Below are 40,643 nucleotides of genomic sequence, written 5' to 3' on the forward strand. Positions count from 1 at the left end.
ACATCCGGAACAGCAATCTGAGCCCATGTTCTAGGATTCACTCTAAGACGTACCGTTCTTCCGTCCTTTACACGGGAACCCGGTGCAGGATAGATCTGAAGAACCTGGAATGGTCTGTATTTAGGATCATACTTGGCACTGTCTACTTCATACTCCAATCCTGTATCATCCAATATTTTAACAGCATCATGGATAGATTTATTAACGACATTGGGAACAGGTATTTCCTGACCGTGATTAGTATGGTATTCCAACCAGCGAAATGTGAGCCATATCAACCCTACAAAAATGCCGATGGCTATTACTAAATTCAGTAAAACTTTCCAATTGAAAAGTGATTTAAGCATACTTAAAAATACTTTAATTATAACCGCAAATATAGCTAATAATTTTAGAATGGACTTTTTATTTAACACAATTCATTTTTGATGGTAAAATTTGCCAATTTCCCATACTGCATTACAGAAAATGATTAAATTTGCCTCAATTGATACTATATGGTTATGAACAAAAAAAGTGTTGCCGTAGTAATGGGGGGCTATTCTGATGAATATGTCGTTTCTTTAAAAAGCGGACAATTGATTTATGATTCTTTAGACAGAAATCTCTATGACGTATATAAAGTAGTAGTCCTTAAAGATGAATGGTATTTTTTAGGAGAAAATGATAAGAAATACGAGATCAACAGAGGTGATTTTTCTGTAACTTTAGATAATGGTGAAACCTTAAAATTTGATGCCTGCTTCAATATTATCCATGGAACTCCTGGTGAGAACGGGATTCTTCAGGCATACTGGGATGCGATTGGTCAAAAATATACAGGGTGTGATTTTTACCAGAGTGCTCTTACTTTCAATAAAAAAGATACACTTGCCGTATTATCAAAATACGGAATTCCTTCCGCGAAAAGCATTTATTTAAGAAAAGGCGAAGACATCAATGTGGATGAGATCGTATCAGAATTAAATCTTCCTGTATTTGTAAAACCCAACCAATCCGGATCTTCTCTGGGAATTTCTAAAGTAAAAGAAAAATCTGAACTGATTGCCGCTACTGAAATAGCATTCAAGGAAGATGATGAAATTCTGATTGAAAGTTTCCTTGACGGTATGGAAGTTTCTGTAGGAGTTATCGATTTTAAAGGAGAAACTATCGTTCTGGGAATTACAGAAATTGTTCCTACCAATGAGTTTTTCGATTATGAGGCAAAATATGAAGGGGCTTCTGAAGAAATTACCCCAGCAAGAATTGATGAGGAAACTACAAAAAGAGTAGAAGAAATTGCTAAAAGAGCCTACAATTCACTAGGAATGAGCGGTTTTTCAAGAAGTGAATTCATTCTGATGGACGGAATTCCTTATATGCTTGAAATGAATACCAATCCGGGATTCTCTCCTGCAAGTATTCTCCCACAACAGGCAAGACATTATGGAATTTCCATTATGGATCTTTGCGGAAATGAAGTTGAAAAAGCTTTACATAAAAGAAAATAGATAACTGAAGTAAGAAATTATAACTCGTACAACATGAAAATTGCTGTTTTCCCTGGGTCATTTGACCCTATTACACTAGGACATTACGACATTATAGAAAGAGCGGCACCGCTATTTGATAAATTAATCATCGCCATTGGACAGAATTCTCAGAAGAAATATATGTTCCCTCTTGAAAAAAGAATGGAATTTATCCAGAATTCCGTAGCAGAATTCCCCAATGTGGAAGTAGACTCATTCGAAGGCTTAACGGTAGATTATTGTTTTGAAAAAAATGCTCAATACATTATCAGAGGATTGAGAAACCCTGCCGATTTTGAATTTGAAAAAGCGATTGCCCATACCAACAGAACTTTAGCCCACAAAAAACTGGAAACGGTATTCTTACTGACCTCTTCAGGAAAATCTTTTATCAGCAGCAGTATCGTAAGAGAAATCATCACCCACGGCGGCGAATATGAACTGATGGTTCCGGACTCAGTGAGGGTGGAGAGATAAACAAAACAATAATTGATAAGCGATAAATGATAATTGATATAATGGCCAAGAATTTGCTTAAGCAAAAAATCATTCATCAATTATCATTTACCATTTATAATAGATATGCACGAACAGTTCAATTTTGCTATAGAAGTCCTGGGGACCATTGCCTTCTCCATGTCGGGAAGTTTTGCAGCCATGCAAAAACGGCTTGATCCGTTTGGGGTACTTATTATTGCATTTGTAACTTCCGTAGGAGGAGGAACTGTAAGAGATCTATTGCTTGATATCCCGGTATTCTGGATGCATGATCTTCTGATGTGTGCCCTGATCCTGGTGACCAGCATTTTTTCCATGGTATTCAAATCTCTTGAAAAGAATTTTAAAGTAACCTTATTTATTTTCGACAGCTTTGGTCTTGGGTTATTTACCATTATCGGGGTTCAGAAAGGATTAAATGCAGGAATCCATCCTATGATTTGTATTGCATTAGGAACCATTACAGGTTGTTTCGGAGGTATTATCCGGGATATATTACTCAACAGAATTCCATTGATTTTCAGAAAGGAAATTTATGCTACAGCATGTATATTAGGAGGTTCAGCATTTTTATTGATGACCAGGTATACTACACTTTCCTATACTTTTATACAAATATTTACTATTATACTGATTGTAGCAATTCGAACATTGGCTGTAAAATACCATTGGCAGATGCCTAAGTTTTATGGTTATGATCAGAACTCGGAAATGTAACTTTGTGAAAAAAACACTTTTTATCATTTTTTCACTTTCTTTATTCTCCTGCAAGCATGAGCGTAAATTTGATTTGAATAAAGACCTTTATCATTTTTCAGAAAAGATGGAAAACGGAGATACAGTCAAAATAATGACTGATCTTTCAGCCTGTACGTTCTTTGCATTTGAAACATATACTTTTACCAAACAGAATGACACTCTATTCCTTGAGAAATATTCTGAAGCAGCATCTTATGATAAAAAAGCTCAAACATTACCTAAAAGAATCTACAACGTAAAAGCAAGCGATCCTCTGTCTTTTGAAAATTATCTTAAATTCCTGAATAAAGAAGATAAACCGCATGAGAAAGGAGATTTCCCTTTGGTTACTGTAACTTATAAAAAGCAAAGCCGTAAATTTTATGATGATGGACTCCGAGATAAATTCATGAAGCACGATAGTTTGTTTCTCGTAAAGGAAAATATTTACCCAAAAGATACTTTTTTTAAACAGGAAGCTCCGCCGCCACCTCCAACAATAAAAAACAAAAAGTCCTGAAAAATTCAGGACTTTTACTTTTATATAGATATCGGAGATCCCTTAGAATCTTCCTCTCTGTCTCATATTAGGATTGTGCATGTGTTTCTGCATAGTTGGCATTTTCAACTGATCTTTCATCATTTTGATCTGATCAGTCATCATTCCTGCACTGTCCAATCTTTTTGCTTCTTCCAGTAACTTCTGTCCTTCCTGTTTTCTTCCTTTGGAAATAGCTGCTGCGGCAAGATTTAAAGTTGCCATTGCTCTGTCATGCTTCATATTCAAACCATATTCCAATGCTTTTTTCATAAAAGGTTCTACTTTTGCAGGGTGATCCTGAGCTTGAGTCAACCCTAATAAATAGTGGAAATATCCGTATTGAGTCTTATGCAGTTGCCCTTTATAATCTGTTATTTTCGTTAACCATTCACCAGCTTTCTCCATATTTTGTTTTCTCAATTGCCAGAATGCCAAAAGAATATATTCATTTTTAAAGAATAATAAGATCGGAAATGCAGCCAAAAGAAAAACAACAATACCCCATCCCATACTTCTTGTGAAAAATATCAAATAAAGTCCCGCCAGGATAAGAAGTGCTGCTATTACAATTTTTATGTATTTATTCATTATTAAATTTTAGAAGTGCAAAGATAAAAAATTTACAGGTTAGAAGCTAGAAGTTAGAGGTGAGAATTCTGTAATTACTCACTCTTGATTTTTTCAAAGGTCTGAAAACAGAAATCATAAGTATTTTTCTCATCCTTCTCATGGCAGATTTCTGCAGTCTTTTTCCAGATCTTCTCATCTATTTTCGGGAAGAATGTATCTGCTTTAAGATCTGCTTTCACTAAAGTCACTTCAAGCCTGTCTACCAAATCCATTGTCTGCTCATAAATGTTTCCACCCCCAATAACGAAGACTTCTTCATCAATTTTTTTAGCAAATTTCAATGCTTCTTTGATGCTTCCCACGATAAGGATTCCTTCTTCAAACCAGTTCTTCTTTCTTGACACAACAATATTGGTACGGTTTGGAAGGGGCTTTCCAATACTTTCGTATGTTTTTCTTCCCATAATGATGGGATGTCCTGAAGTTATATCTTTAAAATGTTTTAGATCCTTAGGAAGATGCCAAAGTAACTGGTTTTCAAAACCAATTTCATTTTTCTCTCCCATTGCCACCACTATTGTTGTCATTCAAATAATTTTTCACAAAATTAGCACATAATTTGTATATTTGGTTAGCACAAAAAATTTAAAAAAAATAAACTATGAAAAATAAAGGATGTTTGGGTGCCGGAACTATTGGTATTGCCCTCCTTATTATTGTTGCTGTTCTATTCTTCTGGGGAAAAAGCGGATATAACCGATTTGTCGACAAAGAACAGACTGTCAACGCAAAATGGTCTAATGTAGAGACTGTATATCAAAAAAGAGCAAACCTTATTCCTAACCTGGAAAGAACGGTAAAATCGTATTCAAAATTTGAGCAGGAAACTTTAACGCAAGTTGTGGAAGCACGTTCCAAGGCTACTTCTATCAACATTGATCCTAGTAATATGACTGAGGCTGACCTGGCTAAATTCCAGGCTGCACAGGGAGAATTATCAGGAGCTTTGAGCCGATTGATGGCTGTAGTGGAGGCTTATCCTAATTTAAAAGCAGACCAGCAGTATATCAATTTCCAAAGAGAATACACTGCTATTGAAAACAGTATCAGAACTGAAACTGTTTATTATAATGATGCTGCAAAGGATTACAACACTTCCATCAAGACTTTCCCGAATAATATTTTGGCGAATTTCACCAACTTTAAAGAAAAACCTTATTTCAAAGCTGAAGCAGGTGCTCAAAAAGCCCCTGAAGTATTCAAATAATAATGGGTAATTTCCTAACAAATCAACAGATCGCTTCCCTTGTGGAAGCGATTCAGTCTGCGGAAGATCATTCTACGGGAGAGATCAGGGTGCATATTGATTCCAATACAGAAAACCGTGATGCCAAGACAGCATTTGACGTTTTCAAAAAACTCAATATGGATAAAACGGCTGACAGGAATGCTGTTCTTTTTCATGTTAATTTTGAAAAAAAATATCTGACCATCATCGGAGATATCGGAATCCATGAAAAGGTAAGACAGTCTTACTGGGATCATCTGCACGACTATATCACTGCAGAATTTGCCAAAGGAAATTATCACAAGGCACTGAAAAGTGCCATCCTGGAAACAGGACTTGAACTCAAAAAACATTTTCCTGTAGAAGGAGAAAATCCAAACCAACTGTCAAATGAAATTACGTTCTCTTAAAATAGTATTTTCATTTGTATTGCTATGCTTTTACACTTTTGTATCGGCACAATACACCATTCCCGAAAAACCAGCAGTTCTTTACCCTGTCTTTGATGAAGCCGGTTTGCTTTCTCAACAGGAAAAGGATGCTCTTAATAATAAGCTGATCAAATTTGCAGATTCTACCTCAACAGAAATTGAAGTAGTGATCATCCGCTCCACCAAAGGAGAAGATGTCAACTTTCTGGCAACCATGTTCGGTGAGAAATGGAAGATCGGAAAAAAAGGAGTGGATAACGGAGTGGTTTTCCTTGTTGCCACAGAAGACAGAACGATGTCTATCCAGCAGGGACGTGCCGTAGAACAATATCTTACCGCTTCAGTAGCAGGACAGATCTTAGATTATATTGTTACCCCAAACTTCAAGAAAGGACTTTGGTATGAAGGGATCAATGGCGGAACCTCAGCCATTATGGAGGCCGTTGAAGGTAAATTCAAACCCGTTGCAACGACAGCTCCTTCCAGCAATGGAAGCGCTTTTAAAGTTCTGATTATTGCTTTTGTTATTTTCATCATTATTGCCATACTTTTTGGTAACAGAGGTGGTGGCCGTGGTGGAAATAATGACGACGATGACGATGTCATTATCACAAGAAAAGGACGCAGAAACTATCCTGGCGGCTTCTTCCCATTCCCTGGCAGTTTTGGCGGCGGCGGTGGTGGCTTTGGCGGCGGAAGTTCCGGAGGCGGCGGCGGATTTGGAGGTTTCGGCGGTGGCGGAAGCTTTGGAGGCGGTGGTGCTTCCGGAGGTTGGTAAATCAGTAAATCACTTTCAAAATATATAAACAGATCAGGTCATCACGGCCTGATTTTTTATTTAAAAACCTAAAATAGTATACTTTTTTTAATTTTTCTTAATGGTAAATTGATTTTTACGTATTAAAAAATTAATAAAACCTCATAAAAACCACCTTTTATTCAATATTTTTTTATTATATTTACTGAAAACAGGATTATGAAGAAGACGCTGGTAGTATTTGCACACCCTTATCTGGAGCACTCCAATTCGAATGTAGAGCTCATCAATTTCTACGTTCGCCACCAGCATTATACCTTAAGAGATCTTTATGAAGAATATCCTGATTTTCATATTGCCGCTTTCAGAGAAAGAAAACGTCTTAAAAACTATGACCGCTTTGTTTTTCAGTTTCCTTTGATATGGTTCGGAATGCCTCCTCTTCTCAGGTTATGGATCGATGAAGTTTTCGACAGAGACTGGCTAAAAGAAGGTGAGCATAATCCTCTGGAAGGAAAAGAAGTTTATATTCTCGTAACCACCGGTGGAAAAGAAAGATCTTTCTCAAAAACAGGCACCTATCAATATACGATCGATGAACTGATCAGCGGACTGATTGTTTCTCTAAAGGTTTTCAAAGCAGATATCAAGTTCATTAAAATCGTATACGAAGCCAATAAACTGTCTAAAAAAGAAATTATTCTACATAAAAAGGAATTTACAGAACTACTCAATCAATAGCCTATGGAATCCAGCTTAGCGATGAACACATTAATTTTTCTGGGGGTAGCCATTATTATGGTTCCATTGGCCAGGAAATTAGGGTTAAGTTCTGTGATTGGTTATATTTTAGGAGGAATCATCATAGGACCTTATGTACTTCGGCTTACAGGAAATAATGTAAATGATATTATGCATGCCAGTGAGTTTGGAGTCATTATGCTTTTATTTCTGGTAGGTTTAGAACTGGAACCCCGGAAATTCTGGGAAATGCGAAAGAAAATAATGGGACTGGGACTTTCTCAGATGGCGCTCACTATTTTGTTACTTTTCTTAGTCTTCATAAGTGTAGGCTGGAGAGTAGATAAGGCAATTACTATTGCGATGTGTTTTGCTTTATCTTCTACGGCAATCGTTCTGCAAACGTTACAGGAAAAGAATAATCTTAAAACAACAGCCGGGGAAGCTTCATTCTCTACGCTATTGTTTCAGGATATTTCGGTGATTCCTATTTTGGCCATACTCCCTATTGTAGCAAACTATAAAGCAAAGCATCACGATAATGAAATTCAGATTCTGATCCAAAAACTTCCGGAATGGCTTCAGGCCGGAACAGTAATTCTAGGGGTAGTCCTGCTTATTTTACTAGGTAGATATGTCTTTGTTCCTTTCTTGCGATATGTTTCAAAATCGGGAATGACAGAGCTATTGACGGCTTCTTCCCTATTTCTGGTTATTGGTGTTTCTGAGCTGATGATTGTTATTGGCCTTTCTCCGGCATTAGGAGCTTTCCTTGCAGGAGTAATGCTTGCCAACAGTGAATTCCGTCATGAGTTGGAAGCCCAAATTGATCCTTTCAAAGGACTTTTATTAGCTGTTTTTTTCGTTAGTGTAGGATCAACAATCAATTTTAATATTATTCAGAAAGATCCATTATTTATTTTCAGTACTGTTTTTGCAGTGCTGGCAGTAAAATTTATGGTTTTATATACCATCGGAAAGTTTTTCAGGATAGAGACCCCTCAGAGTCTTTTTTATGCATTTGCTCTTTCTCAGGTAGGAGAATTTGCATTCGTACTGCTTAACTATGCCTCGGATCTTTATCTGCTGGGGCCTGAGATGAATGCACAAATGATGGCTGTTACAGCAATCACCATGTGTATTACTCCCATTCTTCTTATTATTAATGATAAGTTTATCACTCCGAAATTCATCAAAGAAATTCCTGAAGAAGAGAATGATTTTAATATTCTTGACAATGATATTATTCAAAAGAAGATTATCATTGTAGGTTTCGGGCACTTTGGAAGTACGGTGGGACGTCTTTTAAAAGCCAATAAAATATCGGCTACCGTCCTGGACCGCGATTCTGATCGTGTAAAACTGCTCAGAAGCTATGGTTTTAAAGTATATTATGGTGATGCCACAAGAATTCCTATTCTAAGGGCTGCAGGAATTGAGGATGCTGAGATCTTGGTTTTATGTCTGGATGATCCGGATGATAATAAATTCATTGCAGAACTGGTTCGTGAACATTATCCTGAAGTGAAAATTTTTGTACGGGCTAAAAATAGGATTGATGCCTATGAATATCTTAACAGCGGAGTCAATCATATTTACCGTGAAACCTTAGGAACTGCTGTTGATATGGCTGTTGATGTGCTTCATGAAACAGGAATGAGAAAATATGCGGCAAGACGTCTCGGACAAAGATTTATGGCTATTGATAAGGCATCAATCAGGAAGCTCGCAAAAATGAAGGAAAATGATGATGCTATTACCTTATTTACCACAAAAGAAATCCTCCAGCGAGAGGAGGACTTATTAGCATACGATAATCTTAATTTTGATAATAAAAATTGGGAAGGCTCCTCATCCACCGATGGAGAGGATGAGGATGAATCCCAGGATTGATTTATTGGATGCTTACACTTCCGCCACTGCTTTCTTCTTTGGTCACATTCTTAAGCTCTCCTTTTTTAGAGATATCCACACTTCCACCAGATGAAGCACCAGCCTTCACGCTGGAAACAGCACTTATCTGAACACTTGCCCCACTGGAAGCGTCTGCTTCTACATTATCAGCGATAACACCTTTCGCTGAAACACTACTGCCTGAAGAAGCACTGATGTCCACCTTTTTCGCTTTCCCGGAAATGTCAAGAGTAGATCCTGATGAAGATTCAATATCAAGGTTTACAGCCCAGATTTTACCGTTGAAGCTGCTGCTGCTGCTTATGTTGATATCCATATCATTAGCTTCCAAATCTCCGGAAATACTTCCTGCACTGGATACTTCAAGATCTGTTTTCTCCTGAGTAAATTTATCTTTTATAATAATTCTCGCTGCAGAATCGGCAAGAAGTTTATTAAAATCTTTTGTATAAATTTTCGCCGTTACTTTACTAATATTCATCACTCTGATTCCAGGTTTATAATGAATATGAAGTCTTCCGCCATCATTATCTACAAGAATTTCATTGATGATACTTTGAGGGGCAGAAATCACCACTTTTTCTGTTTCAGATTTTATAATTTCTGCTTCTATCGCTTGAGAAATCTGAATTTCATCAAAATCTCCGTTAAATTCTTTCTGCTGTATCGGGCCACTTTCTTTGCTTACTACTTTCTCTACCCAATTGCTCCTGTCTCCATCCCTATCTCTGTTTCTGTTCTCATGCTTGTCATTACATGAGGCTAATGCCGCTAAGGCTGAAAAAATAAATAAAGTCCTTGTTTTCATGCTTATTTCTTTTGTTAATTATTTTTGTTGATTTCTTTATTTAAATAACAACTAATTTATAAAAAATATTACATTACAATTAAAAATACTGAAATACTATGCTATACAGATTTTCAAAATGGGAGTATATGTCCCCAGTATTCTACGTATTCATCTAAAAGCACTTACTTGAACGGGGTTAATAAATACATTCTCCAAAATAGATTCTATGATACAAGTTTTTAATATCTTTATGCTTTAATAACAACTATATTTATGAAGAATATTTCATCGGTATTATTAATTTCTGCCTTGGCGTTCAATCAATCTTGTACTACAATGAAACAGACCGATATTCAACAGGAGCTTCCTGCACCTGATTCCTCTTTATCTTCAAATCCTTTTATGAAGAAAAGCAAGCTTCAATACGAAGCTCCGGAATTTGACAAAATCAAAAATGAGCACTTCAAACCGGCTTTTAACTATGGTTTAAAGCTGCACGAAGCTGAGATTATAAAAATTGCCAACAATCCGGCTGCCCCAACTTTTGAAAATACAATCGTTGCATTGGAAAAAAGCGGTGAAATATTGAGAAGAGCACAAATTGTATTCTCAAATCTTACAAGCGCAAATACCAATCCTACTTTACAGGCTTTGGATGAAGAATATGCCCCTATTTTTGCTGCACATTCTGATAAATTGTACCTGAATGAAAATCTTTATAAAAGAATACAATCCATCAAAGAAGACGGTCTTGATTCTGAAAGCAAAAGACTGGTACAATATTATAAACAAAACTTTGAAATTGCAGGGGCTAACCTTTCTGCAGCTGACAAAGAAAAATTAAAGCAACTCAACCAGGAGCTGGCCTCTCTTTCTACTCAATATTCTAATAAATTATTGGAAGCAAGAAAGCAAGGTGGAGTATTTTTCTCCGATGCAAAAGAACTGGACGGACTTTCCGCTGATGAAATTGCTGCAGCTGCGGCTGATGCCAAAACAGCAGGACAGCCTGGAAAATATCTTCTGGCTTTACAGAATACGACACAACAACCTCTTTTACAAAACTTAAAAAACAGAGCTACCAGAGAAAAGCTATTCAAAGCTTCATGGACAAGAGCTGAAAAAGGAGATGCTAACGATACTAGATCCACGATCGAAAAACTGGCTAAACTGAGATTGAAGAAAGCTCAGATTTTAGGAAAGAAAAACTTCGCAGAATGGAAACTTCAGGATCAGATGGCAAAAACACCTGAAGCAGCTACCCATCTGATGAATCAAATTGCTACTCCGGCCGTGGAAACAGCCAGACGCGAGGCAAAAGACATCCAGGATCTTATCGATCAGCAAAAAGGAGGATTCAAAGTAGAACCTTGGGACTGGAATTTCTATGCTGAACAGGTAAGAAAAGCTAAGTTTGATCTTGACGAAAGTGAAATAAAACCTTATTTTGAAATCACAACGGTTCTTGAAAAAGGAGTTTTCTTCGCTGCTGAAAAGTTCTACGGACTGACATTCAAAAAGAGAACAGATCTTCCTGTTTACCATCCTGATGTGGTAACCTATGAAGTTTTCGATCATGATGGAAAATCTATCGCGATCTATTACCTGGATTTCTATACAAGAGATTCTAAAAACGGTGGTGCATGGATGAGTAATTTCGTTGAGCAGTCTTATTTATTAGGAACAAAACCTGTCATTGTTAACTGTTACAACTATCAGAAACCTGCTCCTGGAAAACCTTCATTAATCAGTTATGATGATGTTTCAACAATCTTCCATGAATTTGGACACTCTATTCACGGAATGTTTGCCAGCCAGAAATACCCTTCTCTTTCAGGAACAAATGTACCAAGAGACTTTGTAGAATTCCCGTCTCAGATCAATGAGCACTGGGCTTTAGATCCTGTGGTTCTGAAAAACTACGCGGTTCATTATGAAACAAAACAGCCTATTCCACAGACATTGGTAGAAAAAATTAAAAAAGCTTCTACATTCAATCAAGGATATATGACTACAGAATTGGTTTCTGCTGCTGAATTGGATATGGATTGGCATACCGTAAGCAACGACAGTCAGTTTATTCCAGTTTTAGACTTTGAAAAACAATCTTTAGCCAGCCATGGATTCAATCTGGCAACAGTTCCACCAAGATATCACACGCCTTATTTTGCACACATCTGGGGAGGTGGATATTCAGCAGGATATTATGCTTATTTATGGTCTGAAACATTGGATAATGATGCATGGGAATGGATCAGTAAGAATGGCGGATTAACCAGAGAAAATGGTGACCGTTTCAGAAAATATATTCTTTCTGTAGGAAATTCTGTAGACTTGAATCAGGCATTCAGAGACTTTACAGGACATGATCCGGATATCAAACCTTTATTAAGAAACAGAGGTTTTATTAAATAAATCAATAGGAAGCATTCTTTTAAGAGTGCTTCTTTTTTATATTTTGGCTAAAGCCAGCGGATTGTTGTTTGTTTATTTTTTAACGGGCTAAAGCCCGTTCCTATTGAATTTTATATCATTTATCATATTAACTTCAATACACCGATTTAGGATACACTGTAAAATTCAGATATACTCAACCATTTCTCCTGATATTCATTATTTTTGCAGTTCACATTTTAAAATACACTATATGGACTGTCCCTGCTGTTCAGGAAAATCCTACGAAGACTGCTGCAAACCTTATCATACCGGAGAAAAGCATGCTCCCACCGCTGAAGCTTTGATGCGCTCAAGGTTTTCTGCTTTTGCTATTCCGAATGGTGATTATCTGATGGAAACCACACTTCCGGGAAAAAGGAAATACCACAATAAAAAAGATCTTCAGGAATGGGGAGAAATCAACCAATGGACAAAACTGGAAATCATCCGGACTCCTACCTTAAATCATGTAGAGTTTAAAGCTTATTATACGGACCAGGATGGACATCCGCAGCTCCATCATGAATTTTCACTTTTCCAAAAAATGCATGAACGCTGGTATTATGTTTCAGGGGAATTTTTAGATTAGAACCCTTCCGGAAGAGAGGAATGCCAAGCATTCAATACCTATTGTAACCTTATAAATAAAAATACCCCACAGAATTGATCTGTGGGGTATTTTTTATCTTTTATCTAAAAAATGTCCGAAAAATCGAACATTTCTTATTTTTTAGTGAGCTTCATTTCCGTCAACTCCATGAGCATGTCCATGTGACAATTCCTCTTCAGTTGCTGGACGAGTATTTAAAATTTCTACCTGGAAATCTAAAACTTTCCCTGCCATTGGATGGTTAAGGTCTGCTACTACAACTTCAGGAGTAACTTCTACTACAAATGCCTGGAAATTGTTCCCTTCATTATCAGATAAAGGTAAAATAGCTCCAATAGGTGGAGTTCCAGATTCTTTAAACATATCAATTGGCAATTGTGCGATAGCATCAGGCTGTCTGTCACCATAGGCTTCTTCAGGCTGAATTGTAAAATCTGCTTTATCACCAGCTTTTAAGCCCAGGATATTTTGTTCAAATTTTGGAATCATCATTCCCATACCGTACAAAAATGTAAGCGGATTTTCTGTTGTTGTCTCTTCTACAAGAATCTTACTTCCATCTGGTTCGATAGTGTGAAGTATGTACTTTACAGCTACAACATGATTGTTTTCAATTGTCATATTTCTTATTTTTTTCGTGCGCTTTTTCACGATTAATTTTACAAATATACTATTTTTTGAAATGATTGTTCCGAGGAGAAAATCAAATGAAAAATCTAAAAGTAAGATCCTGCTTTCTATTTTCTGCCCTTGGTTTCGTCACGCTTTTTCTGTCTCAGCATAAAGAGATAAAGACTTTCTACTTTTGTTCTGGCCCAGGGTGTTTTCCGTAAAAATTTCAGGGAAGAAGTGATGCTCGGATTATCTGTAAAACATTTGATATTGATCTGCTCACCCAATTTTTCAAATCCTTCATAGTATTCTACCAATTCTTCGAGAATAGCATCAAGCCTTTTTCCGTGTAAAGGATCTTTTGATTTTTCTTCCATAACACAGCAAAATTAAAACATTTTATCAGACTTAACGACTAAAATTGTTTAAACTCTCAATCTTTAGTATTTTTGAAAAAGCTATTGCTTACTAATAAAAATCATTCGTTACAAACCAATATGAGCAAAAACAACGAAGCAAACAGGAAAAAAAATAAAAAGAAAATTGATCAGAAAAAACGGAAAATGCAAGATGCGGAAACAGAAAGGAAAGCGCGTTTAAAACAAATTCTGGAAGATTTCAAAGTAAAAGAAACTGATAATCAAGAATGAAAATCGTTCATTACTCAATCTATTTACGTTAAACAATGATACACTTTTTATGAAAATTCTGCACACAGCCGACTGGCATTTGGGAAAACGACTGGACCGCTTTTCACGACTGGAAGAGCAAATTCTGGTAATGGAGGAGATTATAGGCATTGCTGATGAAGAACATGCTGATCTTATCCTTGTTGCCGGTGATCTTTTTGACAATTTTAATCCGAGTGTAGAAGCCGTTGAGCTTTTTTATAAAACATTGAAACGTTTATCTTTGAATGGGAAACGTCCTGTAATTGCAATTTCAGGAAATCACGACTCCCCCAATCTGATCGATGCTCCGGATCCTCTGGCCCGGGAATGTGGGATTATTTTAATAGGCCATCCTAAAGCTAATGTTAAGCCCTTCAGTACAGAATATTTCAACATTTCAAATTCTAAAGAAGGTTTTATAGAGTTGAAAATTGAAGAGATAGATTTCCCTGTAAGAATTCTTCACACTCCTTTCGCAAATGAGATCCGTTTAAAAGAATATTTTGGAGAAAATAAAGAAGAAGAAATCAACAAAGTCCTTTCACAAACATGGAAAGATCTTGCTGATCAGTTTTGTGATGATTCCGGAGTGAACCTTCTGACCGCTCATTTATATATGAATAAAAGAGGAGCGGAAGTTTTGGAAGAACCTGAAGGAGAAAAACCTATTAAGATCGGAAATGCAGACCTTATTTTTTCGGATACTATTCCTGAGCAGATTCAATATACGGCATTGGGGCACCTCCATGGTTTTCAGAATATCGGGACAAAGGAAAAGCCTGTTATTTATTCATCTTCTCCCCTATGCTACAGTTTCAGTGAAGCCGGACAGACAAAATATGTGTCCATCATTGATGCAAAGCCTGGAAAGCCAGTTAATTATGAAAAAAAGGCTTTAAAAAACGGAAGAGCTTTAGTCAGAAAAACATTTACTTCTATAGAAGATACCGTTCAGTGGCTGAGTGAAAATCCCTATACATTTATTGAACTTACGCTGGAAAGTGAGACTTTTCTAACGGCTGATGAAAGAAGATTAATCTATCAGGCTCATAACGGAATTGTTCACCTCATCCCAAGAGTCAAAAATAAAGAGCTGGCTGAAAATCTAAGCCAGGAAATCAATTTAAGTCAGGATATTGACATATTATTCAAGGATTATTTTAAATCTAAAAACGGCGGACAGGAAGCCAATGAAGAACTGATGAATTTGTTTAACGAAATTTTAAATGCATAAGCCATGATCCCTGTTCAATTAACTATCGAAGGACTTTACTCCTACCAGGAACGCCAAACGATTGATTTCAGAAACCTTACCGAAGCGGGATTGTTTGGTATTTTCGGGGCGGTGGGTTCTGGAAAATCATCGGTTCTTGAAGCCATTTCGTTTGCTTTATATGGAGAAACGGAACGTCTGAACATGCGTGATAAAAGAGCTTACAACATGATGAATTTAAAATCAAACAGTTCTTATATAGAGTTTGATTTTGTGAATTATGAGAATAAGCTTTTCCGTGCTGCCCGTGACTTTAAAAGAAATCTGAAAAAATTCGAGGAAGTAAAGCCTAATGCAGTTACTTTTTATGAAAATATCAACGGTAAATGGATTCCTTTGGATCACTCGAATGCGGAGACGATCATTGGGTTAAGCTATTCCAACTTCAAAAGAACCATCATTATTCCGCAGGGGCAGTTCAAAGAATTCCTTGAATTGGGTGCTGCAGAAAGAACGAATATGATGAAGGAGATTTTTAACCTTCAAAAATTCGATCTTCAGAACAATGTTTCCACGCTTAATATAAAAAACAGGTCTGAACTGGATCAACTTGAAGGCCAGTTAAAAGGTTTTGAAGAAATCAATGAAGAGAAAATCCAGACTCAGAAAGAACAGCTGACAGAGGAACAGAAAAAACTCTCTGAATCGAATGAAAAATTGGAAAGGGTTTCCCATACCTATCAACAGCTGAAAAACTTAAAAAGCGATTTTGAAAGTTTACAACAGAATAAGGAAAAATTCAGCAAACTCTCTGAAGAAAAACCTCAGGTGGATGCTCTGGAAGCACAGACTGAATTATACGACCGTACTTTCAGGCTTTTCAACCCATTGATTATTGAGAAAAATAAGCTTTCGAAAGAAATTACCGATAAACGGAGCGAAAGAGAACAGCAGATCAAGGACTTGCAGGAGACTGAGAAGGCTTTCAATACGATCAAAGAACAACTCACAGCACTTGAACCGCAATTTAAAGCTTTAGAGCAATCCAGAATTCAGGAAAACGATTTGAGCCTCATCATTCAAATTCTGAAGTTTTCTGAAGAAATCAAAGTTCTGAATGAAAGAACTCAAAAGGGTTCTGAAAAAGTAAAAGAAGTAGACCTTAATAAAGAGAAGATTCAAAAGAAGATTGATGAACTTTCTGTACAGATTAAAACCTTAAAGGAGCAAAAACTGGATTCTGCTCTGCTTTCTGAAGTGGGAAATTGGTTTATTCAACAAAAAAACTTAAAAAAATCACAGCAGGAACAGGCTGAAAAAATTGAGAAGCATCTAAAACAGATTGGAGAAATTGCAGAGGAATTAAAACCTTTTGCCTATCAGGAAAATTATAAAGAAGATTTCAAAATCAGAAAAGAAACCTTTGAAGTCAAGAAAAAAGAACTTTCCCAGAAACTGGATCATCTCAAAATTCAAAAAGAACTTTCCCGTTTCGCCAGTGAACTTCATGATGGTGAAAATTGTCCTCTTTGTGGATCCAAAGAACATCCGCATATTGTGGAATTCAATGATGTGAATATTGAACTGCAGGAAATTCAGGAGAAAATAACATCCGTAGAACAGGAAATAACTGCTCTTCAAAAACAGGAAGCAGAAATTGATAAAATTCTGGACCGCAAGAAAATCTTTGAGGGACAGCTTCTTTCGGAACAGAAAATTATTCTTCAGATTCAGAAAGAGATTGAAAATCATATCCTGAATTTCACATGGAAACAATTTGCCTCGGATCAGGAGGAAGAGTTTGAGAAAAAACGGACCAACTCATTTACTTTAGAAAAAAAGATCGAAGAAACAGAGCGTAATATAGGTCAGGAAAGGGAAATTCTTGAAAAAGAAACCCAATTATTAGAAAAATATAAAAGTGCGCTGGAAAATTTCAGACTGGAAGAGGTTTCTAAACAGGAACAGATCAATATCAGCCGTTCCGGTCTTAAGATTCTGGATTGGAATCTGTATACCCAAAAAGCGATCATAGAAGTTGAAGAAACCTACCAAAAACTAGTATTTTCCAACAAGGAAACTGAAGAAAATTACCAAAAAGCACTGGAGCAGGAAAAAATTCTCTCTCCAAAACTGGCAGAACAAAAAACGATCGTCAGCCAATCGGAGAAACAGATTACAGAACTTGAAAAAGAAATTTCCGGGAATGAAGAGGCGATTATCAAAGCCTTGTCAGATCAAAACTTCACAGAGTTCAAAGAGGTTGAGAATATTTTATTTCAGGAAATTGATATTCCACTCGTAAGAACCAAAATCCAGAATTTCAAAGTTGATTTCGAAGCTTTAAAGAAATTCATCGGCGAGCTGGAATTAAAACTGAAAGGACTTTCATTTGACAGTGAGCAGTTTTCTCAGGCTGAACAACGGTTCAATGAAGCGCAAAGTGAGCAGAAGCAAATCAGTGATTCTGTAGTCACCAAGACCGCAGAAATAGACCGATTGGAAAAAGAGTTTGTGAAAAAAGAAGGACTTCTGAAAGAATTGACAAAACTTCAGAAGCGTTCTGAAAATTTAAAGATTATGATGAACCTGTTTAAAGGAGCAGGTTTTGTACAATATGTTTCGTCTATTTATCTGAGACAGCTTTGTGATCATGCGAATGTTCGTTTCCACCGAATGACCAGAAACCAGCTGAGTCTGCAGCTTAATGAAAATAACGACTTCGAGATCATCGATTACCTCAACGAAGGGAAAAGCAGAAGTGTAAAGACACTGTCGGGTGGACAAGCATTTCAGGTTTCTTTAAGCCTTGCTCTGGCATTGGCAGAAAGCGTTCAGGCCAATGCAAAAGCCGATAAAAACTTCTTCTTTATTGATGAAGGTTTCGGAACTCAGGATACGGAATCGGTGAATATTGTATTTGAAACGCTTACCAATCTGATGAAAGAAAACAGGATTGTAGGGATTATTTCGCACGTTGAAGAACTGAAAGAAAAAATCCCTACAGCTCTCAACATTATTAAAGACGAAGAAAGAGGAAGCCTGATTGAGATTGTATAATTAATCTTAAAATCTCAAAAAAAATTAAACTAAGGCTGGCTTGAAAACTTACGCATGAAGAATCAATACAGCCTTCACAGATTTGTTCAGGATCTCATCTACAGTACTTCCGGAAAACAATCGGTAAATAATATTGTGATTGTGTTTTACCAGACATAAAATATCTGTTTTATTGGTTTCTATGAAATCAATAATTCCGCTTGATGGTTTATCATCCTCAACGTAGTGAAAGGTAATCTCCACAGAAGAAAGCTGATCTTTTAATTTCTTTTCCCCATTTTCTATAGCTCTTGCAGCTGTATCTTTGTCCGAAATATGAAGTACTTCCAGCTTCTTCGGATCGGAAACTTTAAGGAGCTGATTCAATGCTTTTATATCCCTTACGGATAGTTTTGTGGTTTTGTAATCAGTAGCCAGCGTAATAACAGGTGTTGGATGAAGTATGCTTTCTGCAGGAACTATTAATGTAGGAATCCGCATCTTGCTAATGGCTAAGCTGGCATTGCTTCCTATAATTCCTTTAATGCCCGTAGCTCCCGTCATTCCCATTACTAAAAACGACACATCATTATATTCTATGTATTTCGTAATGACATTTCTTAAAAAGCCAACATCACAAACGGTTTTTACCGGAATGTCTTTATATTCATCATTATTACAGAAGGTTTCAGTCCATTCTTTCAGAGCGGATCTCTTTCTTGCATAGTAATCTTCAATAAAAATAGCGTTGTATGTACTATTGTTGATGCCTTCCGTGGGATGAATGGCATTCAGTACCGTTACTTTCATCTTTAAAGTTTTGGCGAGGGACAGAGCATATAACAGCGCATTACCTGCGTTGTTGGAAAAGTCTGAGGCAACTAATATTTGTTTCATTTTTTTCGGTTTTAATAATAATCACTGAATTAAAAGTCTGCCACTAAATAAACAGATGAAAACATATAAATAACAGTAAAGATAGTACAATAGAAACCGGTAAAGTAAGTACCCAGGCAAGACCGATACTTTTTAATGTAGCCGGATTAAGGTTACTTTTACCACCGGAAGCGACCATAGAACCTGCTATACCACTTGACAAAACGTGCGTGGTACTTACCGGTAATCCCAGAAATGTACTGATTCCTATAGTAGATGCTGCAACAATTTCGCTGGATGCACCCTGGGCATAATTCAAATGTTCATTTCCTATTTTTTCACCAATGGTTACTGCTATTCTCTTCCAGCCTATCATAGTTCCCAACCCCAGTGAGACGGAGATAACAATAATTACCCATAGAGGAGCAAATTCGGTTAACTTTTTAAGTTCAGAAATCTGGCTGGTAAGTATTGCCCTGTTGGATTCGTCAATAGCTATGGCTTTATTTTCGTTCAGTTTTTTTAGAGAATCAATAAGGTTATCTACCTCTTTTCTGAATTTGTAAGTCGCTGCTTTGTCTTTTTCATTCTTATGGATCAGATTTTCTTTTACATTTTCAATAGCAAGATTCAGAGTCTTAAATTCAGCTGTATTTTGAGTATTCCCGGCAGCTGTTGCTTGTAATGTATGTTCCGTTGTATTCAGGATAGAAACAATCTTATCGTTAGGAATATCATGATTAATTGCAAATTGGGCAGGCATAAAAGCGATCAGGATCAGCATAAAAAGCCCAACTCCCTTTTGTCCGTCATTACTGCCGTGAAAAAAGCTTACTAACGTACAGGTTGTTATTAAAATAGCTCTGATCACAAAAGGAGGTTTATCATTGGCACCCGTCGGAATATGAAAAAGTGCTTTATAGCGGATTACATATTTAAAGAACCACATCAGCAGAACAGCTAAGCAAAATCCTACGATAGGGGATAAAATGAGTGACATTCCAATTTCTTCAGCTTTATGCCAGTTCACCCCGCCTCCATAATACCAGGTAAATCCTAAGCCGGCACCAATTAAAGCACCAATCAGAGTATGAGAGCTGGAGCACGGTATTCCAAAGTACCAGGTTCCCAGATTCCAGATGATGGATGCCAGTAGAACAGCAAGAACCAAAGAAGCTCCCACTGCAACGGGCAGCGTTACGAGTGTATCCATCGGAACCAGTTTTAAGATTCCCATTGCAACGGCAATTCCTCCTGTAAAAACTCCCAGAAAATTCCAGAAGCCTGACCAGGGAATTGCAATAACAGGTTTAAGAGCTTTAGTATAAATTACGGTAGCCACGGCATTGGCTGTGTCGTGAAAACCGTTTACAAACTCAAAAGCCACAACAGCTATCAGACAGAGAATGAAAATAATGACAAGCCCTGTACTGAGATTCGGATCCACCGAAAAAAATAGAATATTGTTTAAAAGCATGGTTTTTTATTTAGATTTTGGAATGGCTGGATCAACAGAACATCCAGAATGTTGAGAAATGAAACCATCGAGAAGATATAATGAGGAAGATATCCTGAATAGTAATAGACTTTGGAACATCCAAACGATCTGCTTAGTGAAATAGAAGTAGGGGGAAACTGTTCGTTACCAAGATAATACAGATTTTGTATCATGCGGATCATAGACAGGTCAATCATTAATAGCTATCGCTTTGTTTCATTACTGTAAAGAAATGAAGTTTAAAAGATTACAATGTTAATAAATGATTAACTGTTTATTATATTTAAAAAATAGGATTCTCTACAATATAAAAAAGGAGACCTTTTCCGGTCTCCTTGTCATATCTATAAACGACTATTACAGTCCTTTTACAACGGGTTTTACTTCTTTCCCAAATAATTCAATAGATTTCATCATCACTTCATGAGCAGGATCTCCCACATCCATATGTCCGATAAATCTTGTAATTCCGAAAATCTCTTTCATGTAAGCAATTTTATCCGCTACTTCTGCCGGACTGCCGATAAATAATGCTCCGTCTTTGCTTCTTCCACCATCATACTGTGCTTTTGTGTAAGGCGCCCATCCTCTGGAAGCTCCTATTCTGTCCATCTGAGATTTATAGTTATGGAAATATCCGTCTACTACTTTTTGATCATCACTCACAAAGGTATGTGAATGAACAGCGATCTGCATTTTTGAAACATCATGACCTGCTTTTTGGTATTCCTGCTTATAGAATTCAATCAGGTTTCTAAACTGAATCGGCATTCCACCAATAATCGCTACCACTAAAGGCATTCCAAGCTGTGCTGCACTTAAAACAGATTGTGGAGTCCCTCCAACAGCTCTCCAGATTGAAAGCTTTCCGTCATTTTTTGCTCTTGGATATACGGTTTGATTCTGCATCGGCGCACGAAGTTTTCCTGACCAGCTTACATTTTCTTCAGAATTAATTTTCAGTAGTAATTCTAATTTTTCGTCAAATAATTGTTCATAATCATTCAATGAATACCCATACAATGGAAATGATTCTATGAAACTTCCGCGTCCCACGAATATTTCTGCTCTTCCTTCTGAAATCAGATCCAGTGTTGAGAAATCTTCATATACTTTTACCGGCTCCGAAGAGCTCAAAACAGTCACTCCGCTGGCCAGTTTTATATTTTTTGTAATACTTGCTGCCGCTGCCAAAACGATCTCCGGAGAGGAAACAGCATAATCCGGACGGTGATGTTCTCCCATTGCAAAGACATCAATTCCTACCTCATCCATCAATTTTACCTGATCCAATATCTCACGGATCTTAATTCCGGCATCTCTATATTTTCCGGTTGACTGGTCTAAAGCCAAATCACCGAACATTCCTATTCCTAATTCCATATTGTTGTTTTTAGTGATACAAAATTACCACTATGAAAGATTAAAAACATTGATGTTTGGTAAGATCGAAAAGTCGTTGTTTTTTAAACACAAATAACACTAATTTTCCACTAATAACACAGCATTGTCATTGCGAGCAAAGCGAAGCAATCTCAACTGAGCATATATAACAATATTTAAAAAAAATCCAGCCTAAAACTAGACTGGATTGTATTATTATTTCTTCAGATACAAATCAAAATAATCTGTTATTTTCTGCATCAGATGAACTCTGTCTTTCCCGATCACATTATGCGGATGTCCCGGATACGTAAAGTAATCCAACTGAACTCCGTTATCAACTGCAGACTTGATGAATTTAATAGAATGCTGCCATACTACTACATCATCTTGTGCTCCGTGGATCATCAATAGTTTCCCTTTCAGATTCTGAACTTTATCCAAAAGATTAGCCGTCGCATATCCCTGTGGATTTTCCTGTGGGGTATCCATATATCTTTCTCCATACATAATCTCATACATACTCCAGTCGATTACCGGTCCTCCGGCTACTCCTACTTTGAATACATCCGGCTTACGAAGCATGAAACTTGTGGTCATAAATCCTCCAAAGCTCCATCCATGGATTCCCATTTTGTCTCCATTTACATAAGGAAGAGACTTTAGGTACTCTACCCCTTTCATCTGGTCATTCATTTCTGTAGTTCCCAGGTTTCTGAATACAGCCTGCTCAAACTTCAATCCACGGTTAGAAGAACCTCTTCCGTCCATGGTGAAAATAATGTACCCATTCTGAGCCATATATTCGTACCACAGATTTCCTGACGCCGGGAAGGTATTGGTAATTAGCTGTAAGTGCGGTCCGTTATACAAATAAACAATCGTTGGATATTTTTTATTCGGATCAAAGTTTGTTGGAAGAATGATTTTCCCATACAAAGGAGTTCCGTCATCTGCTTTTAATTCTACGTTTTTAATTTCCGGTCTCTGATAATTTTTTAATGGATTTTCAGAAGTAAGGATATTCGTAGATTTTAAATTGGAAGTATTGATAATGTCGGCAACTCTAGGTGAATTGGCATTGCTGTAAGCATCATACAGGTAATTTCCGTCACTGCTCAAAGTTCCAATATGCATTCCTTCTGCACTGTCCAGTCTTTGCATTTTGAAATTAGTCCAGTTGATTCTGTATAAATGTCTTTCTAAGGGTGTTTCTTTTGTAGAAGTAAAATAGATTTCCTTTTTCTTTTCATTGAATCCTAAAATATCAGTTACCAGCCAATCTCCTTTTGTAATCTGTGCTATCAATCCTTTTTCAAGACTGTAGTGGAACAAATGATTGTATCCTGTTCTCTGGCTCTGCCAGATAAAGTCTGTGTTAGAATTCGGGAAGAAAGTTAGTGGATGCTGTGGTTCTACATATTTGCTGTCTGTTTCTTCAAATAAAGTTTTCACCAATTCTCCTGTAGCAGCATCATATTGATTCATTTTCATATGATTCTGACCTCTGTTCAGAACGCCTACGAAGATATATTTTGAATCCGGGCTCCATGTAACGGCTGTTAAATATTGATCTTTTTCTCCTTCAACTTTTAAGAAAGTAGTGGATTGAGTTTTAATATTGAAAACACCTAATGTCACCTGATGAGAAGTCTGACCAGCCATTGGGTATTTGATATTGTGATTCACAGCAGGTGTTACAGACCAATCGATGATCGGGTAATCTGCTACCATGCTCTGATCCATTTTATAGAAAGCTACACTCTCAGAGTTTGGTGCAGGGAAAATTCCTGTATCAATTCCGAATTCATTTCTGTGAACGGCCTGCCCGCTGATGATATTTTCATTGGTTTCGTTGGTTACAGCAATCGTTTTCCCATTTCTGTTGACAAATAAATTATTCTTTGCTGTGAAGGCAAACGTCTGGCCATCACCAAACATTTTTACGTTCGAAGCATCCTGATCCATTGCAGCTGTACTTTTTACTTTCCAATCGTTTCCTGATTTTTCAATCCACGACATTTTACCCCCTGTAGTAAAATACCCATTGGAATTTCCTGTAAATTTAATTGGTGGAACAGCTTTCAGCTTATCATTGGAAAGATTTCTGTTCAGTTGGCTCAACGAGATCAGGGTATCCTGTTTATTGGTTTTCAAATCTGTAATCAGATAACCGCCTTTCACTGCCTGGATATAAGATTTTCCGTCTGCAGCCCAAGAAAATTGGGATATATTTTTCACGGCAAGGTTGGTTCTCATTCCATTTACAGCCTCCGCCATGGTAAACTTCTGGGTCTGGGCAAATGCTGAACTGCCTAAAACCAGCATCAATAAAGAAAATTTATGTAATTTCATTGTATAAAATTGAATCCATCAAAAATAAGAAATAAAAATCATTCGTTAAGAAATGTTAAATTAAAACATTCATAAAATGGAATTCATGCATTAAAAGAAATTATTCCTTAACTTAATAGTAGAATTTTTAAAGGGATTAGAGGAGTAAATTGTGAATGTCAACCCGCTGCGCTTGTCAATTTTTGATTGTTGTAAAGCAAATATTCACCATTCACTTGCACAACAAAACTGACTGACAAAAAATCATTTCTTATCCTATATCAATGACTTGTATATATTTTCTGTCCTAAATTTGCTTCATTAATAACAAACAAAAAATACAAAATACAATGGCTACAAAATGGATCTTAGACCCAACGCATAGTGAAATTACTTTCAAAGTAAAACACATGATGATCTCTAACGTAAAAGGAAGCTTCAGAACTTTCACAGCTGAAATTGAATCTGAAGACGAATTCTTTGCCAATGCGAAAACTACCGCTACTATTCAGACGGATTCTGTGTTCACAAACAATACAGACAGAGATAACCACTTAAAGTCTGCAGAGTTCTTCAATGCTGAAGTACATCCTACAATTACATTTGAATCTCAGGCATTAAATAATTCTATTGTTGGAAATCTTACCATCAACGGAATTACAAAACCTGTAGACCTTGATGTAGACTTTGGAGGAATCAATGTAGACCCATGGGGAAATACAAAAGCAGGTTTCTCTTTTGAAGGAAAAATCAGCAGAAAAGATTTTGGATTAAACTGGAATGCAGCTCTTGAAGCAGGAGGTGTAATGGTAAGTGATGATGTAAAAGTAGCTGGTGAATTACAGTTTGTAAAACAAGCATAGTTAATAACATACATGATAAAAGGTTCAGGGATTTGTCTAAAAGCCTTGAACTTTTTATTTTTTTATCATCTTCAATATTTATGAACCTCAACGATCTTCAAAACATAAGCGACAGTTTTAAAAATACTCAGAGAATGCCTGTTTTATTTCTTGGACATGGTTCACCGATGAATGCCATTGAAGAGAATCAATTTGTACAGGGTTTCCGAAAAGCTGCCTCAGAAATCCCCAAACCTAATGCTATTCTTTGTATTTCTGCTCATTGGTATACAGCCGGAACCTTTGTAACGGCTATGGATATGCCGAAAACCATCCATGATTTTTATGGTTTTCCAAAAGCCCTTTTTGATGTAGAATATCCCGCTCCGGGAAGTCCGGAACTCGCCAAAGAAACTGCGGAATTACTTCTACCTATAGATGTGGAAGAAGACCACAGCTGGGGGCTGGATCATGGGGCATGGTCAGTCATCAGACATATGTATCCGGATGCTGATATTCCGGTGATTCAGCTGAGTATTGACCATACAAAACCTCCTCAGTATCATTATGAACTTGCCAAAAGACTGAATAAGCTTCGTGAAAAAGGTATTCTGATCATCGGAAGCGGAAATATTGTCCACAATCTTAGACTTATCGACTGGAAAAATATAAATACCGTGGGAACCGGATGGGATTGGGCAATTGAAGCCCGGGAGAAAACCAATAACTGGCTTCTCGATGGTAATTTTCAGAATATTATTGACTATCAGAAACAGGGAACTTTCCTGCAATATGCTGTTCCTACACCTGATCATTATCTTCCGCTGCTCTATACTTTAGGGTTGAAAGATCAGTCTGAAGAACTCACTTTATTCAACGATGAGCTTATCGGAGGATCACTGAGTATGACCAGTGTAAGGATTGGATAAATTCTTCTTTTTTTATCACTAAAAGTTTAGTAATATTGTTTACCATGAAAACAATATTACTATTTTTTTTGTTCACTTATTCTGTCTTTTCAGCACAGCTGGTCAAAGGGACGGTGGTAGATGATACCGGCCACAGAATAGCGGATGTTAACATTTATCTTGATGGGACGAAAACAGGAACTGTTTCAAAAGAAGACGGAAGTTTTACATTAAATCTTTCTACCCAAAAATATGGGAATCTTGTTTTTCAGAAAGAAGATTACGAAACCTTTACCATCGGATTACCGGATGTTATTAATAAGACTTTAAAAGTAGTATTGACCAAAACCAATGCTATTGAAGAAATAAGACTGGTTCCTTATACTCCTGAAGCTTACCAGAATTATATCAATTACTTTTTGGACACTTTTATAGGTAACAATCGTGAAGACGTGAAAATAAAGAATCAAAGGTCTTTAAAGTTTTCCTATGATAAAAAGAATAAACTTCTGAAAGTAAAGGCTCCCAACACTTTAATCATTGAGAATAAAAATCTTGGCTACGAAATCAGTTACAATCTGATCAGTTTTTCTGCCGACTTCAACTCTAAGATGGTCAATTATACCGGAACAAGTTTTTTTAAAGAATCAAAAAATACAGATAAGGTGAAACTTAATCGTATGAATGCCTATGAAGGCAGTCTTCTTCACTTTTTCAGAAGTATCTATGATCATAAAATTGTTGAAGCGGGATTTATTGTCAATCAGGTAGTAAGAATTCCCAATCCACAATATCCTTCTGAAGAGGAACTGAATACTTTAAAGAATTATCTGGAACTCGTAAATAAACCTGATTTTAACACCATTCCTGAAAACATCAGAGAAATTGCCCGCAGAAAAAATGCGCAGAGCCAATACATGCTGGCTATTGTAAAAACAAAGATCCCTGACCTGGATTATGTTAAAAGATCAGACGGGCAGGTTTTTCTGGAATTTAAAGATATTCTTCAGGTCAATTATCCCAAGTATTATTACGAGCTTAAAGGAAAAGAATTTGTGAAAAGAGCGAACCGGAATATATTATCATCATTCTTACATTCTGATGGAGAATCGTTCGAAATTTCAAAAGAAGGAAACATCACAACACCGGATCAACTCATCAATGAAGGTGATTTCTCCAAAAATAAAATTGAAAATATGCTTCCTCTTGATTATCAATTAGGAGATTAATATTTTAGAATAAAAAAGGAAATACCTCAGCTGAGATATTTCCTTTTCCTTTTATAATCGCCTATTATTATTTATTGTACAGCTTTTAGAACATTGATGTTTCCGTAGCCGTAGCTTGAATTTACATTGGGATAGTAAGTGGCAGACTGTCTCATTTTGTTAAGTACCTGCTCTCTCGTCCATGATGGATTTTTAGCCCAAACCAAGGCTGCAATTCCTGCCGTAGCTGCTGTAGCTACTGAAGAACCGCCCACATAATCAGCTTGTCCGTTATAATAACTCAAAACAGGAACGGTATTTCCAGAAGATCTTTCCATCTGGAAAGTAAAATCGATCTGGCTTCCGGAGTGGCACACATCACATTTTTGATTGGATGTATTCTCTTTCACCCCTGTTATCGCCTGAGTTTCGGACATGGATGCAGGGAAAATTACCCCAACAAAATTGGTGAAGCTGGTAGAAGTTCCTCCGGCACAGAAAATCAGTTTTCCTTTAGAGTAAGCATATTTAACCCCGTCTTCAATTTTCCCGACAGAGAAAATATGACCCATTGACATTGAGATGATCTTTACATTCGTATTATTACCCAATTCTGTGAAAGCCGTTTTTACAGCAGTCTGCTCACTGGAAGTTTCCAGGACAACGTTTTCTGCGGCTCTGTAGGCGATCAGGTTAGCATTATAAGCTACTCCTACAGGTAATCCTGCATTATTTCTTGGAGCAGTCATCACAGAAGCCATTTTGGTTCCGTGCCCACACTTATCTCCCGATCCGTCTGAATTATACACTCCGAGTTTACTGATTGTTCTTCCTGAAGAAGCCCCATTGTTAAAGCTTCCTCCCAATAAAGTCTGTTCAGGGGAAACTCCTGTGTCAATAAGTCCGATGGTAACACCTGCCCCTGTACTGTAGCTCCAGGCATCAGGAATATTGTGCTTGGCGAAAGCCCATGGGATCTTTGCACTTGGCGTTGTAGAAGTGTAATCTGCTGCATTTAATGTTGATGATGAAAAACCACATCCTGATGAACCGCTGCCAGAAGATTTTGCAGCTGATTGAGCCTCGAATTCAAAATAATGATAGTCTGCCGGCTCCACGTATCGGATGTTTTTCATTTGTCGAAGGGCAGTAATGGTTTCTTCATTTTCAATCACCACATCCATCTGATTAAGATATTGGTCTGAAAGAAGAAGGAAATTTCTTTCATCTTTTCCTTCATACTTTTTGATGATAGAAAGGACTTCTTTTTCCATATCACTGCTGTTTGGAGATTTACTTCTGTCAAAATCATCTTTAGAAGCTCCAAAACCGATAGATACCATTTTGTTTCCACGGAAAATAGCACTCCATACAAAATGATCAGATTCATTCTTCCAATTGAAAGTACCGTCTGTTTTAATAGCCTGATTGATTCTTTCGTTGATCTGTTTTGCAGTCAGCGGATCTTTCTGAGCCATTTCTGTTTTTACATTTTCATTCTGAAGTTCTTCTCTGGAACACGAGTTTAAAGCAAAAAATATTGCCAGGAGGAATACAGTTTTTTTCATATGTTATTCTTTTGGTTGGAGCCACAATATAACACTTTCATGGGAATTAAAAACTTAAAAAAAATGAATTTACCATTACATGAATATTAAATTAAAATACTTTTTCGTAGCAGACACTTTGCTCAACGCCAATATATTGTCCATAATTGGGAATCCTGTAAAATCCACTTTTTTCATATATTGAGATGGCACTTTTCAAATCCTGGGAAGTCTCCAGGACTGCCTTTTTAAAGTTCAATTCTGCTGCCCAGTTTTCCAGTTCTTTTACAATAGCTGAGCCAAGCCCATTTTTTCTGAATTCCGGATTGGTAAACATTCTTTTTATTTCTACCGTATCTTCTGAAAAGCGTTTGAATGCTCCACAAGCTGCCGGAATATTATCTATGTAAGCCACAACACAGTTTTTGAGGATATCGATGGTATTGAACTGAGCAAAGAAATCATCATTTTCACCATTGTGCTCGGATAAAGTAGCATCGAGGGATTTTACGAGATTTTGAAAATCTGTATTGGTAGAATCTGTTCTGAGGATGTGCATGTTTATTGGATTAAAAGATTCAAAAATTTAATGATTAAAAGATTTGTGGAAAATAAAAAAGCTCCCTTTCGGAAGCTTTACTATATTTTTAAATTAGTTGACAATAAACTTTCTTTCATTGATCAACTCTGCAATTGCTAACATATCTTTACCGATCAATCTGTCATCTTCAAGCTTAGCAACTTTGGAACGAAGAACCGTAAAGTTTTCTTCAATCACCTTAGAGCATTTCGCCGGTCTTCTGAATTCAAGTCCCTGAGCAGCAAACATCAACTCAACAGACAGAATATTAACAAGATTTCCAAGAACCTGATTGAATTTTCTTCCTGAAATACTTCCCATAGAAACATGGTCTTCCTGACCTAAACTTGTAGGAATAGAGTCTGCTGATGCCGGGAAACATAATGTTTTATTCTCTGTAACCAAGGCAGCTGAAGTATACTGAGGAATCATAAATCCTGAGTTTAATCCTGAGCTTTCCGTCAATAATCTTGGAAGTCCATATTTTCCTTCTAATAATAAGTAACTTCTTCTGTCGGAAATATTTCCTAATTCTGCAGCAGCAAGCGTAGCATAGTCTAAAGGCAAAGCCATCAGCTGTCCGTGGAAATTCCCTCCTGAGATAGATTCTTCAGCACTTAATACAATCGGGTTGTCTGTTACGGAATTCAGTTCTGTTTCTGCCATACCTCTAAGGTGCTCAAAAGCATTTCTACTGGCTCCGTGAACCTGAGGTACACATCTCATAGAATAAGGATCCTGAACTCTCTCACAATCTTCGTGAGCTTTCATATTTTCGGATCCTTTTAAGAACTTAAGCATTCTTGCCGCTACTTTTTTACTTCCTTCAAAAGGTCTGATCTCGTGAAGCTCTTTTTTGAATGGGCTTTCAGAGCCCCTGTATGCTTCGATACTCATTGCAGCCGTCATATCCGCAAGATCCAGTAAATATTCGAATTTTTCAAGTCCTTTGATGGCATGAGCCAGAATAAATTGGGTTCCATTGATCAATCCTAATCCTTCTTTTGGCCCTAAAACGAGGGGGTCAAGGTCATGCTTTTTCAGAACTTCCATGGTTTCAGACACCTGATCTCCTTCCCAAACCTCTCCTAAACCAAGTAATGGCAATACCAAATGTGCCAGCGGAGCAAGGTCTCCCGAAGCTCCCACAGATCCTTGTTCCGGAACTACCGGAATAATATCTTTTTCAAGCATCAGGATCAATCTTTCAATTACTTCCAGAGAAACTCCTGAAAATCCTTTTGAAAGGGCATGAACTTTAGCAATCATCATAATCTTAGAAAACTCTTTATCAATGGGTTTTCCAACTCCCACTGCGTGAGAAATAATCAGATTATATTGTAACAGAGCGGTTTCGTCAGCAGATATTTTGGTATCACATAGCGGTCCGAATCCTGTATTGATTCCATATACACATCTATCGGACTCTACTATTTTCTGTACGTTTTTCTGAGATTTTAAAATTTGTTCTTTTGCAGCTTTGTTCAGCTTCGCTTTATTTGGCTTTTTACAGATTTCCAGAATATCATGGAAAGTAAAAACATCTACTCCGTATATCATTTCTAAAAAATTTTCTTAAAATTACGCATTTAACAATAATTGGAAAAGCTAAATTTCAATCTTCTATATTTTTATATCAACAAGGGAATTAATTTACTATTTTTAGCCCCGAAAATTAAAAACAATAATACATGAGACTGAAAATTCTACTACTTGCTTTATGTGTAGCAGGTACAACTGCTTTCGCACAGAAAGTAAAATATTCTAAGGAAGAAAGAAAAGAAATGAACCGTTATCTGTTTAACGAAGGTTTCAATACCGCAACGGATAAAAAAGTTTCCACGATTATTTTAAAAGATAACACAGAACATCAAGGCTACAGTAAATCATGGGAAAGGCAGAAAGGGCAGATTCTTTCTATTACGATTGAAGATGTCGATACAAAAAAGCCTATGAAATTTACCGCAGCAGATATTGCTGAAATGTATTTATATCCTACGGAGACTGAAAAATCTATGAAAGCTGCAAAATTCATTTCAAACATGAGAAATTACAGCACCAAAAAATATAGCAAATCTGTAACCGATGATGCCGTTTTGTATGAAAACCAGATTGTTTCTTTGAAAAACAAAAAAGAGCCAAGAGCCTTTTTAATGCAGGTTATTAACCCTGAATTTAATGAGCTTATTTCCGTTTACCATGATCCGTTTGCCTCAGAAACAGCGAGCACAGGTTTTGCTGGTGCTCCTGCATTTGGCGGCGGCGTTATCAAATCTTATTATGTAAGGAAAGGAAATAAGGTAATGTGGCTTCACAAGGATGATTTTGAAGACAATTATGACTTTTTATTTGGAGATAATGCCGAGTTTATGAAAAAATATCCTAAAAACTCTGTAGAATGGAATTATTTAAGCTTTTTGATCTACCAGTACACAGAAATGAACCACGGATAAAAATAAGCAATCAAAATACCGGAACCTGCAGAATCATCTGCAGGTTTTTCTTTTTTTAAATAGGGAAAGTTTCCTTAATTTTGTTATATGAATCCTTCTTTAGAACTACAGCTTAAAACGTTACCATCAGAACCCGGCGTTTATCGTTATTATGATAAAAATGAACAGCTTTTGTATGTTGGTAAAGCTAAAAATCTAAAAAAAAGGGTTCTCTCCTATTTCAATAAAAACCTTCCCGGATACAGGATCAAAATAATGGTCGGTAAAATCCAGAGGCTGGAAACGACGATTGTAAATAGTGAGTATGATGCACTTTTATTGGAGAATAATCTGATCAAGGAACATCAGCCTTTTTATAATGTCATGCTGAAGGATGACAAGACTTATCCGTGGATCTGCATCAAAAATGAAGATTTCCCAAGAATTTTTCTGACCAGAAATGTAATAAAAGACGGATCGGAATACTATGGTCCCTATGCAAAAGTACGGCCTGCAAAGATATTGCTGGAAACCATCAAACATATCTACAAGCTAAGAACCTGTAATCTGAATCTTTCTCCTTCTAAAATAGCGGAAGGGAAATATAAAGTCTGTCTGGAATATCATATCAAAAACTGTGAAGGGCCATGCGAGGATCTTGAAAGTAAAGAAGAATATGATGAAAAGATAGATGCCATCCGTGGAATTGTCAAAGGAGATTTCCGGAAAGCTAAGGATTATCTGGTAAATCAGATGATGAAACTGGCTTCTAATCTCCAGTTTGAAGAGGCTCAGATCATCAAAGAAAGACTGGACATTCTTGAAGATTATCAGGCTAAAAATACGGTGGTGAACCCGAATATTGATGATGTAGATGTTTTCGGAATGACCAGTGATGAAACGGCAGCTTATGTCAATTTCTTTAAAATCAGGAATGGAAATATCATCCAGAGTTTTACGACGGAGATCAAAAAAATTCTTGAAGAAACTGATGAAGATATTATGGAGGAGGCATTGATAGAGATCCGTCAGAAGTTTTCTTCTGATTCTAAAGAGGTCCTTTTACCTTTCCATCTGTCGGTAGAAATTCCCAATGTGAAACTGATTGTTCCTAAAGTAGGCGATAAAAAAAGAATTGTAGAGCTTTCTGAGAAGAATGCAAAAGAATACCGTTTGGAGAAGCTGAAACAGGTTCAGATCGTAGACCCTGAAAGGCATACCAACAGAATCATGGCCGAAATGCAGAAACTTCTGAGAATGCCTGTAGAACCGAGACATATTGAAGGTTTCGATAACTCAAATATTCAGGGAACCAATCCTGTATCTGCGTGTGTTGTTTTCAAAGATGGAAAACCGAGTAAAGCTGATTACAGAATTTTTCATCCTAAAACAGTGGAAGGGCCTAACGATTTTGCAACCATGGAAGAGGTGATCTACCGCCGTTATAAAAGAATGCTTGATGAGGGAGAAAGTCTTCCACAACTGATTCTGATAGATGGAGGAAAGGGGCAGCTGTCTTCTGCAGTGAAGAGCCTGAGATTATTGGGACTTTACGGAAAAATTACCATTGTAGGGATCGCCAAAAGGCTGGAAGAGATTTTCTTCCCGGAAGATCCTATTCCTTTATATCTGGATAAAAAATCCGAAACGTTGAAAATCCTTCAGCGTGTACGTGATGAAGCCCACCGATTTGGGGTAAAACATCACAGAACAAGAAGGAAAAATTCTACTATAAAATCTGAACTGGAAGAAATTCCTGGTGTGGGAGAAAAAACTATTGAGCTGCTTCTATCTAAGCTAAAGTCTGTAAAACGCATCAAAGAGGCAAATCTGGAAACCCTGGAAGAGATTTTAGGGAAAAGTAAGGCTAAAATGATTTGGGAGTTTTTTAATGCTAATTAATACCCTGGTATTGCACTACGATTAAATTTTCGCAAATAAAATGGAGTTTTTTTATAAAAACTATTATGTACTGCATATTTAATCAATACAAAATAAAAATCATCGATACCACCAATACAAAAGAAAAATAACAACAAGAAACAGAATAAAATAAATATTTTACTAAATAATAGTATTATTGATATTTTTTTAATAAATTAGTATTATCAACTAATAACGATAATATCATGAAAATTTTTCTCATTTTATAAAACTTTTCACATTTTCATTTACCGCTATGGATCAGGAATCTATAGGCTAAATATTATTTGTAGAAAATCGCATAACCAATTTCCTCTTTTCAAAGTTTAGAAAAAATGAAAAACACATCAGCATATATACGATAAAAGGCTCTTTTTTCAAGAGCCTTTTATATTTATTGTTCGTGCTATTTTAAGGTTATTTAGCTACAAAAACTTCTTTGGAAGACCTTCCGTCAGCCTGTGGAATATCTATCACAACATTCCCATTTTCAAAATATCCTATAGTAGTATTTCCATCAGCCAGTTTTACCATAAAAACAGAACTCTTAGAAGTTGCTTTAAAAACTGCAAATGGTACAGAACTGCCAGACTTAGCTAAGATAAACTGATTAGGATCAATCTGGATTTTCTGAAGTTCTATTTTCCCATTCGAGTAGTTATTGGCTTCTGGAGTTGCAGAAGATACTACAGGTTCAGGAGAAGAATTCTGAACATTATTATTAGATGCAGGTAACAAAGCAACAGGGTTGGAAATCGGTACTTTTATTAAAGCTTCTCTTGTTGCATCCTGTAATCCTTCATCAAATTCTTTGATTTTTGAACCTCCCTTGGACTCTAAAATCATATTATTATTACAATCTTTAAACTGTACAATTACTTTATTCTTGAATAAACTTTTATCATTAATGACATCAGCATTAATGACATTACAGTAGTTCATTTTAGCTTCTGAAGGCCAGCTATCTTTAATTACCGGAAGTACTATATATTTTTTTGCTTTCAAAGCTTTAATAAAAAAGTCTTTCAGCCCATAATCTTCCTTAAATGTTTCAAATTTTTCAGGAACTGCAATATATTTGGAGTCTGAAACCTTTTGTGCAAAAATCATTGTTGAGCATATTGCCAACAAGAATATTGATACCTTTTTCATTTTTATTATTTTAATCATTTCTGAATGCTCCCATATCCAGCTTCAATGAGAAGAAATTGGAATAGAAATTAGATCCGCCTATCCCTGAATTGGTAATTGCATAATCCAGTGTAAGCCCTCTGTATCTGATCCCCACTCCGGCACTTGGCTGAAAAGAAACTTTTCTCCTAAGATCTTCTATATCTGTAATAGATTGAAATCTGTTGATCCCTAATCTTACAAAAATCATTTTCTGATACCCTAGCTCAGCTCCTGCATAGGGACTGATACTCGCAAAGTCTGTCGAAATCAATGAAGCCGTTTTTGCAAAGTCTACATTCAAACCTGCTTCCGGTAATACATACACGCTGCTGTTGATCTCAAATAATTTACTGGCACCTACATTCAGCTTAGGCATTGTAAGTTCCATTTTATCTTTTGGTGCCGGGTTAAATTCTTCCCCGTTTACAACCGTTGATAGTTCTTTTTGATTCACACTCCAGAAGTTTACGGTAGTGGTGATATCTCTCACCATCCCCCCGAATTTCCAACCGTTATCCGCTTTATAAATGGCCCCTACATCAAAACCAAAACCGTAACCATTAGCAAATTTACCTACATTTCTATAGACAATTTTTGCATTCACCCCCACATCCAGTTTTGGATTCCCTCCTGGTCTGAAGGCATAAGAAAGTATCGCCGCATAATCAGATTGAGAGAATTTGGTGATTTTATCATAATCAATATTCCCTTCGGTATCAATTAACTGTGTCGTATTTAAAATATTGTCAACTCCAAGCCTTACCACTGAAACACCGAACACCCCTTCTTCAAGTACTTTTGCATAAGCCAAATAATCATATTTTGCGATAGACTCAAAGTATTCTGCGTGCATGGCTGCTCCCTGCCAGTCTCTTTCAATTGACATCAAACCTGCAGGATTCCACATAGGAGAATACACATCATCCTGATTGGTGATTACTGCCCCTCCCATTGCAAGGCCTCTTGCTCCGGCTCCAATATTTAAGAATTCATTGGAGTATTTCCTGATAATCTGAGATTGAGACAGCCCAAACAGCAGTGAAAATGCAAGTAAAAAATATTTTTTCATCATATAAATTTGATGCTTAGTTTAAGTTTTTAGTTTTTCTGGCTTTTATTAATCCATTAGCAATGATTGCCAGTATCATAACACCTGAAGCGATATAAAATATAGGGCTCATATGTTCTGATTCCCCAAAGATAAAAAAAGCTAGTATAATTCCGTAGACCGGTTCTAAATTAACTGTTAAAATTAAAGTAAAAGGTGATATATATTTCATTAAATTCACCGATTCCAGCATTGGGAAAGCAGTAAAAACACTGGCTAACAAGCATATTAACGCCAGATCTCTATAGTTTATTTCATTCATCTGAAAAATTTGCCCTGAAAGCAAATAGAATACCATTAAAATGAACCAGCCACAGAAAATTTCATAAAAAATAATATTTCCGGAACTCGTTTTACCAAACATTTTACCGTTGAATACAGAAAAGATAGTTCCAAAAACCGCACATAGAATGCCATAGATAATACCTTCTTTAAAATGAAACTCTGTTTTAAAGATCAGTAATATACAAGCAACGATAACCGTACCCATTACCACTTCGGATACATCCACCTTCCTTTTAAAGATGATAGGCTCCAGAATCGAAGCAAAAAGTGTAGACAATGAAAGACAGCTTAATGCAATAGAAACATTGGAAACCTTAATCGAGTAAAAAAAACAATACCAATGGAGCGCCATTGCAAGACCTATTGCGGCCAGCTGAAAAAATATTTTTTTTGAAACCTTTATACTCTCCTTTTTAAAAACTCTGATGAATACAAAAAGAAAAATAGCAGCAAACAACATTCTATAAAATACAAGAATTTGAGCATTGGCCTGAATCAATTTCCCCAAAATTGCAGTGAACCCCCACAAAAATACTATTAAGTGCAACCTGAAAAGCGCCAATTTATGCATAACCTATCTCCTTTGAATTTTAACGTGCAAATTTACAAATACGCTTTTATAAATCTTACAAAAAAATATAAATTTACATTAATAAAAAGATAATAAATACAATTTTTAATAGCTTTACTCCTAATTCAGAACGTTTTCTATTAATTTAATAACAAGATCAATCAACTAACTATGATATTAAGTCCGAGCATTGAAATCAAAACAAAACATCTTACCTTAATTCCAGTTGAAGACTTACACATAGATGATATTTTGGAGCATTTTACAAATGAGGTGACTAAATACATGCCTTTTAACCCGCAAGGGAATAGACAGGATATAATCACCTTTGTTAATGAATCAAAAAGAACTTTATCACAAAACACAGATCTGGTAATGGTTGCTCTAGACTCTAATGGTGATTTTACAGGATGTTGCGGTATCCATAATATAACGGAAGAATCTGTTGAACTTGGCTTATGGTTAAAAAAGAGCTCTCAAGGGAAAGGATTAGGAACTGAAATCATAACGACCCTCATAGAATTCCTGGAAAAGAATTTTACTTTTGAGTATATTTTATATCCTGTAGATGAAGAAAATATAGCCAGCAGAAAAATTCCGGAAAAATTAGGCTTTATTCCTGCTAAAAAATATAAAAAACATAAGAATCATCTTACCGACCTGAATATTGTAGAATATAGAAAATATTATTAACAACCCCAGGCATCACTAAAAAAACCCTGAAAATTTGTTAAACTTTCAGGGCCTTCAAATAATAAACTATTAAAAAAATAAACTAGGAACTTAGAGTATTTTGCAGAGAATATTACCTCTGTTACTCTACTGTAAAGTTAGAAAAAATATAAACTATTTAAAAATATTTTTTAGTTAAAAATTTCACAATTTACTAGAAACCAAACTATTAAACACTTGTTTTACTTCCAATTTATATTCCTCATAAAAATAGTATCTTTAAGCGTAAAAAATTGAAAATTTTATGGACATCGAATTCAATAAACGAGAAGATCAGAACCGATTAAAATTATCTGAAATAAATCGCTTACTCACTGAGATCAAAAAGGGAGGTGGTGAGAAGAGGCTTCAAAAGCTTCGTGATGAAGGAAAAATGACTGCAAGAGAAAGAATAGATTATCTTCTCGATAAAGATTCAGATTCTATAGAAGTAGGAGCATTCGCTGGCTACGAAATGTATGAAGAGCACGGAGGCTGCCCTAGCGGAGGAGTTGTAGTGGTTATAGGCTACGTTTCCGGAAGACAATGTATTGTGGTTGCTAATGATGCTTCCGTAAAAGCAGGTGCCTGGTTTCCTATTACAGGAAAGAAAAACCTGAGAGCACAGGAAATTTCCATGGAAAATAAACTTCCGATCATCTATCTGGTAGACTCGGCAGGTGTTTATCTTCCACTGCAGGATGAGATATTTCCTGATAAAGAGCATTTTGGAAGAATCTTCAGAAATAATGCTAAGATGAGCTCTATGGGAATCATCCAGATTTCTGCTATTATGGGGAGTTGTGTAGCTGGAGGTGCTTATCTGCCCATCATGAGTGATGAGGCTATGATTGTAGATAAAACGGGTTCCATTTTCCTTGCCGGAAGCTATCTTGTAAAAGCAGCTATCGGTGAAAGTATAGATAATGAAACACTGGGTGGGGCTACTACCCACTGCTCTATTTCAGGAGTTACCGATTATAAAGCTAAAGACGATAAAGATGCTTTGAATAGAATCAAAAACATCATGAAATCTATTGGAAGCACAGAAAAAGCAGGTTTTGACAGAATAGAAAGCTTCCCACCAAAGGAAAATCCTGAAAACATCTTCGGAATTATGCCAGTTTCCAGAGCTGAGCAATATGATACCCATGAAATACTTAAATGCATTGTGGATAACTCCGAATATGAAGAATATAAATCAGATTATGGGAAAAGTATTATCTGTGCAACAGCCAGAGTAGATGGATGGTCTGTAGGAATTGTAGCCAATCAGAGAAAATTGGTAAAGAGTGGTAAAGGAGAAATGCAGTTTGGAGGAGTTATTTACTCTGATTCAGCCGATAAAGCGACCCGATTCATTGCCAACTGTAATCAAAGAAAAATACCTCTAATCTTCTTACAGGATGTTACCGGATTTATGGTAGGTTCAAAATCAGAACATGGCGGAATCATCAAAGACGGAGCTAAAATGGTAAATGCAGTTTCCAATTCTGTGGTTCCTAAATTTACGATCATTACGGGTAATTCTTATGGAGCAGGAAATTATGCAATGTGTGGCAAAGCTTATGACCCGAGATTAATTGTCGCGTGGCCTTGGGCAGATTTAGCGGTAATGGGAGGAGCACAGGCTGCAAAAGTATTGGCTCAAATTCAGGAATCAACTTTGAAAAAACAAGGAAAAGAAATTACTGAAGAAGAACACAATGAAATTCTGGATACAATTTCAAAAAAATATCAGAAGCAGACTGAATCCACGTACGCAGCATCAAGATTATGGACCGATGCCATCATCAATCCAGCAGATACAAGAAAATGGATTTCTATGGGAATTGAAGCCGCTAATAACGCTCCTATTACTGAGAAATTCAATTTAGGAGTAATACAGGTATGATCTTAAATTCATCAATAAAAAATAAACGCGGCTATCTCAGTTTGAGATAGCCGCGTTCTTATTATTTAAAAGTCCCTATTATCAATTTAGGACATATATTCTTCTTTACAAAATTCTACAGGACCTCCAAGTCTTATACAACATTGATATTTGCTCATACAAATCCCATTAGGCCAGCCTGGAGGATAACACATTCCAAATGCAGGATCATCCGGACATGTAGGTCCCCCACTTCCTTTAAGTGATTTTAAACTCTCTCTTGAAATCTTCATTAGATTTTTCATAGTTATTTTAGTTTTAATTGTCTCCTACTCTATTTAAGCTTTTCGGATAACGCTTTTCTAAAATACTATTTTTTCCACACTTAGTGAAATTTAATAAAAATTATTACTTAGAGTTTTTTTGAAGTCTTTAATCATAGGAGTAATGATAAGGAAATAGTTTTATTGAACAGCTCATGTTATTAGGAGCATCATCCCGCTATCCATTCATACTCCTCACGCCAAGCTTTATGATGAGAGATAAACCTGTGCTAGTTCATGAAAGGTCCCACGCGTGTTGCGGGGTACCCATTACTATCGGGGCTAAAAGGAAGAAAATTATGAGATTCGGGTTTCAGGCTGCAATTGATCAGCTTTGATTATTCTACATTTATGATATTCAATAGGAGCGGGCTTTAGCCCGTTCTCGTCAAAAAATCCATCTCCATCTGGCTTTAGCCAAAACTTATCATTGGGTAATCCTATTAACTGAAGAAAATAAATAATAATAAGGCTCAATTAAAGATTGAAAGATAGATAACCAGGAATGAGTATGAGCTTGGAAATAGTATGAGTTGTATGATGTATTACTTATTGCTCATTACCTATTGCTCATCATAAATTGGAAGTAATTAGGATAGGTATACAACAAAAAAGTCCTTTATCATACGATAAAGGACTTTTTAAAAATAAAATAAAAACTGGCGGCGGCCTACTCTCCCGCGTTAGCAGTACCATCGGCGCTGG

At 36.5% G+C, this 40,643-nt stretch carries 39 protein-coding genes (1 of these 39 cut by a window edge); 21 read left to right on the forward strand and 18 right to left on the reverse strand.

Annotation, left to right across the window (positions count from 1 at the left end; translation table 11 throughout):
• A protein-coding gene (locus AC07UM_RS21460; protein WP_494684558.1) for a PASTA domain-containing protein crosses the window boundary here: on the reverse strand, positions 1 to 347 show its start. It extends 748 nt beyond the left edge of the window; 347 of the gene's 1,095 nt are visible here — the first part of the coding sequence; its start codon is at positions 345 to 347; its stop codon lies off the left edge, out of view.
• 156 nt (positions 348 to 503) lie between these two features.
• On the opposite strand from AC07UM_RS21460, the gene AC07UM_RS21465 reads away from it, so the two are divergent.
• From AC07UM_RS21465 to AC07UM_RS21480, 4 genes are all read left to right on the forward strand, one after another.
• The gene (locus AC07UM_RS21465; protein ID WP_494684559.1) at positions 504 to 1,493 is read left to right on the forward strand and encodes a D-alanine--D-alanine ligase; all 990 of its coding nucleotides are present in this window, start codon (positions 504 to 506) and stop codon (positions 1,491 to 1,493) included.
• A gap of 33 nt (positions 1,494 to 1,526) precedes the next feature.
• Positions 1,527 to 1,991: a pantetheine-phosphate adenylyltransferase gene (coaD, locus tag AC07UM_RS21470; RefSeq protein WP_047098871.1), complete on the forward strand. Its 465-nt coding sequence runs from the start codon at positions 1,527 to 1,529 to the stop codon at positions 1,989 to 1,991.
• Positions 1,992 to 2,096: 105 nt separating this feature from the next.
• Positions 2,097 to 2,729 (forward strand): trimeric intracellular cation channel family protein, encoded by a 633-nt coding sequence (locus AC07UM_RS21475; protein ID WP_494684560.1) that lies wholly within the window; start codon positions 2,097 to 2,099, stop codon positions 2,727 to 2,729.
• A gap of 4 nt (positions 2,730 to 2,733) precedes the next feature.
• Complete coding sequence (locus AC07UM_RS21480) at positions 2,734 to 3,270, forward strand: hypothetical protein (protein WP_494684561.1); 537 nt, start codon at positions 2,734 to 2,736, stop codon at positions 3,268 to 3,270.
• Positions 3,271 to 3,312: 42 nt separating this feature from the next.
• On the opposite strand, the gene AC07UM_RS21485 is transcribed toward AC07UM_RS21480, so the two are convergent.
• A complete protein-coding gene (locus AC07UM_RS21485) occupies positions 3,313 to 3,879 on the reverse strand; it encodes a DUF2892 domain-containing protein (RefSeq protein WP_236851612.1) in 567 nt (188 codons plus the stop codon).
• A 74-nt stretch (positions 3,880 to 3,953) separates the two neighbouring features.
• On the reverse strand, positions 3,954 to 4,448 hold the full coding sequence (locus AC07UM_RS21490; protein WP_494684562.1) for a dihydrofolate reductase: 495 nt from the start codon (positions 4,446 to 4,448) through the stop codon (positions 3,954 to 3,956).
• A 74-nt stretch (positions 4,449 to 4,522) separates the two neighbouring features.
• Here AC07UM_RS21490 and AC07UM_RS21495 point away from each other — a divergent pair, with 74 nt between their 5' ends.
• The 5 genes from AC07UM_RS21495 (at position 4,523) to AC07UM_RS21515 (ending at position 8,971) form a co-directional block, all read left to right on the forward strand.
• Positions 4,523 to 5,128 (forward strand): LemA family protein, encoded by a 606-nt coding sequence (locus AC07UM_RS21495; protein WP_494684563.1) that lies wholly within the window; start codon positions 4,523 to 4,525, stop codon positions 5,126 to 5,128.
• 2 nt (positions 5,129 to 5,130) lie between these two features.
• On the forward strand, positions 5,131 to 5,559 hold the full coding sequence (locus AC07UM_RS21500; protein WP_494684564.1) for a TPM domain-containing protein: 429 nt from the start codon (positions 5,131 to 5,133) through the stop codon (positions 5,557 to 5,559).
• A complete protein-coding gene (locus AC07UM_RS21505) occupies positions 5,540 to 6,358 on the forward strand; it encodes a TPM domain-containing protein (RefSeq protein WP_494684565.1) in 819 nt (272 codons plus the stop codon). The genes AC07UM_RS21500 and AC07UM_RS21505 overlap by 20 nt, the downstream gene beginning before the upstream one ends.
• A 198-nt stretch (positions 6,359 to 6,556) precedes the next feature.
• Complete coding sequence (locus tag AC07UM_RS21510) at positions 6,557 to 7,078, forward strand: NAD(P)H-dependent oxidoreductase (protein ID WP_494684566.1); 522 nt, start codon at positions 6,557 to 6,559, stop codon at positions 7,076 to 7,078.
• A 3-nt stretch (positions 7,079 to 7,081) separates the two neighbouring features.
• Positions 7,082 to 8,971 carry a monovalent cation:proton antiporter-2 (CPA2) family protein gene (locus AC07UM_RS21515; RefSeq protein ID WP_494684567.1) on the forward strand — a complete coding sequence of 630 codons (1,890 nt, stop codon included), beginning with the start codon at positions 7,082 to 7,084 and terminating at the stop codon, positions 8,969 to 8,971.
• A gap of 1 nt (position 8,972) precedes the next feature.
• On the opposite strand, the gene AC07UM_RS21520 is transcribed toward AC07UM_RS21515, so the two are convergent.
• The gene (locus tag AC07UM_RS21520) at positions 8,973 to 9,800 is read right to left on the reverse strand and encodes a GIN domain-containing protein (protein WP_494684568.1); all 828 of its coding nucleotides are present in this window, start codon (positions 9,798 to 9,800) and stop codon (positions 8,973 to 8,975) included.
• A 255-nt stretch (positions 9,801 to 10,055) separates the two neighbouring features.
• Between AC07UM_RS21520 and AC07UM_RS21525 the strand changes: the two genes are divergently transcribed.
• Positions 10,056 to 12,197, forward strand: coding sequence for a M3 family metallopeptidase (locus AC07UM_RS21525; protein ID WP_494684569.1), 2,142 nt, complete (start codon positions 10,056 to 10,058; stop codon positions 12,195 to 12,197).
• A gap of 232 nt (positions 12,198 to 12,429) precedes the next feature.
• Positions 12,430 to 12,807 carry a YchJ family protein gene (locus tag AC07UM_RS21530; RefSeq protein ID WP_494684570.1) on the forward strand — a complete coding sequence of 126 codons (378 nt, stop codon included), beginning with the start codon at positions 12,430 to 12,432 and terminating at the stop codon, positions 12,805 to 12,807.
• Positions 12,808 to 12,948: 141 nt separating this feature from the next.
• On the opposite strand, the gene AC07UM_RS21535 is transcribed toward AC07UM_RS21530, so the two are convergent.
• Both AC07UM_RS21535 and AC07UM_RS21540 read right to left on the reverse strand, forming a co-directional pair.
• Positions 12,949 to 13,449: an FKBP-type peptidyl-prolyl cis-trans isomerase gene (locus AC07UM_RS21535; protein ID WP_103233008.1), complete on the reverse strand. Its 501-nt coding sequence runs from the start codon at positions 13,447 to 13,449 to the stop codon at positions 12,949 to 12,951.
• Positions 13,450 to 13,565: 116 nt separating this feature from the next.
• Complete coding sequence (locus AC07UM_RS21540) at positions 13,566 to 13,817, reverse strand: VF530 family protein (RefSeq protein ID WP_109738761.1); 252 nt, start codon at positions 13,815 to 13,817, stop codon at positions 13,566 to 13,568.
• Between the two features lie 72 nt (positions 13,818 to 13,889).
• Between AC07UM_RS21540 and AC07UM_RS21545 the strand changes: the two genes are divergently transcribed.
• From AC07UM_RS21545 to AC07UM_RS21555, 3 genes are read left to right on the forward strand one after another with little or no spacing between them, the layout of a single operon-like run.
• Complete coding sequence (locus tag AC07UM_RS21545; RefSeq protein WP_123921488.1) at positions 13,890 to 14,090, forward strand: hypothetical protein; 201 nt, start codon at positions 13,890 to 13,892, stop codon at positions 14,088 to 14,090.
• A 49-nt stretch (positions 14,091 to 14,139) separates the two neighbouring features.
• Complete coding sequence (locus tag AC07UM_RS21550; protein ID WP_494684571.1) at positions 14,140 to 15,345, forward strand: metallophosphoesterase family protein; 1,206 nt, start codon at positions 14,140 to 14,142, stop codon at positions 15,343 to 15,345.
• 3 nt (positions 15,346 to 15,348) lie between these two features.
• Positions 15,349 to 18,384: an SbcC/MukB-like Walker B domain-containing protein gene (locus AC07UM_RS21555; protein WP_494684572.1), complete on the forward strand. Its 3,036-nt coding sequence runs from the start codon at positions 15,349 to 15,351 to the stop codon at positions 18,382 to 18,384.
• Between the two features lie 48 nt (positions 18,385 to 18,432).
• On the opposite strand, the gene AC07UM_RS21560 is transcribed toward AC07UM_RS21555, so the two are convergent.
• The 5 genes from AC07UM_RS21560 to AC07UM_RS21580 all read right to left on the reverse strand — a co-directional run bounded on the left by AC07UM_RS21560 (position 18,433) and on the right by AC07UM_RS21580 (position 24,475).
• A complete protein-coding gene (locus AC07UM_RS21560) occupies positions 18,433 to 19,260 on the reverse strand; it encodes a universal stress protein (protein ID WP_109738763.1) in 828 nt (275 codons plus the stop codon).
• Between the two features lie 43 nt (positions 19,261 to 19,303).
• Positions 19,304 to 20,716 (reverse strand): inorganic phosphate transporter, encoded by a 1,413-nt coding sequence (locus tag AC07UM_RS21565; protein WP_494684573.1) that lies wholly within the window; start codon positions 20,714 to 20,716, stop codon positions 19,304 to 19,306.
• The gene (locus AC07UM_RS21570) at positions 20,707 to 20,910 is read right to left on the reverse strand and encodes a hypothetical protein (RefSeq protein WP_494685240.1); all 204 of its coding nucleotides are present in this window, start codon (positions 20,908 to 20,910) and stop codon (positions 20,707 to 20,709) included. Before AC07UM_RS21570 ends, AC07UM_RS21565 begins: the two co-directional genes overlap by 10 nt.
• 184 nt (positions 20,911 to 21,094) lie before the next feature.
• The gene (locus AC07UM_RS21575; protein WP_494684575.1) at positions 21,095 to 22,120 is read right to left on the reverse strand and encodes an LLM class flavin-dependent oxidoreductase; all 1,026 of its coding nucleotides are present in this window, start codon (positions 22,118 to 22,120) and stop codon (positions 21,095 to 21,097) included.
• A 216-nt stretch (positions 22,121 to 22,336) separates the two neighbouring features.
• Positions 22,337 to 24,475, reverse strand: coding sequence for a S9 family peptidase (locus AC07UM_RS21580; RefSeq protein ID WP_494684576.1), 2,139 nt, complete (start codon positions 24,473 to 24,475; stop codon positions 22,337 to 22,339).
• 329 nt (positions 24,476 to 24,804) lie between these two features.
• Between AC07UM_RS21580 and AC07UM_RS21585 the strand changes: the two genes are divergently transcribed.
• The 3 genes from AC07UM_RS21585 to AC07UM_RS21595 all read left to right on the forward strand — a co-directional run bounded on the left by AC07UM_RS21585 (position 24,805) and on the right by AC07UM_RS21595 (position 27,433).
• The gene (locus AC07UM_RS21585; RefSeq protein ID WP_047382037.1) at positions 24,805 to 25,317 is read left to right on the forward strand and encodes a YceI family protein; all 513 of its coding nucleotides are present in this window, start codon (positions 24,805 to 24,807) and stop codon (positions 25,315 to 25,317) included.
• An 80-nt stretch (positions 25,318 to 25,397) separates the two neighbouring features.
• Positions 25,398 to 26,225 carry a 4,5-DOPA-extradiol-dioxygenase gene (ygiD, locus tag AC07UM_RS21590; protein WP_494684577.1) on the forward strand — a complete coding sequence of 276 codons (828 nt, stop codon included), beginning with the start codon at positions 25,398 to 25,400 and terminating at the stop codon, positions 26,223 to 26,225.
• A gap of 44 nt (positions 26,226 to 26,269) precedes the next feature.
• On the forward strand, positions 26,270 to 27,433 hold the full coding sequence (locus tag AC07UM_RS21595; protein ID WP_494684578.1) for a carboxypeptidase-like regulatory domain-containing protein: 1,164 nt from the start codon (positions 26,270 to 26,272) through the stop codon (positions 27,431 to 27,433).
• 71 nt (positions 27,434 to 27,504) lie between these two features.
• Here the strand turns inward: AC07UM_RS21595 and AC07UM_RS21600 are convergent, their stop codons facing one another.
• From AC07UM_RS21600 to hutH, 3 genes are all read right to left on the reverse strand, one after another.
• On the reverse strand, positions 27,505 to 28,980 hold the full coding sequence (locus AC07UM_RS21600; protein WP_494684579.1) for a S8 family peptidase: 1,476 nt from the start codon (positions 28,978 to 28,980) through the stop codon (positions 27,505 to 27,507).
• Between the two features lie 91 nt (positions 28,981 to 29,071).
• Positions 29,072 to 29,518 carry a GNAT family N-acetyltransferase gene (locus tag AC07UM_RS21605; RefSeq protein WP_494684580.1) on the reverse strand — a complete coding sequence of 149 codons (447 nt, stop codon included), beginning with the start codon at positions 29,516 to 29,518 and terminating at the stop codon, positions 29,072 to 29,074.
• 93 nt (positions 29,519 to 29,611) lie between these two features.
• The gene (gene hutH, locus AC07UM_RS21610) at positions 29,612 to 31,099 is read right to left on the reverse strand and encodes a histidine ammonia-lyase (protein WP_494684581.1); all 1,488 of its coding nucleotides are present in this window, start codon (positions 31,097 to 31,099) and stop codon (positions 29,612 to 29,614) included.
• A 131-nt stretch (positions 31,100 to 31,230) separates the two neighbouring features.
• Between hutH and AC07UM_RS21615 the strand changes: the two genes are divergently transcribed.
• Together AC07UM_RS21615 and uvrC are read left to right on the forward strand one after the other, a co-directional pair.
• A complete protein-coding gene (locus AC07UM_RS21615) occupies positions 31,231 to 31,992 on the forward strand; it encodes a hypothetical protein (RefSeq protein WP_494684582.1) in 762 nt (253 codons plus the stop codon).
• A gap of 87 nt (positions 31,993 to 32,079) precedes the next feature.
• A complete protein-coding gene (gene uvrC / locus AC07UM_RS21620) occupies positions 32,080 to 33,873 on the forward strand; it encodes an excinuclease ABC subunit UvrC (protein WP_494684583.1) in 1,794 nt (597 codons plus the stop codon).
• A gap of 438 nt (positions 33,874 to 34,311) precedes the next feature.
• Here the strand turns inward: uvrC and AC07UM_RS21625 are convergent, their stop codons facing one another.
• Genes AC07UM_RS21625 through AC07UM_RS21635 form a run of 3 tightly spaced genes read right to left on the reverse strand, consistent with a single transcriptional unit; the run spans position 34,312 to position 37,031 of the window.
• Positions 34,312 to 35,046, reverse strand: coding sequence for a hypothetical protein (locus AC07UM_RS21625; protein ID WP_494684584.1), 735 nt, complete (start codon positions 35,044 to 35,046; stop codon positions 34,312 to 34,314).
• 10 nt (positions 35,047 to 35,056) lie between these two features.
• Positions 35,057 to 36,139, reverse strand: coding sequence for a putative type IX sorting system protein PorV2 (locus tag AC07UM_RS21630; protein ID WP_494684585.1), 1,083 nt, complete (start codon positions 36,137 to 36,139; stop codon positions 35,057 to 35,059).
• A 13-nt stretch (positions 36,140 to 36,152) separates the two neighbouring features.
• Positions 36,153 to 37,031: a DMT family transporter gene (locus AC07UM_RS21635; RefSeq protein WP_494684586.1), complete on the reverse strand. Its 879-nt coding sequence runs from the start codon at positions 37,029 to 37,031 to the stop codon at positions 36,153 to 36,155.
• Positions 37,032 to 37,202: 171 nt separating this feature from the next.
• Between AC07UM_RS21635 and AC07UM_RS21640 the strand changes: the two genes are divergently transcribed.
• The gene (locus AC07UM_RS21640) at positions 37,203 to 37,724 is read left to right on the forward strand and encodes a GNAT family N-acetyltransferase (RefSeq protein WP_494684587.1); all 522 of its coding nucleotides are present in this window, start codon (positions 37,203 to 37,205) and stop codon (positions 37,722 to 37,724) included.
• A 283-nt stretch (positions 37,725 to 38,007) separates the two neighbouring features.
• Complete coding sequence (locus tag AC07UM_RS21645; protein WP_494684588.1) at positions 38,008 to 39,636, forward strand: acyl-CoA carboxylase subunit beta; 1,629 nt, start codon at positions 38,008 to 38,010, stop codon at positions 39,634 to 39,636.
• An 86-nt stretch (positions 39,637 to 39,722) separates the two neighbouring features.
• Here AC07UM_RS21645 and AC07UM_RS21650 read toward each other — a convergent pair whose 3' ends face one another.
• A complete protein-coding gene (locus AC07UM_RS21650) occupies positions 39,723 to 39,920 on the reverse strand; it encodes a hypothetical protein (protein ID WP_494684589.1) in 198 nt (65 codons plus the stop codon).
• Positions 39,921 to 40,643: the final 723 nt, after the last annotated feature.

Source organism: Chryseobacterium sp. GW821-FHT04C04 (genome assembly GCF_059420365.1).

What these genes read in the sequence shown, in the direction of transcription:
- AC07UM_RS21465 (WP_494684559.1), top strand. Translation starts at nt 504, where the DNA reads ATGAACAAAAAAAGTGTTGCCGTAGTAATGGGGGGCTATTCTGATGAA.
- coaD (WP_047098871.1), top strand. Translation starts at nt 1,527, where the DNA reads ATGAAAATTGCTGTTTTCCCTGGGTCATTTGACCCTATTACACTAGGA.
- AC07UM_RS21475 (WP_494684560.1), top strand. Translation starts at nt 2,097, where the DNA reads ATGCACGAACAGTTCAATTTTGCTATAGAAGTCCTGGGGACCATTGCC.
- AC07UM_RS21485 (WP_236851612.1), bottom strand. Translation starts at nt 3,879, where the DNA reads ATGAATAAATACATAAAAATTGTAATAGCAGCACTTCTTATCCTGGCG.
- AC07UM_RS21490 (WP_494684562.1), bottom strand. Translation starts at nt 4,448, where the DNA reads ATGACAACAATAGTGGTGGCAATGGGAGAGAAAAATGAAATTGGTTTT.
- AC07UM_RS21495 (WP_494684563.1), top strand. Translation starts at nt 4,523, where the DNA reads ATGAAAAATAAAGGATGTTTGGGTGCCGGAACTATTGGTATTGCCCTC.
- AC07UM_RS21500 (WP_494684564.1), top strand. Translation starts at nt 5,131, where the DNA reads ATGGGTAATTTCCTAACAAATCAACAGATCGCTTCCCTTGTGGAAGCG.
- AC07UM_RS21505 (WP_494684565.1), top strand. Translation starts at nt 5,540, where the DNA reads ATGAAATTACGTTCTCTTAAAATAGTATTTTCATTTGTATTGCTATGC.
- AC07UM_RS21510 (WP_494684566.1), top strand. Translation starts at nt 6,557, where the DNA reads ATGAAGAAGACGCTGGTAGTATTTGCACACCCTTATCTGGAGCACTCC.
- AC07UM_RS21515 (WP_494684567.1), top strand. Translation starts at nt 7,082, where the DNA reads ATGGAATCCAGCTTAGCGATGAACACATTAATTTTTCTGGGGGTAGCC.
- AC07UM_RS21520 (WP_494684568.1), bottom strand. Translation starts at nt 9,800, where the DNA reads ATGAAAACAAGGACTTTATTTATTTTTTCAGCCTTAGCGGCATTAGCC.
- AC07UM_RS21525 (WP_494684569.1), top strand. Translation starts at nt 10,056, where the DNA reads ATGAAGAATATTTCATCGGTATTATTAATTTCTGCCTTGGCGTTCAAT.
- AC07UM_RS21530 (WP_494684570.1), top strand. Translation starts at nt 12,430, where the DNA reads ATGGACTGTCCCTGCTGTTCAGGAAAATCCTACGAAGACTGCTGCAAA.
- AC07UM_RS21535 (WP_103233008.1), bottom strand. Translation starts at nt 13,449, where the DNA reads ATGACAATTGAAAACAATCATGTTGTAGCTGTAAAGTACATACTTCAC.
- AC07UM_RS21540 (WP_109738761.1), bottom strand. Translation starts at nt 13,817, where the DNA reads ATGGAAGAAAAATCAAAAGATCCTTTACACGGAAAAAGGCTTGATGCT.
- AC07UM_RS21550 (WP_494684571.1), top strand. Translation starts at nt 14,140, where the DNA reads ATGAAAATTCTGCACACAGCCGACTGGCATTTGGGAAAACGACTGGAC.
- AC07UM_RS21555 (WP_494684572.1), top strand. Translation starts at nt 15,349, where the DNA reads ATGATCCCTGTTCAATTAACTATCGAAGGACTTTACTCCTACCAGGAA.
- AC07UM_RS21560 (WP_109738763.1), bottom strand. Translation starts at nt 19,260, where the DNA reads ATGAAACAAATATTAGTTGCCTCAGACTTTTCCAACAACGCAGGTAAT.
- AC07UM_RS21565 (WP_494684573.1), bottom strand. Translation starts at nt 20,716, where the DNA reads ATGCTTTTAAACAATATTCTATTTTTTTCGGTGGATCCGAATCTCAGT.
- AC07UM_RS21570 (WP_494685240.1), bottom strand. Translation starts at nt 20,910, where the DNA reads ATGATACAAAATCTGTATTATCTTGGTAACGAACAGTTTCCCCCTACT.
- AC07UM_RS21575 (WP_494684575.1), bottom strand. Translation starts at nt 22,120, where the DNA reads ATGGAATTAGGAATAGGAATGTTCGGTGATTTGGCTTTAGACCAGTCA.
- AC07UM_RS21580 (WP_494684576.1), bottom strand. Translation starts at nt 24,475, where the DNA reads ATGAAATTACATAAATTTTCTTTATTGATGCTGGTTTTAGGCAGTTCA.
- AC07UM_RS21585 (WP_047382037.1), top strand. Translation starts at nt 24,805, where the DNA reads ATGGCTACAAAATGGATCTTAGACCCAACGCATAGTGAAATTACTTTC.
- ygiD (WP_494684577.1), top strand. Translation starts at nt 25,398, where the DNA reads ATGAACCTCAACGATCTTCAAAACATAAGCGACAGTTTTAAAAATACT.
- AC07UM_RS21595 (WP_494684578.1), top strand. Translation starts at nt 26,270, where the DNA reads ATGAAAACAATATTACTATTTTTTTTGTTCACTTATTCTGTCTTTTCA.
- AC07UM_RS21600 (WP_494684579.1), bottom strand. Translation starts at nt 28,980, where the DNA reads ATGAAAAAAACTGTATTCCTCCTGGCAATATTTTTTGCTTTAAACTCG.
- AC07UM_RS21605 (WP_494684580.1), bottom strand. Translation starts at nt 29,518, where the DNA reads ATGCACATCCTCAGAACAGATTCTACCAATACAGATTTTCAAAATCTC.
- hutH (WP_494684581.1), bottom strand. Translation starts at nt 31,099, where the DNA reads ATGATATACGGAGTAGATGTTTTTACTTTCCATGATATTCTGGAAATC.
- AC07UM_RS21615 (WP_494684582.1), top strand. Translation starts at nt 31,231, where the DNA reads ATGAGACTGAAAATTCTACTACTTGCTTTATGTGTAGCAGGTACAACT.
- uvrC (WP_494684583.1), top strand. Translation starts at nt 32,080, where the DNA reads ATGAATCCTTCTTTAGAACTACAGCTTAAAACGTTACCATCAGAACCC.
- AC07UM_RS21625 (WP_494684584.1), bottom strand. Translation starts at nt 35,046, where the DNA reads ATGAAAAAGGTATCAATATTCTTGTTGGCAATATGCTCAACAATGATT.
- AC07UM_RS21630 (WP_494684585.1), bottom strand. Translation starts at nt 36,139, where the DNA reads ATGATGAAAAAATATTTTTTACTTGCATTTTCACTGCTGTTTGGGCTG.
- AC07UM_RS21635 (WP_494684586.1), bottom strand. Translation starts at nt 37,031, where the DNA reads ATGCATAAATTGGCGCTTTTCAGGTTGCACTTAATAGTATTTTTGTGG.
- AC07UM_RS21640 (WP_494684587.1), top strand. Translation starts at nt 37,203, where the DNA reads ATGATATTAAGTCCGAGCATTGAAATCAAAACAAAACATCTTACCTTA.
- AC07UM_RS21645 (WP_494684588.1), top strand. Translation starts at nt 38,008, where the DNA reads ATGGACATCGAATTCAATAAACGAGAAGATCAGAACCGATTAAAATTA.
- AC07UM_RS21650 (WP_494684589.1), bottom strand. Translation starts at nt 39,920, where the DNA reads ATGAAAAATCTAATGAAGATTTCAAGAGAGAGTTTAAAATCACTTAAA.